General features: G+C 61.0%; 30 protein-coding genes and 2 tRNA genes. 19 read left to right on the forward strand and 13 right to left on the reverse strand.

All coding sequences use genetic code 11. From position 1 onward, the window contains the following. The coding region (locus ACRQEG_RS07395) for an MFS transporter (protein ID WP_435733833.1) at positions 1 to 571 on the forward strand (571 nt) is incomplete at its 5' end. A 73-nt stretch (positions 572 to 644) separates the two neighbouring features. After that, entirely contained in the window at positions 645 to 3134 is a 2490-nt protein-coding gene (locus ACRQEG_RS07400; protein WP_016442402.1) for a LacI family DNA-binding transcriptional regulator, read from the forward strand. A gap of 125 nt (positions 3135 to 3259) precedes the next feature. On the opposite strand, the gene ACRQEG_RS07405 is transcribed toward ACRQEG_RS07400, so the two are convergent. Then, positions 3260 to 4399, reverse strand: a complete 1140-nt coding sequence (locus ACRQEG_RS07405; protein ID WP_016442403.1) for a hypothetical protein — start codon at positions 4397 to 4399, stop codon at positions 3260 to 3262. A gap of 231 nt (positions 4400 to 4630) precedes the next feature. Between ACRQEG_RS07405 and ACRQEG_RS07410 the strand changes: the two genes are divergently transcribed. The 4 genes from ACRQEG_RS07410 to ACRQEG_RS07425 are packed head-to-tail and all read left to right on the forward strand — an operon-like array spanning position 4631 to position 9293. Then, positions 4631 to 5281, forward strand: a complete 651-nt coding sequence (locus tag ACRQEG_RS07410; protein ID WP_016442404.1) for a GntR family transcriptional regulator — start codon at positions 4631 to 4633, stop codon at positions 5279 to 5281. 48 nt (positions 5282 to 5329) lie between these two features. Beyond that, positions 5330 to 6982: a BCCT family transporter gene (locus ACRQEG_RS07415; protein WP_016442405.1), complete on the forward strand. Its 1653-nt coding sequence runs from the start codon at positions 5330 to 5332 to the stop codon at positions 6980 to 6982. After that, positions 6979 to 8112: a mandelate racemase/muconate lactonizing enzyme family protein gene (locus ACRQEG_RS07420; protein WP_016442406.1), complete on the forward strand. Its 1134-nt coding sequence runs from the start codon at positions 6979 to 6981 to the stop codon at positions 8110 to 8112. Before ACRQEG_RS07415 ends, ACRQEG_RS07420 begins: the two co-directional genes overlap by 4 nt. Before the next feature lie 47 nt (positions 8113 to 8159). Then, a complete protein-coding gene (locus ACRQEG_RS07425) occupies positions 8160 to 9293 on the forward strand; it encodes a mandelate racemase/muconate lactonizing enzyme family protein (RefSeq protein WP_016442407.1) in 1134 nt (377 codons plus the stop codon). Between the two features lie 248 nt (positions 9294 to 9541). Here the strand turns inward: ACRQEG_RS07425 and pepN are convergent, their stop codons facing one another. After that, positions 9542 to 12094 (reverse strand): aminopeptidase N, encoded by a 2553-nt coding sequence (gene pepN / locus ACRQEG_RS07430; RefSeq protein ID WP_016442408.1) that lies wholly within the window; start codon positions 12092 to 12094, stop codon positions 9542 to 9544. A 179-nt stretch (positions 12095 to 12273) separates the two neighbouring features. Here pepN and ACRQEG_RS07435 point away from each other — a divergent pair, with 179 nt between their 5' ends. Beyond that, complete coding sequence (locus tag ACRQEG_RS07435; protein WP_016442409.1) at positions 12274 to 12870, forward strand: mycothiol-dependent nitroreductase Rv2466c family protein; 597 nt, start codon at positions 12274 to 12276, stop codon at positions 12868 to 12870. Positions 12871 to 12979: 109 nt separating this feature from the next. Here ACRQEG_RS07435 and ACRQEG_RS07440 read toward each other — a convergent pair whose 3' ends face one another. From ACRQEG_RS07440 to ACRQEG_RS07460, 5 genes are all read right to left on the reverse strand, one after another. Beyond that, positions 12980 to 13618 carry a response regulator transcription factor gene (locus ACRQEG_RS07440; RefSeq protein ID WP_039898687.1) on the reverse strand — a complete coding sequence of 213 codons (639 nt, stop codon included), beginning with the start codon at positions 13616 to 13618 and terminating at the stop codon, positions 12980 to 12982. 50 nt (positions 13619 to 13668) lie between these two features. Next, the gene (locus tag ACRQEG_RS07445; protein ID WP_435733834.1) at positions 13669 to 14877 is read right to left on the reverse strand and encodes a sensor histidine kinase; all 1209 of its coding nucleotides are present in this window, start codon (positions 14875 to 14877) and stop codon (positions 13669 to 13671) included. A 92-nt stretch (positions 14878 to 14969) separates the two neighbouring features. After that, complete coding sequence (locus ACRQEG_RS07450; protein WP_435733835.1) at positions 14970 to 15800, reverse strand: ABC transporter permease; 831 nt, start codon at positions 15798 to 15800, stop codon at positions 14970 to 14972. Further along, positions 15797 to 16774, reverse strand: a complete 978-nt coding sequence (locus ACRQEG_RS07455; RefSeq protein ID WP_016442413.1) for an ABC transporter ATP-binding protein — start codon at positions 16772 to 16774, stop codon at positions 15797 to 15799. Before ACRQEG_RS07455 ends, ACRQEG_RS07450 begins: the two co-directional genes overlap by 4 nt. Before the next feature lie 192 nt (positions 16775 to 16966). Further along, the gene (locus ACRQEG_RS07460; protein ID WP_016442414.1) at positions 16967 to 19021 is read right to left on the reverse strand and encodes a M13 family metallopeptidase; all 2055 of its coding nucleotides are present in this window, start codon (positions 19019 to 19021) and stop codon (positions 16967 to 16969) included. Positions 19022 to 19126: 105 nt separating this feature from the next. Between ACRQEG_RS07460 and ACRQEG_RS07465 the strand changes: the two genes are divergently transcribed. Then, a complete protein-coding gene (locus tag ACRQEG_RS07465; RefSeq protein ID WP_016442415.1) occupies positions 19127 to 19573 on the forward strand; it encodes a ribose-5-phosphate isomerase in 447 nt (148 codons plus the stop codon). A gap of 7 nt (positions 19574 to 19580) precedes the next feature. Here ACRQEG_RS07465 and epsC read toward each other — a convergent pair whose 3' ends face one another. The 4 genes from epsC to ACRQEG_RS07485 form a co-directional block, all read right to left on the reverse strand. Continuing rightward, positions 19581 to 20153 carry a serine O-acetyltransferase EpsC gene (gene epsC / locus ACRQEG_RS07470; protein ID WP_039898289.1) on the reverse strand — a complete coding sequence of 191 codons (573 nt, stop codon included), beginning with the start codon at positions 20151 to 20153 and terminating at the stop codon, positions 19581 to 19583. An 84-nt stretch (positions 20154 to 20237) separates the two neighbouring features. Then, complete coding sequence (gene cysK, locus ACRQEG_RS07475; RefSeq protein ID WP_016442417.1) at positions 20238 to 21170, reverse strand: cysteine synthase A; 933 nt, start codon at positions 21168 to 21170, stop codon at positions 20238 to 20240. A gap of 126 nt (positions 21171 to 21296) precedes the next feature. Beyond that, the gene (locus ACRQEG_RS07480; RefSeq protein WP_051106967.1) at positions 21297 to 21938 is read right to left on the reverse strand and encodes a TetR/AcrR family transcriptional regulator; all 642 of its coding nucleotides are present in this window, start codon (positions 21936 to 21938) and stop codon (positions 21297 to 21299) included. 81 nt (positions 21939 to 22019) lie between these two features. Then, positions 22020 to 22685 carry an IMPACT family protein gene (locus tag ACRQEG_RS07485; RefSeq protein WP_016442419.1) on the reverse strand — a complete coding sequence of 222 codons (666 nt, stop codon included), beginning with the start codon at positions 22683 to 22685 and terminating at the stop codon, positions 22020 to 22022. A gap of 305 nt (positions 22686 to 22990) precedes the next feature. On the opposite strand from ACRQEG_RS07485, the gene rpmF reads away from it, so the two are divergent. Both rpmF and ACRQEG_RS07495 read left to right on the forward strand, forming a co-directional pair. Next, a complete protein-coding gene (gene rpmF / locus ACRQEG_RS07490; protein WP_016442420.1) occupies positions 22991 to 23155 on the forward strand; it encodes a 50S ribosomal protein L32 in 165 nt (54 codons plus the stop codon). 174 nt (positions 23156 to 23329) lie between these two features. Further along, positions 23330 to 25846, forward strand: coding sequence for a MaoC family dehydratase (locus ACRQEG_RS07495; protein ID WP_016442421.1), 2517 nt, complete (start codon positions 23330 to 23332; stop codon positions 25844 to 25846). A gap of 76 nt (positions 25847 to 25922) precedes the next feature. Here the strand turns inward: ACRQEG_RS07495 and ACRQEG_RS07500 are convergent, their stop codons facing one another. Together ACRQEG_RS07500 and ACRQEG_RS07505 are read right to left on the reverse strand one after the other, a co-directional pair. Continuing rightward, on the reverse strand, positions 25923 to 26975 hold the full coding sequence (locus tag ACRQEG_RS07500; protein ID WP_016442422.1) for a zinc-dependent alcohol dehydrogenase family protein: 1053 nt from the start codon (positions 26973 to 26975) through the stop codon (positions 25923 to 25925). Positions 26976 to 27309: 334 nt separating this feature from the next. Further along, a tRNA-Pro gene (locus ACRQEG_RS07505) sits at positions 27310 to 27383 on the reverse strand. A gap of 183 nt (positions 27384 to 27566) precedes the next feature. Here ACRQEG_RS07505 and ACRQEG_RS07510 point away from each other — a divergent pair. The 9 genes from ACRQEG_RS07510 (at position 27567) to ACRQEG_RS07550 (ending at position 42225) form a co-directional block, all read left to right on the forward strand. Beyond that, positions 27567 to 27640: transfer RNA gene (locus tag ACRQEG_RS07510), tRNA-Gly, on the forward strand. A gap of 239 nt (positions 27641 to 27879) precedes the next feature. Next, a complete protein-coding gene (locus tag ACRQEG_RS07515; protein WP_051106968.1) occupies positions 27880 to 30648 on the forward strand; it encodes a hypothetical protein in 2769 nt (922 codons plus the stop codon). Positions 30649 to 30917: 269 nt separating this feature from the next. Next, positions 30918 to 31904, forward strand: coding sequence for a methionine ABC transporter ATP-binding protein (locus tag ACRQEG_RS07520; RefSeq protein ID WP_016442424.1), 987 nt, complete (start codon positions 30918 to 30920; stop codon positions 31902 to 31904). Beyond that, the gene (locus tag ACRQEG_RS07525) at positions 31901 to 32650 is read left to right on the forward strand and encodes a methionine ABC transporter permease (RefSeq protein ID WP_016442425.1); all 750 of its coding nucleotides are present in this window, start codon (positions 31901 to 31903) and stop codon (positions 32648 to 32650) included. Before ACRQEG_RS07520 ends, ACRQEG_RS07525 begins: the two co-directional genes overlap by 4 nt. A 117-nt stretch (positions 32651 to 32767) precedes the next feature. Then, positions 32768 to 33610 (forward strand): MetQ/NlpA family ABC transporter substrate-binding protein, encoded by an 843-nt coding sequence (locus ACRQEG_RS07530; RefSeq protein WP_016442426.1) that lies wholly within the window; start codon positions 32768 to 32770, stop codon positions 33608 to 33610. Between the two features lie 298 nt (positions 33611 to 33908). After that, positions 33909 to 35498 carry a trigger factor gene (gene tig, locus ACRQEG_RS07535; RefSeq protein WP_394532747.1) on the forward strand — a complete coding sequence of 530 codons (1590 nt, stop codon included), beginning with the start codon at positions 33909 to 33911 and terminating at the stop codon, positions 35496 to 35498. A gap of 340 nt (positions 35499 to 35838) precedes the next feature. Continuing rightward, a complete protein-coding gene (locus ACRQEG_RS07540; protein ID WP_435733836.1) occupies positions 35839 to 40521 on the forward strand; it encodes a metallophosphoesterase in 4683 nt (1560 codons plus the stop codon). A 340-nt stretch (positions 40522 to 40861) separates the two neighbouring features. Continuing rightward, complete coding sequence (locus tag ACRQEG_RS07545; RefSeq protein WP_039898292.1) at positions 40862 to 41509, forward strand: ClpP family protease; 648 nt, start codon at positions 40862 to 40864, stop codon at positions 41507 to 41509. Positions 41510 to 41547: 38 nt separating this feature from the next. Then, positions 41548 to 42225, forward strand: coding sequence for an ATP-dependent Clp protease proteolytic subunit (locus ACRQEG_RS07550; RefSeq protein WP_435730812.1), 678 nt, complete (start codon positions 41548 to 41550; stop codon positions 42223 to 42225). Positions 42226 to 42434 lie beyond the last annotated feature (209 nt).

Genomic DNA, 42434 nt, shown 5'->3' on the forward strand with positions numbered 1-42434 from the left:
AGCACTCTCGGATCTGCGGAAAGCCCATGCTCACCTTGCCATCGTGGTGGATGAATACGGCGGTACGGACGGCATCGCCGGCGACGCCGCCTTCGCTTCCTCCATCCTGGTGGGGCTCACCAACCTAGCCTTCACCCTGCTGGGGCGTTCCCTCGTGGATAAAGTGGGGCGCCGCCCACTGGTGACCCTGGGCGCGGGCATTGACCTGGTGGCGCTGCTGGCCATCGCCGGAATCTTCTACTTCAACGGCTCGGAACTGTCCACCACCACCGGCATTATCGTGCTGGTGCTCATCATCGTGTTCATCGCCGCGCTCGCGGTCGGTATTGGTTCGGTACTGTGGGTTTTCATCTCGGAGATCTTCCCGCCGGCCCACCGTGCGAACGGGCAGGCCGTTGGTTCAGCCGCTCACTGGGTTTCCGCCGCGATCATTTCCGGCACCTTCCCGGTGATGTTCCAAGCCTCGATGACCTTCACCTTCCTCTTCTACGCTGCGTGCATGCTCGGCGCGGTCATCTGGTCACGGACTATGATGCCGGAGACGAAGGGAACTCTTCTCGAAGACGTATAGCCCGGGCGGCGCCCCTGGCGCGGCCCGCGCAGCGGGCCGCCGGCGTCGTCGTAAAAGAAAGTAAGGAGGAACAATGGCGGGCGTAGGGATGAAAGACGTGGCGAGCCGCGCCGGGGTGTCAATCACCACGGTGTCCCACGTGCTCAACGGGACCCGGAGGGTGGCCGAATCCACCCGGATGCGGGTGCTCGAGGCGGCAGCGGAGCTGGGCTATTCGAGTCCGCGTACCGTCCGCTCCCTGCGCGCCGGTGCCTCGCCCGGAATCGCCATTGTGGGAACCCTGCTGGGCAACGCCGGGGGCACGGCCGTGGCCCTGGAAATGGCCCGCCAGGCCACCGACGCCGGCCTGGTGCCCTTCCTGCTGGATACCGGGGCGAATGTGCATACCGAAGAAGCGGCGCTCAGCGCCCTCATCGCGCACCGTCTGGACGCGGTTATTATCAGCCCCGTGCCCGGATGGCGCCGGCATTCACTGCCCCGGCTGCGCCGCCACGCCATCCCGTTCGCGGTGGTCAACGGGAATGACCCCGCCGTGGTGGCTCCGCAGGTAAGCACGGACTACCAGCAGGGGATCCGCGATATCACCGCACACCTCCTCGACCACGGGGTGCGCTACCCGGTGCTCTTCTACCCGGACCGGCGCATCGCCAACGGCTCGCAGCATATGCGCGGCTTCGAGGAAGCCCTGGTGGAACGGGGCCACCGGGTGACCCGCCACCAGCTGGTGGGCGCCCATTCCTCCCCGCGAGCGGTGCGCCGTCAGATCGCCCAGGTGCTCGACTCCTGCGCCCATATTGACGCCCTGGTACTGGGCAGCTCCGCTATGTGCGTGCCCGCCATGGCTGAGATACGGCGCCGCGGGCTGCTGCCCGGCCGCGATATCCGCCTGGCCGTTTTCGATGACTCGCATTTGCCTGAAGCCCAATCATTCCTGCGCGCCGTTGACCCGGTAGAAGAGGTTGCCGAGCGCGCCATTACCGAAATAACCCGCCTGCTCGGTGATTCGGATGCCGCCGCGGAGCGCCACCGTACCCGACTGGTGCCCTGCACCGTCATCACCGGGCCGAGCTGCGGCTGCCCCACGGCGCCGCAGGAAAGCTCAACGGCGGGAACCGACCAACATCGGCTCTACGCCGCAGCCCACGGGCGCCGTCACGCCGGCTGGGTACCCGATCGTGCCCTCCTCAACGATGAGGGACACAGTCGCTCCCCGCTGGCCGCCACGCCGCCCCCAACCCCCTCAACAAAGGAGGCAATCATGACACAACTCGATCACTTCCCCGATCGTTTCTTCCCCGCCCTGCACGTACGCCCGAACTTCGGGTGGGTCAACGACCCCAACGGTATCCACAAGGTGGGCGATACCTGGCATATGTTCTACCAGTACAACCCCAAGGCGCCCTGGCACGACCACATCCATTGGGGGCATGCCACCTCCACCGACCTCGTCAATTGGACGGCGCAGCCCATCGCCCTCAAGCCGCGCCCCGGCCAGCCCGATTCGGCCGGCTGCTGGTCCGGCGTGGGCACCGTGCACGAGGGCGTCTCCTCGCTGCTCTACACTGCCGTCACCCGCGGGGATGGTCCCTCCGTGACGGTCCTAGCCGAGGAAAACGCTGACCGGAGCGGCTGGGAGCCCACCGCCGTCGTCGCCACCATGCCGCCCATCGAAAACGTACGCGCCATGCGCGACCCCTTCATTTTCCAGGTGGAGGGCACAACCTACGCCATCCACGGTGGCGGCTTTGAGGACGGCACCCCCGTGATCTTCCTCTACGAATGCTCCGATTGGCGCAACTGGCGCTACCTGGACACCCTCCTGGTGGGCGACGACCCGCTTGCCTCCATCTACGCACCGGCCTCTATCTGGGAATGCCCCCAGCTCATCCAGGTGGGAGACGCGTGGGTACTTATCGTTTCCCAGTGGGTGGAAGCGGAAACGCTCATGGACCACCTCACCGGGGTGGCCTACCTGGTGGGTGATCTGGATATGAGTGCCGGATACCCGCGCTTCGTGCCCCGTGCCGGCGGTGAATTCGATGCCGGGCCGGACTTCTACGCGCCGCAGTGCGTGGTGGACGGGGACCGCGTGCTCGCTTGGGGTTGGACCTGGGAAGGCTCGGACCGTACCGATGCCGATATCGACGCGTCGGGCTATAACGGTGCGCTGACCTACCCGCGCCAGGTGCGTATTTCCGACGGTCGCGTGTGGACCCAGCCGGCTCCCGAAATCTTCGCGCTGCGCGAGGGGGAGGGTGAGGTCGTGACCGAACTGCCTGAGCTGCGCTCCTTCTCCCTGGATCTGGCGGGCAGCGGCACCATCTCGCTGCGCGATTCGGAAACTAATGAAGTGCTCTTCACCGCGGCTGTGCACGCGCCGGCCTCGCTATGGATGGATGGTTCCCTGGTGGAACTCTTCCAGGAGAACACCGCATCCTTCACCCAGCGCATTTACCCGCGCGGGCAGGTGCGGATGGAGGTGAGCGGCGATCTCCAGGTCACCTGCTACCCCCTCTCCGCTTTTGACAACGACGGCGCCCGGCTCCCGCGCGCCTTGCGTTAAGGGACGGTGCGGCACCGTGTAAAGCACCAGCACACAATAAGCGAAGCGGCGGATATCTGTGGGTATCCGCCGCTTCGGCTTGTATTCGAGGTATCGCGCTTTCCCGCTAGATACCGGACTGGTGCTTAGTTACGTACACGCCGGAGCGCCAGCGCCCCACCTGCGCCGAGGAGCACCGTAGCCGCGCCAATAGCGCCGCCCAGCTCCGCACCGGAGTGGGCTAGCTGCGGCTTGGATGCGCTGGCCTTGGGCGTTGCTGCTGCCGGGGATGCGGCGGGAGTCGCGGCTGTCGGAGCGGCCGCGGTGGAGGGAGCTGCCGGGGTGCCCGTGACGGTCGGGGTGGCCGCTGGGCCGGTGGGCGGCGTCGTCGGAACAACTGGCGCGGAAGGCTGTGCCGGTTCAACCGGAGCCGACGGGGCCGGCTGCTCCGGCTGTGCCGGCAGCGTGGGAAGCGGGCGCGCAAGGATCTCGGTGAGCTCCGCGATCTTCTTGTTGAGCGCGGCGGCACGTTCGCTGAGAGTAGCCACGCGGGCCTGCGCTGCTTCGAGCACCTTCGCTTTTTCTGCGACATCCGTGCGGGCCGGAGCGGCTGCCGCCTGCGCATCCTTGATTTGCTGGGCAAGCTCAGCTTGCATAACCGGACACTGCCCCTGTGCGCCCCGCAGCTCCTCGATAAGCGGCTGAAGCTCATAAATCTGGGTATTGAGCTGCTGCTGTTGAGTGCGCAGTTGCTCGAGCTTCTTTTCCAGCGCGTCAATCTGGGCGCTGATATCCGTCACATCTGCCCCGGCCTGCTGCATCTTGCTGCGCTTGACGACCAGTGCGTTTTTCTCGTCGATGGTGGCGTACTCGGTTTCCTGAACTTCCTTGAGCGTAGTCCGAAGCTGCGCCAGCTTCTTTTCCTGGTTAGCTCCAGCGGTGTCGAGCTTGCCGCATTCGGTTGTCAGTTCCTGCTGCTGGGCCAGAAGTGGTGCGAGGGGAGCCTCCTGGTCCGCCAGGCGCTGCCGGGCGGTGGTCAGGGATTCTTCCAGCTTCGGAAGCTTGTCCTGCTCCGCAGCGAGATCAGCGGTAACCCGAGCAAGCTCAGCTTCCGCGGCGGCCTTATCTTGTGCAGCCTTGTCCCTATCCGCAGTTTTCTCCGCATCCACGCGGGAAAGATTGGTCGTAGGTGCCGCTGGTGTGGCCGGGGCAGCGAGCGCCGCGGCGGGAATAAAAATGGCTGTGGCCGCAGCGGCGGCAACAGCCAGGTAACTCGGGTGCTTCATCGGGGTACCTTCCTCTTCCTTGGATATATACGGTACGCACCACAAGTTTATAGCGAATTAATAAAAGGATATTGAGAAATGTGATGATATAAATATTCAGGAATATGCGATATTCCCCACGGTGGTGCGTGGGGGTTTGATTTTGAGGGTAGGTACCCGCGCGGTGTAGCACATCTCTCTAGACAGTAGATTGTGGATTGTATACAATCGACGCTAACGAAGGAGGCTGTTATGGCGCGACTGGTGCGACTGTCGATGAAAGATCGTCTTGTCCAAGAATTGCGTAAGAAGATTCTTACCGGAAAACTCGAGCCAAAAAGCCGCGTTATCGAGCAAGAAATCTGTGAGACCTACGGGGTGAGCCGTACCGTGGTGCGTGAGGCTCTTGTGGTTCTCGAGCTGCAGGGCCTCTTGGTGGCTACTCCGTATACGGGAACCGTGGTGGCTTCTATCTCGCGCCGTGAGGTGGAGGGGCTACTTCTTCCCCTGCGGGTGCAAACGGAACAGTTTGCACTCGGCGAAGCTTTTGACGCTTTGGACTCTGACTACTTTGACGAGGCGGAGAACCTGGTGCGTTTGATGGATAGAGCGGTGTTAGATCGTGATATTGACGCTTTCAACGAAGCCGATATTGCTTTCCACGGTCTCATTGTTGATGCGGCCCAATCCGATACCGTTCGGAGTGTCTGGGATGCTATTGATCCGCGAATTCGCATGCATTTTGCTTTGCAGACAGGTAGATCAGGTGCCTTGCCGACCTTCGTTGAAGACCATCGTGAATTACTTCGAGTTTTCCGAACGGGCAATAAGGAGGAGAGTCTAAAGGCGCTCGGTCGGCACATTATCGAAACGAATAAACCGTATCTCGATTATCTCAATTGAATAAATAAGAATTCCTCGCTGTCGTCTGGATAATCAAAGGAGATTTCCATGTCGGAGAAAAAGTTGAGGGATAAATCGTCTGCCGCCACCGCGACCGACGGTGTAAAATCCCGCCCTGATTATGTTCTCGTTATTGGGTCAATCATCGTTGTAGCCCTTGTTGTTATCGCATTATTAATGTGGCCAGATGAGGCCCAAAATGGCGCAAGTACACTTTTTAATGGCTCCACCCGAATCTTCGGGGTTCCCATTCAGGTTCTCGGATTCTTCTGCGTAGCCATGGCATTGGTCCTTGCCTGTTCCCGTATTGGCTCTGTGAAACTGGGTTCCGGAAAACCGGAATATTCAACGCCTAGCTGGCTATTTATGTTCATCAGTGCGGGACTCGGTTCCGCAACAATGTACTGGGCCTTTATGGAATGGGCCTATTATTACAACACTCCGGGTCTCAACCTTGAAGCCCACTCGCGTGAAGCGTTGGACCAGAGTCTGGCCTATGCTTTCTTCCATTGGGGACCCACACCGTGGGCGATGTACGTTATTGCCGGCATCGCGATGGCCTACTACTTCCATATTCGGCGCGGAAAGCACCTCAGTTACGCCGGTAATATGGAAGCGGTCAGTAACGGACGGGTCAAAGCGAAAGGCTGGCTCGGCCGCGTCATCGATATTATTTTCCTATTCACGACCTTTGGTGGCCTCATCCTCACGGTCACGGTAACTGTTAATACCATTTCCGCTGGTCTTTCTGGAATCTTCGGAATTTCGAACTCCCTGATTCTCAAGACGGTTATTCTGCTGTTCTCGTCCCTGCTCTTTGGATTGAGCTCGTATGCGGGATTGACATCTGGATTGCAAAAACTGGCCCGAGCCGCCGTCGTTGGCGTCTTCCTCTTCGCATTCGTGGTTCTCATCATCGGCCCAACGGAATTCATTGCTCTCAACGCAACAAATGCCATGGGACTGGAAATCCAGAACTTCGTACATATGTCCCTCTTCACCGATCCGGTGGGCGGGGGTAGTTTCCCCCGCGACTGGACTGTTTTCTACTGGCTGTACTGGATGTCCTACCTTCCGGGCGTAGCTATTTTCATTGCTCGTGTCTCGCGGGGAAGAACTATCAGGCAGGTTGTGTTCGGCCTTGTCGGTGGTGGCGCGGCAGGAATCATGTTCGTTTTCGGAGTTCTATCCAGTTACTCGATTCACGAATTGGTGAGTGGCGGCATTAATGCCCCGAAGATCTTGGTGGAAGATAGCGGTGAATCCGCGGTTGCGGCACTCTTGGCGAATCTCCCCGTGGGTACCATCTTCGCCATCGTGTACTTCATCATCATGCTGCTCTTCCTTTCTTCGCACCTTGACGCCACGGCTTTCACGATTTCGACCGTCAGTACACGCAATCTTCCGGCAGGTAAGGATCCGGCCCGTATCCTCAGAATGTTCTGGGTGCTTATGCTCAGTGCGATTCCCTTCGCGATGATCGCGATCAACGCCAATCTAGAAACACTCAAGACCGGATTGACGCTCACCGCGGTCCCGTTCGTTATCCTGCTAGCGCTCCAGATCTACGGATTAATCAAATGGCTCAGGCGAGACCTGAAATACTTTGATGCGAAGACCGGAGAAATCACACTTCCCTTAGATAAAGGCGAATCCGAAGGCCGGGTCGCAACCGATCTCGAAGCAGGAGGTACCCAATGAGCATAGTTATTACGGATGTTGAGGCTATATGGCTGAGAGTCCCGGCGCTAAACGAGCCGTGCGAATGGGGTGAAGATGCTTTTCTCATTCGGGTTCATACCGATCAGGGGATAACCGGAATTGGCGAATCCGATAGTTCGCCTGCGGTGCTCAAAGCCATTGTTGAAACTCCGGAATCACACTCCACCAGTAGGGGATTGCGTTCGATCCTTCTGGGCGAGAACCCGCTTGATATTGATCGTCTGTGGCGCAAGATGTTTGATGAGTCATCATATTTTGGACGCCGTGGTGCCGTCATTCATGCTATCAGTGCGATTGATATTGCCCTGTGGGATATCGCCTCGCAATATTATGGAGTTCCTATTCACCGGCTCTTAGGCGGAAAAGTACGTGATGCCATCCCGGCGTATGGAACTTTCATTCCCTCGGATGATATCGCGGAAAATGAGCGTATCAGCGCTGAAATTATCGGCCGTGGCTTCCGTGATATCAAGATGGGCGGGGCTCACTTCGGCCTTGAGCCGGAGCATGATGAAAAAGTGGTAGCAGCGGTCCGGCGGACAATCGGCGATAACGTTGGCCTTGCGCTGGACTTGGTCTATCGCTGGAAAAACGTGCGCTATGCCTCGGAACAGATAGCACGCCTGCGTGATTACGGACTCATGTGGGTAGAGGAGCCGATTTATGTTGATAACCATGCCGCGCTGAGGAGGCTAGGGGAATCTGTTGCCGTGCCGATTTCGGGCGGGGAACCGTTGTCAACTCTCGCGGAATTCGACGAATTTATCCGAAATTCCCGGCCGGATATTGTGCAACCGGATATTACGCGGGCCGGAGGAATCACCGAGATGCGTAAGATCGCCGCGTTGGCTGAGCAACAGGGCACCCGGGTAGTGCCGCACGGGTTCAGCACCGGTATTCTGCTTGCCGCAACCGCGCAATTCCTGGCTGCACTCCCGGGAGGCGATTTGATCGAATACTCCCAGAGCACCAGCCCGCTATTCACCGATCTGGTATCCAATCCGCTCACCCTGGAAAACGGGCAAATCCCAGTTCGGGACACCCCGGGCTTGGGCATAGAACTGAACGAAGATCTCATTACCCGATATCGGGTGGAGATCCCGTCCTAAAAGAAGAAAACCAACCAACGAAGGTTGACATATCTAAGGAGAAAGACATGACCTTACAGCTACCGGTTGATCAGATTGATGTATACGTCCTGACAAATCCCGAAGCTCTGTACCGCACCTCGTCCTATTACGATGAGCTGCATGTGACAAATACCGTGGTGCGGGTGCGCAGCCAAGATACCTACGGGGTGGGCGGCGCGATCTCGTGGACCGAAGGCGGCGTGGACGTTGCCCTGGGCAACGCTATTCGCCACGTGGCCCCGTCCATTCTTGGTAAAGATGCGGTGAACCGTGAGGCTCTGTACAAAATCATGGCGAATCGCTGCGCTTCGATGATTCCACTCTCAGTCGCACCGCTCGATATCGCGCTGTGGGATCTGACTGCCAAAGCCGCGGATCTCCCGCTGTACCAGCTCCTGGGCGGCGCAAAACGGTCCATCCCAGCCTATGCCAGTACCCCCTTCTTCTTCACTATTGACGAATACCTGGAGAAGGTCGCGGAATACTTGGATGCAGGCTACCGTGCCATCAAATTCCATACCTGGTGCATTCCGGATAAGGACCTTGTGCTTGTCGATGAGATGGCGAAAGCCTTCGGGGACCGTGATGTGACATGGATGCTTGATGTGGAAGGCCGGTACGACCGGACCGAGGCACTCAGGGTGGGCAAGAGACTCCAAGAGCTTGGTTACCTATGGTTCGAAGCGCCCCTGGGAGATTCCGATCTGGAAGGCTACCAGTGGTTGCGTCGCAAGCTTGATATCGAGATCATTCCCGCGGGCAACGAGATTCTCAGTGGTGGGTTAATCGCTCAAGGGATTAGCCGAGAAGCCTGGGATCATCTGCGGGTTGATGCCACGCTCGCCGGTGGTATTACCGGAACGCGGCATATTATGTCCCTAGCCAAGGCCCACGGCATGCAGGTTGAGTTGCAGTCCTGGGGCTACTCGCTCTCGCAAGCAGCGAATCTTAGCCTCATGCTAGGAATGGGGAACTGCCGTTTCTTCGAGCAGGCCCTCCCGATTGAACCGATGGAATACGCCGCCACGAATCCGCTCCGAATCGATGAGGAAGGAAATATCGTCGCAAGCGATACTCCGGGTCTTGGTGTTGATATGGATTGGGAACGCGTCGAGCGTGAGGCTCTATTCTCTTACTCGCTGACGGAACGCGATCTGTGATCCGTATCTGCAGGGCTGATCCTAGGTTGGTTCCTGGGTTATTCCTCAGTGCAGTAGCGAGCTGGATCGTACCAGCTGTCGCTAACTAACGGTAAACGGCAAGTGCCGGGGTGGTCACCTCACTAGGATGATCACCCCGGCACTGTGCATCTTTAGGACCGGCTTAGCGGCCTGCGCTATCGTGTCTACCAGTTACCGACATCCGGTTACCGCTTATCGGCGACGGCGCAACGCCAGCGGGCTACGGCCTAGTTCCCAGCTTTCCGGTCAGCCTCCTGGTTGCGCACCGCGCGGGCGGTGCCATCCACCACTTCGGAGACGATACGCCGGCAGGCCGGCGCCGCATCCGTGGTAGCCAGCCATTCCTGACCGAGGGCCAGCAGATCAACCCCGAGGTCAGTACGGCCGGCCAGCTGGGCCGGGTAAGCGTACTCGAGCATATTCGAGGCGATTTCCACCGAATTGTTATCCCACATATCCTTGGCCACCGCGAAGTACTTCTCCGCGTAGGCACGCACGCTTTCCGCGGAGGACCGCCCGGTGCCCAGGGCCAGGTTGCGCTGGCGCGTATTGGTCTCCGGATGCACAATTTCTTCCCAGACCTTCTCCTTAGCCGCACTATCAGGCAGCGCACCTTCGGCCTGCGCCGCGAAAATCTGCCCGAAGGAGGAAGAATCGCGGGCGAATTCAGCATCGATAGCGGCCTGATCGGCCCTCCCATTCGCCGCCAATGCGATGAGAATATTCCAGCGCACTTCCTGGTCGACGTCGTACCCTTCCGGAACGGCCACGCCGTCGCGCCACCCGGCAATAAGAGCGAGCTGTTCTTCACTCACGGCCCGACGCATCGCCGCACCCATGAGCTGGAGCTGTCGGTCCGAACCCGGCGCGGCGGTCAGCGCCAATTCGAAAATACGCTCGGAAACAGCAGCCGCGAACTCCACGCGGGTTGCCGGGTTGGAGTACAGCTCAACCGCGGAATGTAGGGACCCGAGCACCACGCGCAGCACGGTCCCATCGGTTTCGTCCGCCAACACGGCCAGCGCGATATCGGCGTAAGTGTGGGCGTCGAGTTCACCGTCACGCATCATATCCATGGCCGCAAAGACCACCACGGAGCGATCCAGGTGGTTATCAAACTTGTCGAGGTTCTCCAGCGCTACCCGGAAAGAATCAGCATCGAAACGGATCTTGGCGTAACCCCAATCCTGGCTGTTGAGGAGAATAAGGTCGGGGCGTTCCGCTCCCGCAAAGGAGGCGATCTCGGTGCGTTCACCGGCAATATCCACCCATTCGGACTTCACGCAGCGCAGCGCGTCCCCGTCCAGGTCGTATCCGGCGATGCGGATACGGTGCGGGCGTAGCGAGGAGTTCGCGTCATTCGTCTGGACCACGGTGAGGCGGTCAATCACCCCGCTGCTCGATTCGACTTCGGGACGCAGGGTATTGACGCCGGATTCTTCCAGCCATACCCGGGTCCATTCCTTGAGATCGCGCCCGGAGGAAGCTTCCAGCTCGGTGAGCAAATCGGTGAGGGTAGCATTGCCCCACTTGTGCTTAGCAATATAAGCGCGCACCCCGGCCAAGAATTGTTCCTGACCCACGTAAGCGACCAGCTGCTTGAGCACGGAGGCACCCTTGCCGTAGGTGATGCCGTCAAAATTGACGAGCACATCTTCCAGATCGCGAATATCGGCGGCAATCGGGTGGGTGGAGGGCAGCTGGTCCTGCTGGATCGCCCAGGTCTTTTCGGACGCGAGGAAGGTGGTCCAGGCATCCTTCCACCGGGTGTTATTGGCAGCGGCCAGGTGGCTCATGAACTCCGCGAAAGATTCGTTGAGCCACAGGTCATCCCACCACTTCATGGTGACGAGGTCACCGAACCACATATGGGCCTGTTCGTGCAGGATGGTGATGGTGCGCCGGTCGATGATTGCGCCGGTGGGCTTGGTGCGGAACACATAGGTTTCCACGATGGTCACCAGGCCCGGGTGCTCCATGGCCCCGGCATTGTATTCGGGGCAGAACACCTGGTCGTACTTGCGGAACGGGTAGGGATGGCCGTAATTGGCTTCGTAGTAGTCGAAGCCCTGGCGGGTGATGGTGAAAATCTCATCGGCATCCAGGTAGGGCGCCAGCGACTTACGCGCGTACACACCCAGCGGAATATCGCGCCCGTCAATGGAGTGGAAGGGTTCGCCTTCCACGCCCTCGTAGGGACCGGCCACAATCGCCACCAGGTAGGTGGACAGGCGCTCGGTGGGGGTGAAATCCCAGCGTGCCTTGCCTTCACCCAGGGCAACCGGCTCCGGGGTGGGGGACACGGAGAAGACCTTCCAGTTCTCCGGAGCGGTCACCGTGAAAGTGAAATTCGCCTTGAGATCAGGCTGCTCAAAATTCGCGAAGACTCGCCGGGCGTCCGCCACCTCAAACTGCGAGTAGAGGTAGACCTCGCCGTCGGCCGGATCCACGTAACGGTGCAGGCCCTCGCCGGTGCGCGAGTAGTACTGGGTGGATTCCACCCGCACTGTATTCTGCGCGGCCAGGTTGGGCAGCGGCAGGCGCGAATCCTGGTAGCTGGCCGGGTCAAGCTCCGCGCCGTTAAGCACTACGCGCTCCACCGACTTCGCGATGAGGTCGAGGAACGTATCGGCACCCGGCGTTGCTTCAAAATCAATTTCGGTCACCGCCGCGAAGGTTTCCTCCCCGGTGGTCAGATCAAGTTCAATGCGGTAATTCTGCGTTGCGACGATCTGTGCGCGCTCCGCAGCTTCTGCGCGGGTGAGATTAGTCCCGGCCATCAAGCTTCCTTTCCTTGGCTTTCAGCACAATTTACGTGAAATCCTACCGGTTCTGGAGCGTCCTTGCCCGCCATGCCCGCTTTCTGCCGCACCGTTCTCATGCCGCCCGCCGCCCCGTTCCAGTTTCGCTTATGGCGCGAGGCGGCCCACGGCGCCCGCTTTCACGCTTGGATAGAACCATGAGTACTCAGGTTGAATTTTGGTTTGATGCAACATGCCCGTGGACGTGGATCACTTCCCGCTGGGTCGCGGAGGTCGCCGCTGCTCGTGATTTCACCGTCACCTGGCGCCCCTTCTCCCTCGCCATTCTCAATGAGGGCAAGGATATTTCGGAGGAGTACCGCGCCCATGTGGAAGAGGGCCGCGAAACAGCGCTTGTCGCCATGAAAATTGCCCAGCTTGAAGGTAACGAAAAAGTCGGCGAGTTCTACGCCGCTCTGGGCCAGGCTATTCATGAAGACCGGCGCCCCGTGGGGCGCGAGATTCTTGCCGAGGTGCTCGCTGCTCTCGGTGAAGGTAGCGAGTATTTGAACGACGCCGCACATTACGACGCCGCGCTACGTGAGAGCGTGGCGGCCGGGCTGGCGCTCGTGGGGGACGAGGTGGGCGTGCCCATTATTTCATTCGACGGCGTGGCCTTCTTCGGCCCCGTGATCTCCCCGGCCCCGCACGGCGAGGCCGCCTTCGCCCTCTGGGACGGCTGCCTCGCCCTAGCTCGCACCCCCGGTTTCTTCGAGCTCAAGCGCTCGCGTACCACGGGGCCAATTTTCGACTAGGTAGCTATCCGACTACCAGTCTGTAGCTCCGCCCGGGTGTCTTGTTGGTGCTTCCTGCGGGGGCGCTGGTCGCTCCGCCCCGGTGCACCGTCACCCCCGCGGGTGCGCTTTAGATCCACCCGCGGGCCCGGGCGAGCTGCGCTGCCTCGGTACGGGTGCTCGCCCCCGTTTTCCCGATAGCGGCCGAGAGGTGATTACGCACCGTCCCCTGCGATAAATACAGTTGCGCGGCCATGCTTTTCACGGTCGCCCCGCTGAGCGCCAGGCGCAGCACATCTCCTTCGCGTTCGGTGAGCGGATTGGGCCCCATCTGCAAGGCCTGCGCGGCCAGCTGCGGATCGATAGCGTAGCCGCCGCCGGCAACGGTGCGCAGCGCCGCGGCGAGTTCCTCGGCCGGCGCATCTTTAACAACGAAACCGCGCGCCCCGGCCGCCATGGCACGCTGCAAATACCCGGCACGCCCAAAGGTCGTCACAATAACGACGCCGCAGCCGGCCCCCGCCGCCTGCAGTGCTTGCGCGGCCGCAATTCCATCCACATGCGGCATTTCGATATCGAGGAGCGCAATATCGGCGCAGGTTTCCGTCACGGTGGGAACGACGGCGCTGCCATCTTCCAGCTGCGCCACTATCTCGATATCCTCTTCCAGGTTGAGGAGCGCCGCCAATGCTTCGCGCACCATTCGCTGATCATCGGCGAGCACTACCCGGATGGGGCGGTGGCGCCCCGTAGTCGTCCCGGTGCTCATTTGCGAACTGCTGTTGGAGGCCGCACCGTTGCCTAGCTGCGCGGCGTTGTTCATATGCTCACCTCCACGCGGGTTCCCGGCTCCAGTCGGGTAATCGTTATGGTTCCACCGGCAGCTTCTACGCGCTCGCGCAGCCCGGTCAGTCCGGTGCCTGCCGGAGCCCCCGCGGGGATACCTACGCCGTCGTCCTCCACCCGCAAGCGCGCGCCACTCTCCCCGTCCTCAATAGTGATGGTGCAGGTGCGCGCACCCGAATGGCGCACCGTATTCGTGACCGCTTCCCGCACCACCCACGCGAAAAGCTGGGCGGTGAGGAGGGGAAGTTCCGGGGGAGGCGTGACATGCGCGGCGATACGCGCGGAACGGAGCAGTGCGCAGGCGGAATCCAGCTCAGCATCAAGAGTGGGCTGGCGCAGGTCGGTCACGGTGGCCCGCACCGTGTCGATAGCATCGCGCGAAATTTTGAGACTTTCTTCTAATTCGGCACGCGCCGCATCCGGGTTGGTCTCCATTAGTCGCGAGGCCAATTGAGTTTTCACGGTGATGGCGGTCAGCGAATGCCCCAGCACATCATGAACCACGGAGGCCAGCTCGGAGCGTTGCTCCGAAAGGATGAGCTCTGCGCGCATCCGTGCCGACCGCGCGGCAAATTCTTCCAGCAAGCGAGAGATGAGAATGGGGATCATCGGGATAATAATGCTGCCCAGAAACGCTGCCCACACGAAATCATACGGCGCCAAGATATGGGCCGCCGCTCCGCCCGCGAAACAGAGAAGCCCGCACGGAATCCCGGGTATGAGCGGGAGCGAAAAAATCCATATTGCCGCGAAGAAAGGTGCCGTGTAGGCGAAGCCAAAGGGGAAAGGGTGGATAAGTGCCGCGCAGGCAAGCAGCGGAATGCTCCATAACGTTAGGGATACCCAGCGGGGCCACGAGGGACGCATATCCGGAAATTGGAAAATCAGAATATATGTCAGTCCAAACCCACAGATTCCCGCGTAACCGAGGCCGCGCTCAAGTGGAGTGAGACTTGGCGTTAAGAGAACTCCAGCGAAAGGAAAGACCAGGAAGATGAGCCAGATCCCGCTGCCGAAGAGCATGGTCAGGCGCTCGCGGCGAGTAGTGGGGGCTGCCGGTATCTGGTTGGCGGTGCGCCACATGCGATTTAGATAATGGCTAGCTGGGGACGGCGCGGAGGTCCGCGGCGCGGCGGTGGTCGATGAGACTGCGGGAGACGACGCGGCGGAGGATGGGGCCATAGAACGAGCATAGCGGTCGCGAAGCTCTTCCGCGGCCGCCGCTCGTGCCCGGTGCTGTGCTCGCACGTTAGCCGTACCTTAGCGCCCGTACTCTAGCGCCGCACCGTCGAACGGCGCAGGGCCAGGAGCGCCAGTGCCGCGAAAATAAGCGTCCACACCACCACATTCCCGATTGCCCAGGCGAAGGATTCGGTGGGAAGGATCTCTGGCATACCCGGCGTGGCGAAAGCACCGGTAATAATAACCTCCCCGTTCTGGGGCCAGTGGGCCAGCACGCCTGCCCCGTAGAAGGGCGTGTAGCGGGCCATCTCCATCATTGCCCCGCTCAGCGGCATGAAAAGATTACCGAGGAAAGCGAGAAGCACCACCACGCCGGAGGCAATGGACACCGCGGTTTCACTGCGTAATGCCAGGGCTACGGCCAGACCGAAGAACGCGAAGGGAAATACGCCTACCAGGCACAGTCCGGCGCTCGCGAGCCAGATTCCGGGGGTATCAAATTGCGCCGTGGTGAGAATACCGAGGAGGAAGGTCGCGCCGATGGGGAGGCAGGCGATGAGGAGGCTGACAATGATTTTGCCTGCCAGATAGTCCCCGCGGCGCATCCCGGTGAGGGCTAGGTGGCGGCCCCAGCCACTGTCATGTTCCACGGCGGCGGCGCCCGCCATGGATGTCGCCGCGGTGGCCGCCCCGTAGAGGGCCAAGCTCACCATGACGTAGGCGGCGATGGTGCCGCCAGGAATGTGCTTATCGGTTCCCGGTGAGGCCACCCCGAAAACCGCGAAGATCACGAGGGGGAGGGCAATAAGGAAGATCAGGGAATCCACCATCCGCAAATTTCGCCAGAGCTCGTGGCGGATATAGGAGAAGAAAATACTGGTGCGGGAACGGGGTGTCGCCGGACTGGTTACGGGAGTGGTCATGAGCGGGCTCCTTCGGGTGCCGCAGTGGCGGGTGAATCGGTGTGCGGGGAGGCCGTGAGGGTGAAGAAAGCATCTTCGAGGCTGGCGGCAGAAATCTGAAGATGGGAGCCGAGACCTTCGTTGAGAATCACGGCGGCAAGCCGATCAGAATCCGCCACGGTGAAACGCACCAGGTCACCGTCTCGTTCGACCGTGTCAGCGCCTGCGCGCCGGGCTACTTCTTCCGGGGTGATACTCGCCTGCGGATTCCAGGTGACGGTGAGGTGGTGGCGTTGCTGGGCGGTGATAGTAGCAACGCTCCCGTCCGCTACGATGCGGCCGTTATTCATGAGGATGACCCGCTCGGCCATATCTTGGGCTTCCTGGAGGTAATGGGTGGCGAAGATGATGGTGCGTCCGCGGGCGGCGTCGGCCCGAATGTGCTCCCAGAAGTCACGGCGCGCCGTGGCGTCCAGCCCCGCGGTGGGTTCATCGAGGATAAGTAGCTCCGGGTCTGATAGCAGCGCGGCACCGAAACGGATGCGCTGGATTTGGCCGCCGGAGCATTTGGCGATTTTCCGGGAGGCGAAGTCGCTCATGCCGGCGCGCTCAATGACATCAGCTACCGGCAGATGGAAGGGAAGGCAATCAGCGAGGAAATGGAGGGTTTCCGCGGCGGTGAGATCGCGTAGCATCCCGCCGGTCTGCAACATGGCGCCAATGTGCCCGGTGAGGGCCGGGGAGCCGGGATCCCGGCCGAGAACTTCAAGGGTGCCGCGGCTGGGTTTGGTAAAGCCGAGGACCATATCGAGGAGTGTGGTTTTCCCGGCTCCGTTGGGGCCGAGGAGTGCCACGATTTCCCCGGTAGTGATCGTGAGCGACAGATTATCCACGGCGCGCACTTGTCCGAAAGAACGGCTGAGGGAGCGGGCCGCAACAGCGGGGTGCGCGGTAGGGACCGGATGGGGCGGGTTGGCCCCGGGTATTGTGTTCATGCCATCAGTGTAAAAATGGGCGGCGGGGCACCGGAACTGCCAAGAATCACCACTTCTTCATGACAGATGTCATGGATAAGTGGGCCTGGTCAGTCCGGCACCCCGCCGCCGGTACGCCGTGGCATCTAGGCGCGCGTTAGCGCCGGCGTGGTACTACTTCCGCATGTCTCCGACTACGGGCAAGAAGTACCTTTACCAAATACGCACGCGCTCTTCCGGGGCGAGGTAAAGGCCATCGCCTTCTTCCAAGCCGAAAGCCTGCGCGAAGGCGTCGATATTCTTGACCGTGCCATTGCAGCGGAATTCGGACGGGGAGTGCGGGTCGATGGCAATGAGCTGGCGGGCCCATTCGTCGCGGTTCTTCCCCTGCCAGATCTTGGCGAAGGACAGGAAGACGCGTTGCGCGCCGGTGTAGCCGTCAATCACCGGAGCGCTGTCCAGGGTGAGGCCCTCGCGTTCCAGGTGGATCTCATATGCCTTGAGTGCGATGGACAGGCCGCCCAAATCCCCGATGTTTTCACCCTGGGTGAGTTCACCATTAACGTGGAAAGCTTCGTCACCGTTCAACTGGGCCGGAATATAGGAATTGAATTGCGCGATAAGAGCCGCGGTGCGCTTCTCAAATTCCGCGCGGTCCTCATCAGTCCACCAGTTGTTGAGGGAGCCGTCCGCATCAAACTTGGAACCCTGGTCATCGAAACCGTGCCCGATTTCGTGGCCGATAACCGCGCCAATACCCCCGTAATTGAAGGCCGCATCGCGATCCTGCTCAAAGAAAGGCCATTGCAAAATAGCCGCCGGGAATACGATCTCATTCCACTGCGGGTTGTAGTAGGCGTTGACCGTTTGCGGATTCATATGCCATTCGCTGCGGTCAACTTCCTTGCCGAGCTTCGCGATGTTTTCCTCCACCCCAAATTCGCAGGCCGCACGAATATTGGCCAGCAGATCCGTACCGATCTGCATGGAGGAATAATCCTTCCACTTTTCGGGGTAGCCGATCTTCGGGGCGAAAGTATCCAGCTTGGCCAGGGCGCGCTCCTTGGTGGCATCGCTCATCCAGTCAAGATCCCGGATGGAAAGGCGATAAGCATCCAAGAGATCCGCCACCAGTTGATCCATGGTGGCTTTGTGTTCGGGCGGGAAATAGGAGGCCACGTAGAGTTGCCCCACCGCTTCACCGAGCACACCATTGACCAGCTGCACCGCACGCTTCCAGCGGTCCCGCTGCTGGGTGGTACCGGCGAGCACCTTGCCGTAGAAATCGAAATTCTTTGCGTCGATCACTTCGGGAAGGTAGGAAGCACGCGCGAGCAGAATGCGCCAGCGGGTGTATTCCTGCAAGGTTTCCAGCGGGGTTTCTTCCCACAGCTGCGCGGCGGCCTGCAGGGCCTGCGGGGTGGTCACAATAATGGTGCCGAGCTGATCGGGGTCATAACCAATAGCGCGCAGCGCGGTAGCCCAGGGGAATTGCGGGGCCGAGGCCACGAAATCCGCGAAGGACATTGGATTATTGACCTTATCCATATCCCGGGCATCCGTGCGGCTCATATGCGCGGCGGCGAGTTTCGTTTCCACATCGATGACGCGCCCGGCGGCGGCCGTAATAGCAGCGCTGGGTTCGGTGGCTTTCTCAGCAAAAGCGAGCTGGGCCAGTTGCGGCACGAAATCCCGGTAAGCGCTCAAGACCGGAGCGAATTGCGCTTCGCGGTAATAGGCTTCATCCGGTAAGCCCAGGCCGGACTGCCCGATAGAAAACTCGTTCACATTGGGATTGGCCAGGCTGGGGGAGACATCTACCCCGAAGAAACTATCCACCCCGGTGCGCATGAGCGCACCGATCACGCGCGCCAGATCTTCCTTTGTTTTCGCACTAGCCACCGGATCAAGATCAGCGGCGAGGGGAGCGATGCCCTTCTCATTAATCGCAGTGGTATCAACGAAAGAACGGTAGAGGGCCACCACCTTCGCCAGCGATTCCGCCGGAACGCCCGGTGCGGAATTCGCGGCCGTTTCCGAACTGGCCGCGCCCGCCGCATCTGCCGCATCCGCGGCCTTTTCAATGAGCTCACGTACGTGGAGTTCAGCCTCATCACGCAGATCGATAAAGGAACCCACCGACACCTGATCGGCCGGAATTTCCTTCTCACGCAACCAGGTGCCATTGACGGCACGGAAAAGATCATCCTGGGGGCGCACCGAAGTATCAGCACCCGAAAGCACAGCATGTAAAGCAGTATCAGTCATGTGTCCAGGGTAGTGGACGCCTACGACACTTTAAATAGCGCATCGCCACCGGCGCACCACCCCGAAGTAAAAGTGACAAGCGGCACAATAGGATAGGATGGCTGCATGCGAGTACATATTGGAACAGATCATGCCGGTTTCGAGCTCAAGGAATTCCTGGTGGAGAAGCTCGAAGAGAGTGGCTACGAAGTGGTGGACCACGGCGCCAAAACCTATGACGCGCTCGATGATTACCCCGCCCCGTGTATTGCCTGCGGGCAGGGCGTTGTAGACGACGCCGGGTCGCTGGGCATCGTGCTGGGCGGCTCCGGAAACGGCGAGCAGATTTCGGCGAATAAGGTGCGCGGGGTGCGTGCCATCCTCGCCTGGAATGAGGATACGGCCAAGCTCGGGCGCGAACACAATAACGCCAACGTCATTTCTATCGGCGCGCGCCAGCACACCCCGGAAGAAGCCTGGAACCTGGTCAAGCTTTTCTTGGAGACGCCCTTCAGTGAAGATGAGCGCCACCAGCGCCGCATCGACCAGATCGCGCGGTACGAAGGCGCCTAAAAAGACCCTAAATATATATTGCCGGGTCAATGAGTGGTTCGTGATGGACCGGGGTGCGTACTCGCGCGGGGATTCCCACCGCGGTCGCTTCCGCCGGCACATCATGAACGACGACGGCGTTCGCGCCCACCTGGGAACCGTCCCCAATGTGGACAGGGCCTAGTATTTTCGCGCCTGCCCCCACCATGACGCCATTTCCCAAGGTGGGATGGCGTTTGACCGGTTCGGCTGATGACCCACCCAGGGTCACCCCGTGGTAGATCATGCAATCATCGCCGATCTCCGCGGTTTCCCCGATGACCACACCCATGCCGTGGTCAATGAAGAAACGGCGGCCAATGTGGGCACCGGGGTGGATTTCCACCCCGGTGAGCAACCGGGTGGCTTGGGAGAGGAGACGTGCTGGCAGCCTGAGTCGCGGCGTTGCCTCCCACATCGCGTGCGCCACCCGGTGCCCCCATACGGCATGCACGCCGGAGTAAGCCAGTACCACTTCCAAGCGGGAACGCGCCGCCGGATCGTGCCGGCGCGCTGTATCAATATCTTCCCGCATCATCCGGAGTGCTCGAGATAAACCCATAGGCTCTACTCTAGCCGGCCGTCCGCGCCGTGGGCTGATGTTCCCGTGCCACGTTGGCCTGCGCCGTCGTACCGGTACCTACCACTAGTCGCGGTAGGGATCGAAAAGGGGAGTGGAAGCGTAGCGCTCACCGAAATCGGGGATGATCACGACGATGCGCTTGCCGGCGGCTTCCTCGCGCCCGGCGACCTCGAGGGCGGCGTGGAGCGCGGCGCCTCCGGAAATACCCAGCAGCAGGCCTTCCGAGGTAGCAGCGGCGCGGGCCACCTCAAGAGCCTTCGCGGTGGGAACCGGGATGACTTCGTTGTAAAGCTCCGTATCGAGCACCTCGGGCACGAAATTCGCTCCGATACCCTGGATGCCGTGCGAACCGGCCCGCCCCTCGGAAAGCAGCGGTGATTCGGCGGGCTCCACCGCGATAATTTTCACGTCCGGATTGTGACGGCGCAGCGCGTGCCCCGCCCCGGTAATGGTGCCCCCGGTGCCGATACCGGCAACAAAGTAATCCACCTTGCCTTCGGTATCCGCCCAGATTTCCTCACCCGTGGTCTTTTCGTGAATGGCAGGGTTGGCGATGTTCGTGAACTGGCTGGCCAGAATTGCGTTCTCGGTAGTTGCCACGATTTCTTCGGCGCGTGCCACCGCCCCGCGCATGCCTTCCTTCGGATCGGTCAGCTCCAAGCGAGCCCCGAAAGCACGCAGCAGCATGCGCCGTTCCACCGACATGGAAGCTGGCATCGTCAAAATAACCTTGTAACCGCGCGCGGCACCCACCCAGGCCAGGCCGATCCCGGTATTGCCGGACGTGCCCTCCACAATGGTGCCGCCGGGGCGCAATGCGCCGGACTTTTCCGCGGCGTCGATAATGGCAACCGCCACCCGGTCTTTTACCGAATTCGCGGGATTGTAAAACTCAAGCTTGGCGAGGACTTCCGCGGAGCTGCCCTCCGCGAGCTTGTTGATACGGACGAGGGGCGTGTGCCCCACAAGTTCAGTAGCGTCATTGAAAATGGTCATATTTTCCTCCTCGGGTACGCTAACGCCGCTGCGAGCTATCTTGTTCCCGCTGCTCCATAGTATTTTCTGGAGCGCAAGCGGATACGCGTGGCCCGAGATGTGGATAGACCTGGGCAGATACCCCGGCTAATCGCGGGAAGTGGTAGCCGATTCCCGCGCGCGGCGCTCGGCCTCCGCAGCGAAAGCCGGAATGAGGAAATCGAGTTTGGTATCGAGGTTGGCCCGGTCGCGCCATTTCAGGCGGGAGAACAATACGATATTTCCGCGGGTGGGCTGGGCAATATCGGCATCATCTTTGACGTTATTAAACGAAGCGGCCGCCGCGTGGGTGGCCATAATGATATTGGTTACGGTGTCCACCGCGAGCAACCCAATTTCGACATCCCAGCCCGCGATATCTTCGAGCGCATTAATGAGGGCGTTGAGGTGCGGGGCGATAAAGCGTGAAGTGGCGGAAAACTGCACGAAAAGCAGATCTAGCCCCGGATGGGTATCCATGAGCTTCCACACTTTATTCGCATAATCACGCAGCAAGGCATCTGCGCTATCCCCTTCCGGTGCGGGATATTCGCTCGAGACGCGCGCCAGGCATGCTTCCATGAGGTCTTCGCGGCTTTTGAAAAGACGGTAGAGAGCTGAAGTTGCTACGCCGAGTTTCTCGGCGACCTGGCCGAGTGTGAACCGATCCAAACCGATATCGAAGACTGCGTCGATTGCATCATCGGCAGTGAAAGTCGGTTTGGGTCCGGTTTTCTTGTGCGTCCGCAAGGGGCTTCTCATGGCATCACCGCATTCAGTGGTTGACGTGTGTCGATACGGCACAGCACGATGCGGCCGTTTTTGTTTATTTTAACTCTTTAGAGGAGTCGCGTCATGTTTATCCAGGTAGGGGACCTCGATAATTGCGTCATCAATTTGTACGACGCCGACATTCCCCGCGGACAACTCTGCCATCATAGCGGCCAGGGCTGTTCCGCGCTCAGTAGATATGCGCAGTTCAACACCGTGGTCGTGGTACTCCACTTCGGGGTTGAAACCGGCGCTCGAGAAAGCCGCAACATATTTGCCGGCATCGGAATGGGGGAGGGCGGCCTGGTAACGGGGCACAATGCGCCGTTCCACCAGTTGGGCCTGGCCGAGAGCTTGGGTGACAGAATCCGAATACGCCCGCACCAGTCCTCCTGTTCCCAGCAGCGTTCCACCAAAATATCGAGTGACTACGGCAACGACGTCGGTAATCCCTGCGCCGAGGAGGGTGTCGAGCATGGGGCGTCCGGCGGTGCCGGAGGGTTCACCATCATCAGAAGAACGGTGTATCGGAGCACTGCTGGGGATAGACACCACGTAGGCGCTGCAATGGTGGCGGGCGTCGGGGAAACGCCGCTTTTCGCCGTCAATCACGGCGCGCGCCTCCGCCTCGGTGGAAACCCGCGCCAGCACCGTAATAAAACGAGAACGCTTGATCTCAAGTTCGGTTTCGTAGCGAGCCCCGGCCTCTAAAAGCACATCCGACATATCGGTATTCTCTCATCACCGGTGCCTATACGGGGCGCGAGGGGCCGTTCCTGGGGTGCGCGCCCCGCGGTGCGGCACCGTGCCCGCCATCCTCGCCGTGACGCACCGTGCCCGGCGTGCCACCCCGTGCCGTCCATGGTGACGGTGATGCTTGATATCTCACACGTGCGGTCTGGCGCGGCGAGGAGATGATGAGGTAGACTCATTCGCTGTGTGTTATTGAAGCGTCCCCAGTGATGCTGATATACACGAAGATTCGTAGCGGCTGCGCAGGGCGGCCCGGAAAGTAGAGAGGAGCGGTTGACATGGCAGTACCTAAGCGCAAGATGTCCCGCAGCAACACCCGCTCTCGTCGCTCCCAGTGGAAGGCCGAGCTCACTGAGCTCCAGACCGTCCGCGTGCGGGGCCGCGAAGTGCGCATCCCGCGCAAGCTGGCCAAGGCTTACAAGAAGGGGCTGCTCTCGGACTAAGTCCGTGGGAAACTCAAGCTTGCATACCCTCGTGAGGTTACCTCACGAGGGTATTTTTGTGTTGTAGTGCCGCCACGGGGCCACGGGACAACTCCAAGTCTGACTGCTGGCGTGCTGCCGGCAGGAGAGCGGCTGTTTTCCTAAAATGGAAGAGACACCGACGAAAGGGGCCCCATGCAAACCCGTCGCTACGCCGCCATTCTTGCTGCCGCTGCCCGCCAAAAACTCAGCCGCCGCGCCGTTCCCCACGCTGATGAGCTGCCGCGGGTAAAAGTCCACGCGGTTGCCGAGCGCGCCGTGGGGGAAGCAATTGCGCGTTTCGCCGGTGGGGGCGTGGGCGGGCACGCCCCGGCCGCATTGCTGCACCAACTATGCCTAGGCCCCACTCTCGATATTCTTGCCGATACGCGCCTGCCCCTGGTGGCCACCGGTGCTGTTATCACTGACCTACGGTGGGAAATCCTCAGCCCCGTACCTTTTGGCCGCCCGCTTACGGTGCGGGCATTGGTCGCCAGTTTCGAGCGCGATGATCAAGGTACGGCGCTGCGCATTGTGGCGGATATTTTGTACGACGGCGCAGTATGTTACCGGGAAAACGCCCGTTATTTGGACCGGGGCAGCACCGGGAGCCCCGCCCGCGTGCTCGGAGAAGTGCCGCAGCCGGAGGATGTGGCGCAATCGGAGGACGTGGCGCAGTCGCGGGCCAAGACATCACCCGCACCGGCAGTCCATGGCGAGCCGTCCGCGCCATCTGCGCCGTCGGCGCCGTTAGCATCGTCTTTCCCCGGCACCGCGCTGGATTTCCGTGCCGAATTCGGGGTGGATGAGAACGGGCATCTGCGCTACGCCAGTCCTCATGCCCTCGCCGAGCGGCGCTTTACCGCCACGGATGCGCGCCATTGGGCCCGCCTGACCGGAGATATCAACCCGATCCACCTCTCCGGAGCCACCGCACGCCTCTTCGGCTTTAGCGGGGCCGTGCTTCACGGTGCCGCTACCGATGCTTGGGCCTGCGGCCAGCTCGGCGTGCGCGGGGATGCACCGGGACGCGGGGAGGTCACTTTCCGTGCGCCCCTGGTGCTGCCCCAAAAGGTGGTGCTGCGCGCCGTCGGGGAAGAAGGCACCGTTGCCGTTGTAGAGGAACGCACGGGACGCGACCTCGTCCACCTGCGCTACACCAGCCCGGAATTACACGAAGCTCAGGCCGGCATCGTGCTCCCTGTCCGTGAAGGGAAACCTTCGAGCACCGCGGTTTCACGCGGCATGGTGGAAGTCTTTGCGGAGGGCGATACCGCGCTTGCCACCGCCCTTGAGGAAGCTATCCCATGGCGGCGCACGTACCGTGAGCCCTACGTGCAGCTGACCCGCATTGACGATCCGGCCCACGGGGCGCAGGTGGCGCGCACCGGATTGGACTTCGTGCACCATACGCTCACCTTGCATGACGGTACGCCCCTAGCTGAGCTACGCCCGCGCGCGGGGGCGCCCCGGGGTGAAATTGTCCGGGGGACCACGGTGCCGTGCCCCTTCACCGTGCCTTTCCGAGGCCGGGAGATTCCGGAACACCTGCGCGGGGCAACCCGCAGGGACGCCCGCGGGGAATACGTGTACTTGAGCGGCACGGAGCTCCTGGAGCACCTCGCGCTGTGGGAAGCCCAGGGGCGGGTGCGGCCGGGGGTGTTGACCGCGCTCACCGAGGTGGTGGAGAACCCGGAGATGATGCGTCTGGAGGGGCGCACCGTGGCGGTGCTCGGTGCCGGAGCGGAGCTTTCGCCCGCACCCACGCTGCTGGCCACCGGCGCGCGGGTGGCGGGAGTGGGGCGCAGCGAATCGCGCCGTATGCGCACCCTCCGCGCCCGGGCTCTGGAAACTGCCGGCAAGCTGCATATTGCGCCTCCGGGTTTCGGCGATGTAACCGCCGCTCCGGATGCGGTGGCAGGTTGGCTCCTCTCCCTGCCCGGTGACCTCGTGGTGGTGGATACCCTTTACGCGCCCGGATATAAATTCCTGCTGGTGGAAGCGGGAGCGGACGCCGTGCTGCGCATGGTGGGCGAAGAAAGCGACGCCGCTTTCGCCTGGTACGGTTCACCTACGGATGCCTACCCGATTCCGGGGAACGACGCCGCAGCGGCTGGCGCCGCTGGACTTCCCGGCGGACGGGTCTCCCGAACGGCGATCCGCAGCTGGGCGAAACTTTCCGGGGCGCGGCCCGCTCGCGAGGGCGGCGTCGTTAATCTGCTCCAAGATATCCAGGGCCCCAATTACGCCGCCGCGAAACGCATCGGGCGATGGCGTGCCACCGTGGAACGGGAAGCCGGCCGCACTATTTCCTACACTATTGCGCCGATGTCCCGCACCGAATCAGTGCTCATTTCCCAGCCGCTGCGTGCTGGGTACGCCGGCCTGGAACGGCTGGGATACCCGCCCCTTTCCGCGGATACCGCAGCGGCTCTCCTCGCTGGTCTTCTGGTGTGGGACCTGCACCATCCGGAGGCCACTGCTTCCTCCACCAGTTTCCTGACCGACCGGGCCCTGGATGGCGGGCTCCTCTCCATTCCCTACCAGCCCAATGACCTGGCCGGGCTCGCGCTCCTGAGCGGGGCGGAGAAACTCTTCGTGCGCCACCACGGCCCTACGGCCGGGCGCTTACGGGAGCGCCCGGCCGTAGGGGATGCGTCCTCGGGCTACTGAACGAGGGAAGGCTGTTAGGAGCCCGAGGACAGTTCTGGTGGTTTGAGGGGACAGACTACATTAGTGGGAAGTTGGTTTAGTGGATGAGAACCTTGAGGGCGTTGGTATCCGAGGCGTGCATGAACGCCTCGTAAGCTTCCATAATGTCCTCGAAGGCGAATTCGTGGGTGACGAACTTGTCGGCGGGTAGCTTCTTCGCGGCCACCAACTTGAGCAGCATTTCCAGGGTATTGGTCGAAACCAGACCCATAGAAATATTGATATTGGCGATCCATAGCTTGTCGATCGGCAGGTTAACCGGTTTGCCGTGCACGCCCACATTGGCAACGTGGCCGCCCGGGCGCACGATCTGGAGGCAGGTATCGAAGGTAGCGGGTACGCCCACCGCCTCGATGGCGACGTCGACACCTAAACCATCGGTCAGGGCCATAACCTGCTCCTTCCAATCGGCGGAGCCGTTATTGACCGTGTGGGTGGCGCCGAAATCACGGGCGCGATCCAGGCGCTTATCATCCAGGTCAATGGCGATGACCTTGGCCGGCCCGTACAGGCGCGCCGTCATCACTGCCGCCAACCCCACGGGACCCGAGCCGATCACCGCGACAACATCGCCCGGCTTGACCTTGCCGTTCTGCACCCCAATTTCGAAACCGGTAGGAAGAATATCGGAGAGGAGAATACCCTCCGCATCACTCACACCTTCCGGAATCTTGTACACGGAATTCTCCGCGAAGGGCACGCGCACGTATTCGGCTTGGGTTCCGTCAATCATGTAGCCGAAGATCCAACCGACGCCGGGCATACCTTCGGGATCCATGCAGTGGGCGTACATTCCGGTACGGCAGTAGGAGCAATGCCCGCAGGAGCTCACGCAGGAGAGAATCACCCGGTCGCCGACCTTGAGATTTGTCACGTTCGAGCCAACTTCGGTGATGCGGCCAATTCCCTCGTGGCCCAGAATGCGCCCGGGTTCCACTTCCGGGGTGTCACCCTTGAGGATGTGGAGGTCCGTACCGCAGATCGTGGTTGCTTCCATCTTGACGATGATGTCGGTGGGCTGCTGGATTTGCGGGTCGGGAACTTCTTTCCATTCCTTAATTCCCGGACCTCCGTAGACAAGAGCCTTCATATTTTTCTCCTCATTGAGTAGCTCTGGTGAGTGCGGTGCCGTGACTGGCGCCACGTAACCCAATCTAGCGGGACGAAAGGCCTATGGAAAGGGTGTGCTGCGGTAAGTTGTGTAAGTTTGATCACGCGGGTGCTTTATAAGAATTACGTGAAAATATGCGGAAAAGTCGGTGGTGTGGGGGTTGAAATGGATTGGGGTAGGTGCTGGAGTGGGGTGTGTCAATCAAGGACGTACATCCTGGTCGGCTTGGATTTTGTGGGAATTGCGCGGCGGAGCTGGCGGCGGCGTCGTTCGTGAAATGTGGCGAGGTGGCACTGGACGAAACGTCGCACGGTCGGGACGGCGGGACTTGAACCCGCGACCCCCCGCTCCCAAAGCGGGTGCGCTACCAAACTGCGCCACGTCCCGTACTGGTTGTATGTACGTTGCCGTGCGCCGAAAACTGAAGGCTGCCGGCCGCACCTAAGCAACGTGCCTAGTGTAATAGATTCCGGCCGGCGATGCCCACGCCACAGGAGAGTGCCATCGGAGTGGAAGTCTTGGGGGTGGGATGGTATTCTCTTCGGGTAGCGTTCGCGCAAGCGTTCGTATGCGAGTGTAGTTTAGTGGTAAAACCTCAGCCTTCCAAGCTGATGATGGGAGTTCGATTCTCCTCACTCGCTCCATTTTTCTGCGATAGCCAGGCGAAATATTTCTCACTGCTCAGTGGCGTTTTCTATCGTGTCTTTTATTACCGTGTCTAAATAAGGAAATGGCCCACTTTTACCATAATGTTTTCAATATGTAGGTATTCTTTAATAGTGATTGCACCTATGTCGTTGGGATCATTATGTTGAGAAAATCTGCCGCAGTCGGAGCTGCGCTAATACTTGTAGGTTCTGGGATAGGGGCTGTCACCTCCGCAGTGGCAGCTCCCTCGGCCGCGGGCGAGCTACCGGCCGGTTTTGTGCCTGCCGATGCGGTCGCCGATGTGACCTCGGTCGTGGTGAACGCGACCGGCAATAGCTGCACGGGCCGCACGCTCCGCACCGCCAAGCCGGATGATGGGAAAACCTACCCGGCCCAGGATAGTTACTACACCAATAGTGTGACGTACTGCCTGGATCAGTCTTTCGTTACCGGTGATAACAAAATTTCCTGGAACGCTGCCACGAAAACCCTGTGGTTCAATAATTATGTGCAGGACGCCGCGAACGCCTACAAGCGCGGCGTGTCCGTGGACACGGGCAAGATCGCTTCCGATGTGACGGTCAAGTTCAGCGGTACGAATGTTTTCACCGCGAGCGAGGGCGGCTACACCGCGAACGCCCTCTATTTTGCCGGTAACCAGGACGGCCTGTATAAATACGTCCTCGATTTTGATGGCGACGCCACCTTCGATGCCACAAATACGATCAATAAATATCCGGTCAATGTGGCCGATAGTGATCCGTCCGCTAAGTGGCTGAAGGGCGGCTCTATCGGGCTGGATTCTTCCGGTGCGCCGATCGAAATTATCGGTCAGGGAAAGCTCACCGCCGTGGGTAGGGATATTACCTGCGAAAAGTGCGGGAGCGGAGATAACAATACCGCGATGAGCACCGCGATTCGCAGCACCGCGGATCTTAGCATCGGCGGCAATGTTCAGGTCACGGCACGAGTGACCAACGAAACGGGTTTGGCAACCGGAATTAACGCCTGGAAGAACCTCAATATTGACGGTTCCCAGGGTGCTACGGTGACGGCGGAAGCCACCTCCAACACCTCCACGGCAACGGCGATTATGCAGGCCGGTGGCGGCGGTGTAGATAACACCGGCGACGTTATGAACATCACCAATGCGAAGGTCACGGCGCGGGCAACGGCGCAAGGAAAATCGAGTTACGGCTTGTACAGCAGGGGAAATCTCAATGTTGCTGGAACCGCGTCACTTGATGTCACGTCTTCTTCGCAATCTCAAGGGTACGGGGTATACGGCGAAGGCCAGGTAAAGGCCGACGGCGCAGCCACTCTCACGGTGGCCGCTTCCTCAGCGAATGTTGCTGGCGGAGTTGTGGGTGCCACCGGTGTGACCTTCGCGAGCACCGGTGAGAGCCTCATTAAGATGAACGGGGCCAAGAATGCCCCGGCGATCGTCGCTGCGGGTCAGGGCGCCTGCCGCTTCCTGGGCACGGGGGATGTTACCGCCCAAACCGTTGGTGGCTACGGCGCCTACCTCACCTGCCCGAATACCGAATTTGGGGAGCGTATCGGCGTGACCAAGCCCGGCACTTTTGCCCTGGCCGAATTTGCTGACGGTGCTTTTACGGTCGATGATAACCTCGACCGGAACAAGGCGGCCGGCCCGGCTGGTACCAGCCCCGTGTCCTCCAATACCCGTGCACGCTTCGTGGTCAATCACAAGGGGCAGCGCACCGGAAACTGGACGATTGGCCAGGGGTACGTGGCGCAGATCGGCACCACGGCGCAAACTGATTCCATTACCGGTCAGGTGACCGAACCTGGTTCGGCGCACTATCCGGATGGCACCGTGCGGCAGCATATTTTCACCGCGCCGCAAGCTCAGGTGGGCACGAGCGCGCAGCTGAGCATTTCGGCGGGGGAGCAGACTCTTCCCTTCGCCTGGTGGACGGTATCTGACCTGGCCACGCCAACCGAGCAGCTGAGCGCGGAGGCCCTCGGGCAGAATGCGCAGGAGAACCCGTCCGATAGTGCGCTGAGCTTCGCCATGCCGGCCGAGGATCTTACGTTGACGCCGGTGTACGGCAAGATCATTGTGCCCGCAGCGCCCGTGACCGCCCCGCAGCCCTGTGACGGGAGCGGAAGCGTGGCACCGGCACAGGTGACGCTGCCGGAGAATGAAGGCGTGACGTATGGAACGCCGGAAATCAACGGAAACACGGCAACCGTGATCGCTACGGCGAAACCCGGGTATCTCATTGCGAGTCCGGGTGCCGGGGCGAGCTACACGGTTGATAAGAATCATCGTGAGGCCACCTGGACCCTGGATCTCACCTCAACCGCGTGTGCTGCTACTCCATTGGAAAAGCCGGCGGTGACCCCGATTGCTCCGACGCTGGTTCCGGCAGATAGCTGCGGTACTCCAGCCACGGTCACCATTCCGGACTCCTCCTTTGTGGAGTACACCCGCACGGAGAATAACGGCACCGTGACCGTGACAGCGCAGCTTAAGGATCCGGAGCGTTACACCCTCGCCGCTGGCGCTACGACCGAGTGGAGCTTCGATATTTCCGCCCGCGCGTGTCCCGTGCCTGAGCCGCCGGTGAACCCGGATCCGCCGGTCGATCCTGCCCCGGAGCCCGGAACTCCGGGCGAGCCGAATGACCCGGGGACGCCGGGCACTCCGGAGAAACCAGAAGTGCCGGGTACCCCGGATCCGCAACCGGGTACGCCTGGAACGCCTGGAACGCCCGGTACGCCTGGAACGCCCGGAACGCCCAGCGATCCGAACACGCCGCAGGAGCCTGGAACACCCGGAACGCCGAGTGGGCCCGCTGGCCCGAGCGCTCCAGCTGACCCGAAGCCCGCGCCAGAGCAGAAGGCTCCGACGGTGAAGGTCAAGCGCCCCGCGGCCAAGCTCGCGCATACGGGCGCCGCGGCGGTGCCCGTGATTGCAGGAGCGGCCGCGCTCATCCTGGGCGGTTACGCGCTACGCCGTAAGTACCGCGGCTAAGTGAAATAGCAGGCCAGAAGCTTGATAGCTATCCCCTCGGGAACCTTGATAAAGTATTTGCGCAAAACCTTCACCGGTACCGCCGGGAAGGAAAACGTGGAAATACCGGGGAAACCGAGGGGATAGCGCTGTTTTCGCCCTCGAAACCTACCGTGGCGTATCTCATGAGTGAGCCATTGCGTTGTTGTCGCCGGCAAAAACACCTACGATGATTGACTGTGCGCAGCAGCCCCGTTGGGCACACTAAGGGAAATGTCAGGGGATACGAGATGATCGAACTAGCAGAGGTGGAGAAGATCTACCCGCGCCGCGGAGCGGAATCCGTGGCGGCGCTGCGCGGCATCTCGCTTACTATCCCCACGGGAGAAATCCACGGCATCGTTGGCGAATCGGGGGCGGGTAAATCCACCCTTATTCGCTGCCTCACCGCCCTGGAAAAACCCACCAGCGGCTCCATTCGCATTAACGGCGAAGATCTCAACGCGCTGCCGCCCTCGAAATTACGCGCGGCGCGGCGCACCATCGGAATGGTGTTCCAGGGCGGCAACCTGCTCGAGGCACGTACCGCCGCGGATAATATCGCCTATCCCCTCCAGATCGCCGGGGAAAAATCCGCGAAGATAGCCGAACGAGTGCGCGAGCTGCTGGGCGTCGTCGGCCTTGCTGATCGGGGCGATTCTTATCCTTCCCAGCTATCGGGCGGGCAGCGCCAGCGCGTGGCCATTGCGCGCGCCCTAGCCACCACTCCGTCAGTGCTGCTCTGCGATGAGCCCACCTCCGCACTGGATGCGGATACCACCTTGCAGATCCTGGAACTGCTACGCGAGGTTCGTGATGCCTACGGGGTGACCGTCGTTATTATCACCCACGAAATGGACGTGGTGCGCCGCATCTGCGATTCGGTGACCCTCCTCGAATCGGGTCGGATTACCGCCGGTGGCACCATTGAAAGCGTGCTCGCGGACGTAAGTTCACCCCTCGCGCGGCGCCTCGTACCCGCTCCGGATATTGAAACGACCAATATTTCTGGTTCTGTGATTGACATTGCCTTTACCGCCCGCCCCGGTGAAACCGCCGGATCTCAAGCCCTCAGCCTGGCAGCGCGTCTCGGCTGCGATATTGGCGCGGGTGTTTTTGAATCCATCGGTGAGATTCAGATTGCGCGCCTGGCCCTCGTGGTCGATAACGCGCAGGTTGATACCGTTCTCACCGCGATGAACAACGCCGGAATCACCGCGGAGGTGCGGGCAGCATGACCACTCTTCTCAGTGCAGTTCTCAGCCCGGCTCTCTCCGTGCCGGTAGCATCCGCCGCGGCCGCCCTCCCCAACGAGCGCGGCACCTGGTTCGATGCCCCGGAAATCAAAGACGGCTTGGCCCGCGCTACCTTCGAAACACTGGCTATGGTGGGTATCTCCACCGTTATCGCTTCGGCGCTGGGCCTTGTCCTCGGGATGATCCTCGTGGCAACCGGCCGCGGGGGACTACTTCCCTCTCCGCTCCTCAATAAAACCCTCGGTTTTATTGTCAACGTGGGCCGCGCCATTCCTTTCATCATCTTCGTCTTTATTCTCATCGGCTTTTCGCGTGCAATTGCCGGAACGGGCAGCGCCTGGCAAGGCTTCACCGTTCCGCTCACGATCTCCGCGGCCTTCTACTTCGCGCGCCTGGTGGAATCCAATCTCATGGGCGTCGAGCGCGGCAAAGTGGAAGCCGTCCTCATGATGGGAGCTTCCCGCACCCGCATCATGTTCGGGGTGCTCATGCGCGAAGCGCTGCCCGCACTCGTCCAATCCGTCACGATCCTCGCGGTCACCCTCGTCGGCTACTCGGCGATGGCGGGTGCTGTGGGCGGCGGCGGCCTGGGCGCCATGGCTCAAAACGCCGGGTACTACAATAACCGCCCGGATGTCCTCATGATCGTGGTGGTCGTGCTGGTGCTCCTCGTTATGGTCATCCAGGCGCTGGGTGACATGCTCAGCCGGCTGGTGGATCACCGCTAAGGAACCGCCGGCCGGGTCACGCACCACCGGGAAGTACCCGGACCAGCGCTGTCAACAAAAGGTGTGCAGCGATAAGTCATCACCACCAACATTGTGAAAAATAGAGGAATATTAACCATGAAGAAGCTTTCAAAAATTGCCCTGGTAGCTGCGGTGAGCGCGCTCGCGTTGAGCGGCTGCGGTAGCTCGGATTCGTCCTCCTCCGCCCCCGCGAAGAACGACGACGGCGCGGTGCGCCTCGTGGTCGGCGCCTCGCCGGCCCCGCATAAGCAAATCCTAGAATTCGTCAACGATAACCTCGCCAAGGATGCCGGTTTTACCCTGGATATCCGCGAGTACAACGACTACGTGCAGCCCAATGTGGCGCTCAACGCCGGGGAAATCGACGCGAATTACTTCCAGCACCTGCCCTACCTTGAGAACGAAATCAAGGAAAAGAACTACACCCTGGATCACGGCGCGGGTATTCACATCGAGCCCTACGGCATTTACTCCAAGAAGATCAAGCAGCTCAGCGAGCTCAAGGACAATGCCGTGGTGGGTGTGACCAACGATCCGTCCAACCAGGCCCGGGCCCTCGACCTGCTCCAGAAGAACAACCTCATCAAGCTCAACCCGCAGGTTGCTTCCCCCACCATCTACGACGTGGTGGAGAACCCGAAGAACCTCACCTTCCGCGAAGCTGATGCTCCTTCCGTCCCGAAGATCCTCCCGGACGTGGATATCGCGATTATCAACGGTAACTTCGCCCTGCAAAACGGCTTGGTTCCCTCCAAGGACGCTATCTACACCGAAGATCCGACCGATAACCCCTACGGCAATATCCTCGCCTGGAACTCCAAGGCCACCGGTGAGAAGCTCGAGGGTGTGAAGAAGCTGGATGCCGCGCTGCACAGCCCCGAGGTTGCCAAGTACATCCGTGATACCTGGCCGAACGGCGAGGTCATTCCCGCCTTCTAAGCCTCATTGACCTGAGCCTTATCACCTTGCTCGGCCAGCTGTGCTGGTAAGCGAGTGAGCTATCAGCTGCCCGGTACCTCGGTGCGAGGTACCGGGCAGCTGCGTCGTCGTGCCTGCAAGTAGCACGCGGGTGAGAGTGCGTTCACATATGGCGAGTAGTTTCACGCTAGAACTCCCATCACCTAGGGTGCGTGCCGTAGAATTAGCGGGTATGCCCGCGCCCGGCGCGGCGCAGTAAGGGGACGAATTCGTCCTATCGACAAGGGTTATCACCCCCATTTTTAGACTGGAGAAAAAGTTGGAAAGCTCCTACGAACAGCTCGATCCCACCCAGGTAAAGCTGACCGTCGAGGTTCCTTTTGAGGAATTCAAGCCGGAAATTGACAAGGCCGCGAAGACTATCGGCAACCAGGTGCAGATTCCTGGCTTCCGCCGGGGCCACGTGCCCGCGCGCGTTCTCGAAGCGCAGATTGGCCGCGCCGCGATTGTGGAGCAGGCAATTAACGATTCCCTGGACGGTTACTACCAGGACGTTCTGGAAGAACACGATCTCGTTCCCATGGGCCGTCCCGCGGTGGACGTGACCGGCGTGGCGATGGAGAAGAACTCCACCGATCCGCTCGCCTTCACCGTCACGGTGGATGTGCGCCCGGCCATCGTTCTCCCGGATCCGGCGCAGTACAGCTTCGAAGTGGAAGCCACCAATGCCGATGATGATGCGGTAGAGGAACGCCTCGAGCAACTGCGCGAACGCTTCGCCACCCTCACAACGGTGGAACGCGCTGCCGCCAGCCGTGATTACGTCACCATTAACCTCTTTGCCAGCATTGACGGTGAGGAAGTTGATTCGGTGGAGGGCGTTTCCTACCGCATCGGTGATGACAATATGCTCGATGGCCTGGATGAGGCCGTCAACGGTGCCTCCGCCGGCGATGAGCTCAGCTTCACCTCCACGCTCGTGGGCGGGGAACACGCCGGGCAGCAGGCCGATGTTAAGGTCACGGTGGAGAAGGTGCAGGAATCTGAACTTCCGGAAGCGGATGATGATTTCGCCCAGCTCGCCTCCGAATTTGACACCATTGAGGAACTGCGCGCGGATCTGGCGGAGAAGGCCGCCACGGATGCCGCCCAGGTCCAGGTCATGGCTGCCCGTAATCTTCTGCTTGATAAGCTCCGTGAGGATGTCGCGGTGCCGCTGCCCAAGCGCGTGATCGACGCTGAAGTGGAACGCCATCTCGAATCCGAAAACCGCGCCACCGACGATGACCACGCCAAGGAAATCCGCGGGGAAATCCGCGATTCTCTGCGTGACCAGATCATCCTGGACGAACTGGCCAAGAAGTTCGGTGTGGATACCACCCAGGATGAACTCTTCAACTTCCTGGTTCAGCAGGCTCAGTCTTACGGCATGGACCCCAACCAGTTCATTTCCGCGGCCGCCCAGACCGGCCAGCTCGGGGCTTTCAGCGGTGAACTGCGCCGCGGCAAGGCTCTCATTTCGGCGCTGCGCCTGGCCAAGGTTGTGGACACTAACGGTAATGAAGTGGATGTCATCAAGGTCGTTGGTGAAAAGCCGGAAGAAGAACTGACCCCGGACTTCTCCGCCGCTCCGTCCCGCCCCGTGTGGGACGGCCCGGTGGATGAGGACAGTGCGGCTGGCTCCAGCACGGTGGAGGGCGACGACGCCGCGCCCGCGGAGGAAACACCCGCCGCAGATGCGCCGGCTGGCGATGCGGACGCTTTCGACCCGGCCGCCAAGAAGGTGGACGAAGTGGTGGAATACGCCCAGGGCGCGGATGCCGCTGAAGTGGCCCGCGTGCTCGAAGCGGAGAAGGCCGGCAAGGCCCGCAAGACCCTCGTGAAGAAGCTCGAGGAGCTCCTCGGCTAATTCGGGGATTTTATTAGCTGCTCGCTAGTGTGGCGGGCGTGTGGGGTGGGAGGCTCAGCCTCCCACCCCACACGCGTATTCGCGCAGCGCAGCTGCGCCGTCGTCGTACCACCACGGCGCATACGGTGCGCCGCACCGTGCCACCATGCCCCGCCGCACAGCCGCACCGTAGTACCTGCCGCACCGTAGTAACGTCGCAATGTGATATTCAATCGGGGCTCCTTAAATTAAGGGGATGTTTACGGCTCATTAAGGCGAATTCAATAGTTTGAGCAATGGAAACGCGTGTTTCCGAGTCGGGCCAATCCGCGCCCCGACTAGCTCAAAGCGAAGGATATTCATGCGACACGTGCGTCGAGCAGTAGCGGCTCTAGCTGCCGCTACGCTAGTGCCGGTCGGGGTGGCATTTACCGTGCCAGCCGTAGCCGACCCAGTACTCCCGGGAGTCGATTCTCCGGCTCTCGCCTCTACGAATGAGAATCCCGTCGTCGTTGACGGAGTGACTCAGCCCATGGATCCGCGTCCCGGTTTCCGGGTGCTGCCCTATCTGCAGCGCCCCGGTGCCCACGAGATGACGATTAACTGGTTTACGGAACTGGGCCATAATGCCGTTCTCACCATCACCGGGCCGGGCCTGCCCGCCGAAGGGCGTACCTATACGGTGGCCGGCGTGCAGAACCCGGTCAATGATTACCAGGACTACGAACTCAAGCAGGGCACCCTCAGCCGCGGGAAGGCGCTATCGGTACCTCAGGGCGCCTGGATTCGCGCCGATCATCCCTACAAGTACAGCCAGCGCGTGGAAGAGCTCCAGCCAAGCTCCACCTACGCCTACACGGTCACGGTGGACGGCTACGCGCATTCCGCCACGCTCCGTACCCTCCCCGATGGAAAGGCTGGGATCACCGATCCGCTCCACATCATTGCCTTCTCTGATACCGAAACTGATCCCATCGGGCGCGTGACCTACCGCGAATGGGAACAGACCCTCAACCTGGCCGAGGGCTCCGAAGAACGCCCGGGGAAGGACTCGGCCTGGGATAAGAAATTCGGTGGCGCCACCCGTAACGGCAAGTACGCCGTCAATTACATGCTCACCGAGGATAAGGCGCAGGAAATCAATAACGCCGCCATTGCCGCCGCTAAACCGGACCTGGTGCTGCTGCCCGGCGATATCGCCGAACGCGCCTCCTCCCAAAGCCACTGGGATGAATGGTTCCGCTACTTCGCCGGTGATAAAGGCCAGCTCCTCGATTCGATTCCGGTTATCACCTCGCTGGGCAACCACGAAGTGTACGGCTACGGCAGCCCGGATGATCGCACCGCGGTAGCGCGGGCGCGCGCCGCCTACAACCAGGTTTTTGATACCAACGGCTCGGATAACGCGAATGCTCGCGATGCCTACCACCGCACCGATATGGGGCCGGTAACCATTATCAGCCTCGATTCGACTAACGGCACCGATCAGACACCGGATAAGATGCCCGAAGAAGCCAAGATCGAAGGCAATGACGAAGGCATTACCGCCGCTCAGCTCGGGACTGATACCCAGGGCGTTTTCCCGTACGAGGAATACGCCCGGGACTTCCCCAAGTCGGTGGCGGCCGGCTGGTGGGGCCCGGATGCGGCCCCCGATTCGGTGGACCAGCCCAGCTTTATGCCCGGTTCGGATCAGTACCGCTGGCTCGAGGAACAGCTGGCTGATGCTCGCGCCAAGGGCCAGATCATCATCGTGCAGTACCACCACGTGGCCTACTCCAACGGCGTGCACGGCACCCCGATGGGGCACAAGTTCCACGACAGCCAGCCGGGTGTGCCCATGCGCCACCTCCAGCCGCTTTTCGAAAAGTACAATGTCGCCTCCGTATTCTCCGGCCATGACGAAATGTTCCAGGCCTCCTACGTGGACGAAGCGGGCGACGGCGTGGGCGTCTACCACTGGGACGTTGGCGTAGCTTCCGACGGCCTGCGCGGCGAAAAAATGGTCAAGACGGGGGAGGGCGGTGCCTTCGAACCGCTGCGTTTCAACTCCCACTCCGTGTGGATGGCGCAGGCCAACGAACCGGAAATGTGGAAGACCAACGAGGCGGGCGTGAAGAAGCTCATCTCCGGTGGAAAGCACTACGGACACCTGGATATCAAGATTCAGCCCTACGCCGGTCCGGCCCTCGATTCCGGAGCGAAACCGGCCGCGGAAATGGTTATGACCCCGATCTCACTCTTCCCGGTCCTCGATGACACTTACGAGGTGGAAAAGGTGGAACGCCGCGAGCTGCTCTCCGGGCAGTTCACCGTGTACCTGGATGCGGAAGGTAATCCGCTGGCTGGCACCCCGCAGGATGGCACCGGCGAGACGGAAGAGAAGACACCGCTCTCGAACTTCTCCCTCGGCGTCATTCCTGATACCCAGTTCTACTCGCGCTACGCCACCGCGGAAACCGGTAACCAATTCGGTGCCATGTACGGCAGCGAACCTTTCTCCGCCCAGACCTCCTGGATTGCGCAGAACGCTGAGAAATACGGCATTAAGATGTCCATGCACCTGGGCGATATCGTCGACCAGTACAACCGTCCCCAGCAGTGGGAAATCGCCGATAAGGCGATGAAGATTCTGGAAGACGCGGGGCACCCGTACTCGATTCTTGCCGGTAATCACGACGTCGGGGCCGATGCTTCGGATACCGACCCGGTCGGCTACGGCACCTATAAGGAATGGTTCAGCGGTGAGCGTGCCGCCAAGAATTCCACCTTCGTGGAACGTGATCCGTCCGGGGCGCACGAATACCACATTCTCAAGGTGAACGGTCAAGATTTCCTGGTTATGAACCTGTCCTGGCAGGCTCAGGATGATGCCTTGCAGTGGGCCTCCGATGTGCTCGATAAGCACCCGAATACCCCCACGATCGTCAATTCCCACCAGCTCATTAACGTGGAGGGCGACGGCGTGACGCCGCTGGCCACCGAGTTCGGTGAAAAGGTATGGAACAAGGTCATCCGTAATCACGACCAGGTGTTCCTCACCTTCAACGGCCACCATCACGGCGCGACCACCTGGACGCGCACGAACGACGCCGGCCATCCCGTTTACCAGGTCCTCATGGACTACCAGATGGCCTACATGGGTGGAAACGGCTACATGGGCATGGTGGAATTCGACCTGCCGGGTAACAAGATTTACCAGACGTCCTTCTCGCCCTGGGTAATGACGAAGGCTAAAGACACCCTTGTTCCCGACGACCAGGCCATTCTCAACGGCCCGGGCCAAACCTTTGAGCTCGACTTCAACTTCGCGGAACGTTTCCCGAACCTCGTTATTGCTGATACGAAGGCTTCTTTGACGACGCCGCAGCTGCGCGAGTGGCTTGCTACCTACGATGCGCCGACCCAGGTTACCCCCACCGCCCCGACCGGTGCGGAGGACTACCCGAAGGTGGACAGCACCGTGTCCCACTGGAAGATGCCGGTGGATAAGGCTGAAGGCACCCCGGTTGCCGTGGGTGAAGCCATCGTGGACGCCGTGGGTGGGGATAACTTCACCCGGGCTCCGCTGGACCAGCCCGGTTCCAAGGGAGCCGAAGAAGGCGACGTCGTATGGACCCGTGACCACCACCCGCTCTCGGCCAATGCCGGCGCGGTGTGCTTCGCTAATGGTGGACGTGATAACGCGCGGTGGAATAACTTCGTGACCGCCGCTGATGCCGCCGTCAATAATGAGACTTTCGAGAACGGTTTCACCTTCGAGACCTTCATCAAGATCTCCCCGAAGTTCGATAACAAGAACAACGCCTGGATGGCCTGGCTCTCCCGCGATGGTCAGCGCCAGAACATCGCTGGCTACAACAACACCGAGGGCGAAGAACCGCCCTTCGCGTGGGCAATGTCCAATTTGGCTGAAATCCAGTTCTCCTTCGTGGATTCCCAGAAGCCCACCCCGGCCGAATCTTCGGCGTGGTCGGGTGAAATTGTGGCGCGCGATCAGTGGCTCCACCTCGCGGTGGTCAACGATCCGGAAACCAAGATGACCACGATGTACGTGGATGGGGTGCCGGTGCTGCGTAATTCGCCGGGTACCGTGGGCGTGGGCACCCAGGGCCTGCCGTGGGTCCTCGGCGCGGGCTCCTACGCCGGTGTGCGTGAATCCGGATTCCAGGGCTGCATCGGTGAAGTCCGCCTCGTGGGCGAACCGCTTGATTCGAGCAAGTGGCTGACCGCGCGCGCCGGGGAAACCCAGGGCGGCGAGCAACCCGGTGGCGAAGAACCGGGTACCGAGCCGAGCAAGCCGGGCACGGAGCCTACGGAACCGGGCGATAAGCCCAGTGAAGAACCGAGCAAGCCGGCGGCGCCGCAGGGTAACCTGCTCTTCAGCTCCACCGCCCTGGCGGGTGGTAATGCCGACCGTGTCACCAGCTACGGACGCGCTGGTGAAACCATCTTCGTGGGCGATTGGGACGGCGACGGCGTGGACACCCCCGGGGTGCGCCGCGGCAACACCTTCCTGCTGACCAATGCGGCCACCGGTAATGCCCAGCTGCAATTCTCCTTCGGCCGCGCGGATGACGAGATTGTTATCGGCGACTGGAACGGGGATGGTAAGGACACCATCGGGGTGCGGCGCGGTAACACGGTGTACGTGCGCGATGACCTGGCGGGTGGCAACCACACGGCAGCGATCGCCTTCGGGCGCCACGGTGACCAGCTCGTGGCCGGTGATTGGGATGGTAATGGGCGCGATGAACTCGCGGTGCGGCGTGGGAACATTGTCTTCGCCCAGGGTTCCTTCGCTGACACCCAGGCAAAGTCCACCTCCTCCTACGGCCGCCCCGGTGACGTCTTCCTCGCCGGTGATTGGAACGGTGACGGCGTGGATGGCATTGGCGTGGTCCGCGGTAACGTCTGGCACTTGCGTGAGAACGTGGGCGAAGGCGTCGCGGTGGCCAGCTTCGGCTTCGGCCGCGCCGGCGATATCTTCCTCGCGGGTGACTGGAACGGTGCGGGTGCTGACCGCCCCGCCGTCAACCGCTAGCAGTTCGCTACCGGAGGCTAGTAGCTAGCCACCTCCCCAGCGGGAGGGCAGCGAGAATCACCTCGCCGCCCTCCCGCTCTTTTTCTCAGTGGCGGCGCCGTGATGGCGCCATGACGGGGCACTGGCGCGTGGCACCGTGGTGGCGTGCCGCCACACTGGCGCGCGGCGTGATGGCGCCGTCGTGCTCCGTGGCACCGTGACGGCGCCAACCATGCGCCATCAGCGAAAAAGTCTCGAGCCAGGATGATCACGGCGGCCCGCGGGCGTTAAAGTCGCATACGAGTATGGAATCTCCGCGTGGGGGTTCCGAGGAAGGAAAACCGTGACCACATCACCTCGCATGGAAGGCCGGGATAATAACCAGCCTTCAGCATTCGGCGATGCTGTTTACCAGCGCCTCCTCAAGGAACGCATCATTTGGCTCGGCTCGGAGGTTCGCGATGATAATGCGAATCAGATTTGCGCCCAGATGATGCTCCTTGCCGCGGAGGATCCGGAGAGCGATATTTACCTATACATTAATTCTCCGGGTGGCTCGGTCACCGCGGGTATGGCCATTTTTGACACCATGCAGTATGTGCAACCGGATGTTGTGACGGTGGCTATGGGTATGGCGGCCTCGATGGGCCAATTCTTGCTCTCAGCTGGTACCAAGGGTAAGCGTTATATCACCCCGCACACCCGCGTTCTTATGCACCAGCCTTCGGGCGGCGCCGGCGGGGTAGCCGCTGATATCCGTATCAACGCCAATCTCATCTTGCAGATGAAGGAAGAACTTGCCGGACTTAACGCCAAGCACACCGGCAAATCACTGGAACAGATCCTGGAGGATTCCGAACGGGATCACTGGTTCACCGCGCAGGAAGCATTGGAATACGGCTTCGTGGATCACATTATTTCCAATTCGCAGGTCATGCTCAAGAAGCCGAATAGCGATAATAACGACGGCGCACTCGAAGCTAGCCACGCGGGGGAGGAGCTCTCATGACGATGAATTTCCGAGCCGCGGGTAACCTGCCCGCCATGATGGCTGCCGGTCGCGTTCCCACCGCTGGTTTCGGCCACGGTAGCGCGGGTCTCATGCCTTCCAACCGCTACGTCCTTCCCGATTTCGAAGAGCGCACCCCCTACGGCTACAAGCGCTCCAACCCCTACACCAAGCTTTTCGAGGATCGCATTATTTTCCTCGGGGTGCAGGTGGATGACGCTTCGGCCGATGATGTGATGGCCCAGTTGCTCGTCCTCGAATCGATGGATCCGAACTCCCCGGTGACCATGTACATCAACTCCCCGGGTGGTTCCTTTACCGCGCTCACCGCTATTTACGACACCATGCAGTACATCAAGCCGCAGATTCAGACCGTGTGCCTGGGGCAGGCGGCCTCCGCGGCGGCGGTGCTGCTGGCTGCCGGCTCTCCGGGCCGGCGCCTGGCGCTTCCCAATGCTCGGGTGCTCATCCACCAGCCCGCCATGGAGGGCATGCAGGGCCAAGCCACCGATATTTCTATCGTGGCCGATGAGCTCGATCGCATGACGGAATGGTTGGTCAACACCCTGGCGCACCACAGCGGGAAATCTCCCGATCAGGTACGGGCAGATATCCAGCGCGATAAGATCCTCACCGCCCAGCAGGCCAAGGAATACGGCCTGGTGGACAACGTGCTCGAATCGCGTAAAAATGCGGATACCGTGACCAACGGTTAATAGAATTCGCGCGCTTGTGCTCCAGGCTGTAGCTCTGGGCAGTAGCGCGTATTATGGGCGGGTAGGGGCCAGGTGCTCCTGCCCGCCCGCCTGCATGGGGCGGCGGGGCACGGCGCGGGAGCTGCGTCGTCGTAGGCCTATAGGACACTTGGTGTTGGTTTTATCCGGACTTTTCGGCTTGCTAGCGGGCTAAAGTCGGGTTCAAACTC

The sequence above is a fragment of the Actinotignum stranguriae genome (assembly GCF_051265215.1).
Classification (GTDB): Bacteria; Actinomycetota; Actinomycetes; order Actinomycetales; family Actinomycetaceae; genus Actinotignum; species Actinotignum schaalii_C.

Excerpts from the sequence above, each read along its gene's own strand:
- ACRQEG_RS07405 (WP_016442403.1), bottom strand. The coding sequence starts at position 4,399 with ATGAAGCACCCGAGTTACCTGGCTGTTGCCGCCGCTGCGGCCACAGCC.
- ACRQEG_RS07425 (WP_016442407.1), top strand. The coding sequence starts at position 8,160 with ATGACCTTACAGCTACCGGTTGATCAGATTGATGTATACGTCCTGACA.
- epsC (WP_039898289.1), bottom strand. The coding sequence starts at position 20,153 with ATGGGTTTATCTCGAGCACTCCGGATGATGCGGGAAGATATTGATACA.
- pepN (WP_016442408.1), bottom strand. The coding sequence starts at position 12,094 with ATGGCCGGGACTAATCTCACCCGCGCAGAAGCTGCGGAGCGCGCACAG.
- ACRQEG_RS07540 (WP_435733836.1), top strand. The coding sequence starts at position 35,839 with ATGCGACACGTGCGTCGAGCAGTAGCGGCTCTAGCTGCCGCTACGCTA.
- ACRQEG_RS07520 (WP_016442424.1), top strand. The coding sequence starts at position 30,918 with ATGATCGAACTAGCAGAGGTGGAGAAGATCTACCCGCGCCGCGGAGCG.
- ACRQEG_RS07415 (WP_016442405.1), top strand. The coding sequence starts at position 5,330 with ATGTCGGAGAAAAAGTTGAGGGATAAATCGTCTGCCGCCACCGCGACC.
- ACRQEG_RS07545 (WP_039898292.1), top strand. The coding sequence starts at position 40,862 with ATGGAAGGCCGGGATAATAACCAGCCTTCAGCATTCGGCGATGCTGTT.
- ACRQEG_RS07495 (WP_016442421.1), top strand. The coding sequence starts at position 23,330 with ATGCAAACCCGTCGCTACGCCGCCATTCTTGCTGCCGCTGCCCGCCAA.
- ACRQEG_RS07530 (WP_016442426.1), top strand. The coding sequence starts at position 32,768 with ATGAAGAAGCTTTCAAAAATTGCCCTGGTAGCTGCGGTGAGCGCGCTC.
- ACRQEG_RS07440 (WP_039898687.1), bottom strand. The coding sequence starts at position 13,618 with ATGAGCACCGGGACGACTACGGGGCGCCACCGCCCCATCCGGGTAGTG.
- ACRQEG_RS07410 (WP_016442404.1), top strand. The coding sequence starts at position 4,631 with ATGGCGCGACTGGTGCGACTGTCGATGAAAGATCGTCTTGTCCAAGAA.
- ACRQEG_RS07400 (WP_016442402.1), top strand. The coding sequence starts at position 645 with ATGGCGGGCGTAGGGATGAAAGACGTGGCGAGCCGCGCCGGGGTGTCA.
- ACRQEG_RS07500 (WP_016442422.1), bottom strand. The coding sequence starts at position 26,975 with ATGAAGGCTCTTGTCTACGGAGGTCCGGGAATTAAGGAATGGAAAGAA.
- ACRQEG_RS07460 (WP_016442414.1), bottom strand. The coding sequence starts at position 19,021 with ATGACTGATACTGCTTTACATGCTGTGCTTTCGGGTGCTGATACTTCG.
- ACRQEG_RS07465 (WP_016442415.1), top strand. The coding sequence starts at position 19,127 with ATGCGAGTACATATTGGAACAGATCATGCCGGTTTCGAGCTCAAGGAA.
- ACRQEG_RS07445 (WP_435733834.1), bottom strand. The coding sequence starts at position 14,877 with ATGGCCCCATCCTCCGCCGCGTCGTCTCCCGCAGTCTCATCGACCACC.
- ACRQEG_RS07455 (WP_016442413.1), bottom strand. The coding sequence starts at position 16,774 with ATGAACACAATACCCGGGGCCAACCCGCCCCATCCGGTCCCTACCGCG.
- rpmF (WP_016442420.1), top strand. The coding sequence starts at position 22,991 with ATGGCAGTACCTAAGCGCAAGATGTCCCGCAGCAACACCCGCTCTCGT.
- ACRQEG_RS07420 (WP_016442406.1), top strand. The coding sequence starts at position 6,979 with ATGAGCATAGTTATTACGGATGTTGAGGCTATATGGCTGAGAGTCCCG.
- ACRQEG_RS07550 (WP_435730812.1), top strand. The coding sequence starts at position 41,548 with ATGGCTGCCGGTCGCGTTCCCACCGCTGGTTTCGGCCACGGTAGCGCG.
- cysK (WP_016442417.1), bottom strand. The coding sequence starts at position 21,170 with ATGACCATTTTCAATGACGCTACTGAACTTGTGGGGCACACGCCCCTC.
- ACRQEG_RS07450 (WP_435733835.1), bottom strand. The coding sequence starts at position 15,800 with ATGACCACTCCCGTAACCAGTCCGGCGACACCCCGTTCCCGCACCAGT.
- ACRQEG_RS07525 (WP_016442425.1), top strand. The coding sequence starts at position 31,901 with ATGACCACTCTTCTCAGTGCAGTTCTCAGCCCGGCTCTCTCCGTGCCG.
- ACRQEG_RS07485 (WP_016442419.1), bottom strand. The coding sequence starts at position 22,685 with ATGTCGGATGTGCTTTTAGAGGCCGGGGCTCGCTACGAAACCGAACTT.
- ACRQEG_RS07435 (WP_016442409.1), top strand. The coding sequence starts at position 12,274 with ATGAGTACTCAGGTTGAATTTTGGTTTGATGCAACATGCCCGTGGACG.